A 45,636-nucleotide genomic window follows, 5' to 3' on the forward strand; every position below is an offset into this window, starting at 1 on the left:
CCACGCCGGTTTCAAATCCACTCATACCTAGCGCAATTTTAGGGAAGACGAGAGCAATAAGACCAAAAGCTAACCACGGGTTTGAATGGCTTCTGAGCAAGGCGTCGGACCAATTGTTGAGGTAGTCGGGGTGCTCAAAGATACGAATCATTGATCCAACGATGACAACGACGTTGACCGAGAGGAAGAAGACAACGAGACCGACAGCAATACCGATAGCTTCTTTGAAGCCACGCAAGAATACTGCTCCGAGCAATCCAAGGAAGAAGAGTGTAATAAGGATATGTTGACCACTAAGGAATGAGGGTACATAAGGATTAGCTTCGACGTGTTCAGCAGCGTCAGCTGCTGAGAGCGTCATCGTAATCATGAAGTCTGTAGTGGTGAACCCTAAAAGAATGAGGACAACAATTTTTGCGTTCCACCGCGAGAGTAATCTTTCAAGCATGACGATAGAACCGGCACCATTTGAGGATTCTGCAGCTACACGTCGGTAGATAGGAAGCGCTCCGAAGAGGGTGACGAATACGAGGAGTATTGTTACGAGCGGGCTGAGTAGTCCTGCTGCGAGTGCTGCGATAGCTGGCTGGTATCCGAGGGTTGAAAAGTAGTCGACGCCGGAGAGGCACATGACTTTCCACCAAGAGTGACCTTCATGTTGCGGGCGTTTTCTACCGTGGGGGCCTTGGAGGTTGCCTTTGAGTTCTTGCCCGTTATCTAAGAGCCATGTGCGAGATATATGGCGAACTTTTTGGGTGATAGTTGATGTCGCCTCTGGTTCAGGATCGCTATTGTGTGTTCGTTGAGCGATACTGCGCTGTTTATTTTTGAGCGTAGACCCCATCAGGGGGACCTTTCTAGGAACGCACTATTGTGCGTAATCATGAATAAGACTCTGGCGAGTATACTCCTGTTTTTCGAAGCAAGGTACTCAGCAATGTTATTTTTTAATTTCTACTGGTCAGAAGTGTCATTTTTGGCTATTTTGTGATGTGTTGTTCAATAAACAATAGGATTTAAAGGTACACAAAAGACTATTTTTGGGGGTTTGAGATATCAGTCGTATAGGTTTTGCGCCTAGATTCAAACGCGTGTTTTGTAAATCGCCTTCTACCGATAGAGAAAATTTTGATGAAAAGCTTTTATTTATGATTCTGCACCAACTATTCTGGTTATGAGCATTGTTCTGATGCTTCGAGTAGATACTCTAAGAGTTCTTCTCGTCTTGAGATGAAAGGATAGTTCCGTGGGTTTCGATCTTGATGGAATGAAAGACAAAATCACTGAAGGCGTCGAAAACGTCAAAGATGTTGTCAATGAAAAAATTGGTAAAGACGTTGTCAATGACGATATTGTCAACCAGGCAAAAGAAAAAATCAGCGAAGGTATTGACGCTGTAACCGAAAAATTTGGTAAGTAAGTTTTTCGTCGAACGCTCCATCTGTAAGATGGGGCGTTTGGTCTTTTAAGGCTACTTTTCGCTGTAAAAGTATGGCAATATCAGCCTTTTTTAGTTTCCTCAAAAAATTTTTTATTTTCTGCGTGACATTTTTGGAGGTTGTTTCGTCTTACTAGTGAGAGGTTGCAAGTTTGCTTCCTCGAAAGACCTCATATCTATGAAGGAGGCTCTTATGAGCATCGGAGATAAAATTCAGAACGGCGTTGAAGACGTTACCGGTAAGGCAAAAGAAGCTGCTGGCAAAGTAACTGACGATTCTCAGCTAGAAGCAGAGGGTAAAGTTGATCAGCTCAAATCCACTGTTAAAGACGGTGTAGAGAAGGTCAAGGACGCTGCTGGCGACATTATTGATTCCTTCAAGAAGTAATTTATTCTTTTAGAAGCTGTGGGCGGTACCGATTTTTCGGTATCGTCCACAGTTTTTTGTGCCATCATACTTCCAGTAGCAAGGAGTTTTCTGTGTTACCTCGTATCAGTATTTTTAAAAGAAAGAAGTTTGCCATGACAAACCGTCAACAATCAACGTTTATTCAGGCCCAGCAGGCTCTTGAGCAGGGTTCTGTTGTTATTTTTTGGAGACCGGGGTGCCCTTTTTGCGAGCGCCTTGATGCTGGTTTAGGTGACGATGGAGATAACGCCGTATGGGTCAATATTTGGGAAGATTCTGAGGCTGAAGAATTTGTTAAATCGGTCAATCAGGGAAATGCTGTTGTTCCCACGGTTTCTACAGCTGAAAAGTCTTTTGTTGCTTCTGCTCCTGATGCTGCTGAGACTGTGCGCCGCCTAATCAAGACGGCATCAGCTTAGAAGTTTTATGTTGTGTGAGATTTTGTAATTCCAAAAAATCCACACCTTTCAATCCCAGGGTTATCCACAATCGTGGATAACCCTGGGGAAAATAGTTACACCCCTGTAATTACGCGAAAGTGGCTTCTTGGTTTTATCGCTTTCTTCACAGAATGACACTCTGAGAATTACACACCTGTAGTTATTAACAATGTGGACAACCTCTGTGGATAACTTTTAGTAGGGTTCTTCCATAGAGGTCAATCCACGTTCTTTGCAGAATGACTTATCGTCCCTGATGAGAGAATTTTTGCATTAGCCACGTCACCGCAGCACCGGTAAACATCCCTCCGAGATGAGCTTCCCAAGAGATGCCAGGGAAGAAGAAACTATAAGCCATATTGATAGCAATTAACACCAAAATAGGAGAAGAATTTTCGCCGCGAAGACGCGTTAAAACCCAAAAAGCACCAAAGAGCCCAAAGACTCCCCCAGAAGCACCAATGGTGGTGACAGATGGGGCAAAACTCAGAATACTTGCCAAAGACACTGCAATGGAACCACCGATAATAGAACACAGGTAGAGGGCTATAAATTTTATTCTTCCCAGGCGAAATTCTAGTTCACGGCCAAAAAGCCAAAGAGAGAACATGTTAAGCGCCAGATGGGAGATATTCCCTTGGCTATGGAGAAAACCGCTCGTAAGAAAACGCCACCATTGGTGTGTTTCAAGAACATAATTCCAGTTAAAAGCGAAGGTGTTGAACATAAAGTGCCCAGGAATTAATAATTGAGCGCCATAGACTATCGTGGTTAGTGCTATCAATAGATAGGTGATAAGAGGAGAGCCTTGTTGCATTATTGCTCTCGTTATCTTTTGAGTGGATGTCCTATCGGGGTGGCAAGACCGGCATAAAATACCGACTTCTACAGGAATCTGACAGTCACCGCAGGTTGGTTTTTGGCATTGTTTACATCGTGCATATGCCATTTTGTCAGGGTGTTGAGAACATGTAGGAAATGAATATTCGGAGGATTCTCCATACAGGGGTGGCTGATAGTTCATCTGTGTATTTTCTCTGAGTGTTGTTGTGGTGATGCAATAAGAGCCCGTCCAGGGTAAATACCGGACGGGCTCTTATCTCACCTCAATAAGGTTTAGAGCTCTTCAATATCGATAGAAGAAATAACGACGTCTTCTACAGGACGATCCATATTTCCGGTCTTGACGCCTTCAATAGCGTCTACGACTTTCTGAGATGCTTCGTCTGCGACTTCACCAAAGATGGTGTGACGGCCGTTGAGCCAAGGAGTCTCTACAGTGGTGATGAAGAACTGTGAGCCGTTGGTGCCGGGGCCAGCATTTGCCATAGCAAGAAGGTATGGCTTGTTGAAGGAAAGTTCAGGATGGATCTCATCTTTGAATTGGTATCCGGGGCCGCCGATGCCCTGCCCGAGGGGGTCTCCACCTTGAATCATAAAATCACGGATGATGCGGTGGAAGATGACATCTTTGTAGAGAGGGCCTTCTTGTGGTTCACCGGTGTGAGGGTGTGTCCATTCCTGAGTACCATTGGAAAGACCAATGAAGTTTTTAACGGTGATGGGTGCATGATTACCGAAGAGGTTCACCACAATGTCACCGTGGTTGGTATGAATAGTTGCTTTAGCAGTTGCGTTAGTCATAGTTCCTATTTTCGCATGTTCTGTCATAGTCCGCTAGCCTATGAGACACTTATGCACTCAGCGAAAGTGTTTTTAGGGTGTGGGTTTCTCCTCTTTTTTGGTCGTTCAGGTGTGTTCATGAACTTTAGCGAGAAGTGAAATACAGGGGTTTTTGCGAGCTAAACCTCTGTTTTAGGAAAATAGTACGTAAGCTAGGTATTGATCATAATTTTCCATAGGACACTTTGTTTTATGGTGTAACGATAGAGAAAGGCAGACCTCATGGTGTGTGCACGTAAAGTGTCGAAAGCTCAGAAGCTTGCAGAAAAGACTTTCGCTAAGGCTCAGAAAGCTACCGGCAAGAAAGCTGAGAAGCTTACTCAGCTTGCTGAAGCTCAGGCAGCCAAGGCTAGTGAAATTGCTCAGAAGTATGCAGAAAAGACCCGCGCGAAGAGTGGCGAGGTTGCTGCTGTTGCTGCAGATAAATTAAGTTCTTTCGATATTCCGGAGCAGGCTGAGAGCCTTGTTGAGAAGGCAACTGGAAATAAGAAAGCTCTTAAGAATGCACAGAAGCAGGCGGTTAAAGCTGCGAAGGCTTATGCGAAAGAGCAGAAAAAAGCCACTAAGGGTGGAAACAAGTCCTTGGTTTTCCTTGGTTTGATTGTTGCTGGAGCAGTTGCAGGTTATGCTGCGTATAAAGCGTCTCAGCCAGTAGAGGATCCTTGGAAGACTCCTCAGAGCTAGTTCTTATGCTCAGATAATGAGCGAAGGAGTATTCAAGAGATTCCTTCTTCAAAATACCCCTGATGATTGGATGTCGCATCTATTCATTAGGGGTATTTTTATAGGAATATCAAGAAGCTGAATAAGAGCATGCAAGTTTTTGTTAGGCAGAAATAGCTATGGGGAGGATGGTTCAAGCCGTCATATGCGGTGAATTGTTTAGAGATAAACAAATGACTCCAAACCTCTACAAGGCTTGGAGTCATTCTCAACCATAAAAATAGCTCGGCGACGACCTACTCTCCCACACCGTCCCCAGTGCAGTACCATCGGCGCAAAGAGTCTTAGCTTCCGGGTTCGGGATGGATCCGGGCGTTTCCCTCTTGCTATAATCACCGAAACGTGGAGGCGAGGGGACTCGAACCCCTAACCCCCTGCTTGCAAAGCAGGTGCGCTACCAATTGCGCCACGCCCCCGTGGTGTTACATATAAGAGTCTACAACACTGATCAAAACATGAGCAAATCAAGAAGTTATGACTTGCAACACTTTATCTCTTAAATAAAGTGGGGAGCACCCCGCTACAAGGTGCTCCCCACGTGCATTTCGCTACGGACTACTGATGCGATTGCACCTCTCTTATCTCTAAGAAAGATTAGGTACGACATCCGCATCTGAGCGAATATCGATAATTATTGTTCTTTCGTAATACCATCTAAGTGAACTCGAGAAGCAGCTGATTCAGCAATACGCTTTTCTTCCTCACTGGGATTGATGTACTCGACGTACCCATCAGTGTCAGTCTCTTCAACCGAGTCCTCAGCACTGAAGTGATTCTCTGAAATATGCAACCCATGAGCACCGAGAATTCGAGCTACACGGTCAATTTCTTCAGGAGTAGGGACATCGTCAGTTACTTTTCTGATGTATTCGTTAATACGCTGATCAGAAACATAGTCTTCACCACGAGCAGCACGAGAAAGCATCAATTTACGTATAACTTCTTCGAGCTGAGCATCGGTCAAACGCCGACGCAACACTGCCATAACGGCCGCTCTATCCTGTACCGGGACGTCTTCGGGGTAACCGACACTCAACCAGTCAATAACACGAGAGACGATATTTCTCTGAGGCATCCCGCTACTCCTTTGCTAGGGATTCAAAGACGAGACATCCTATCCCGCCACACCAAATAGGTTAAACCCTGTGGAATGATAAATAAAATCTTTAGCAATCCATAAGATTCCCATAATAATAACAAGGACAATCACTGCAAAGATACTATAAGCGATGAGTTTACGGAATGAAGATGGTGGCTCCACCTCAATGAGGCGCCCATCTGCGGTGTATTCGGTTGTTCCAGCAAGCATTCTCAAGCCAATAGCGTAGAAAGCTGGAATACCAGCACCGAACACTAGGCCTGTAAGAATTACAGGGACGACCCTCTGTGCAATTTCAAAAAGACTCATATTTTAGGCACCCACCTTATGGGCTGTATTTTCAGAGACACCAGATTTAAGTGTTTGAACTGATTCTTTGGACTGTTTATCGGCACCAGATTCTCCCCACTCATCGTTGACGTTTGACGCATCAACAGGAGCTTTCTTGGAATGTAGATACATCCACAAGCAGAAACCGATGAGGATAAGGAATACGGCCAGTTCACCTAAGAACCCGCTACCTGTTACAGCATTGAGATAGTGCCCAATCATCCACGTTATTGCGCCGATACTACCTGCAGCAGGCAAGGTAATAATCCAAGCGATAACCATACGTCCAGCAACACCCCAGCGAACTTCAGCACCGCGGCGACCGAGCCCAGTACCAAGGATAGACCCTGTTGCTACATGGGTTGTAGACAGTGCCATACCGAAGTGGGAAGAGGTCAAGATAATAGCGGCAGAGGATCCTTCAGCTGCCATACCTTGAGGTGTATCAATCTCGACAAGCCCTTTACCTAAGGTGCGAATAATGCGCCAGCCACCCCAGTACGTACCAAGAGCGATAGCAAGAGCGCAAGTAAATTTAACCCAGAAAGGAATATCTGCATCGGGCGTAATTTCTCCGGAAGCAACAAGCGCTAGGAAGATAACACCCATGGTTTTCTGAGCGTCGTTTGTGCCGTGTGCCAGTGAAACCAAAGACGCAGTACCAACCTGACCCCAACGGAATCCTTCGTATTTCTTTTTATCCGAGACGGGGCGGGAGATTTTGTAGATAAGCCAGGTACCTACCGTTGCAACCATACCCGCAACGAATGGTGCCATCACAGCGGGGATAACAATTTTCGCTGCGACACCGCTCCACTGCACACCAGAGAATCCAAAAGCTGCAATGGCTGAGCCAATCAATCCGCCAAATAGGGCATGAGAAGAGCTAGAAGGCAATCCGAGAAGCCATGTCAGAACGTTCCATAAGATACCGCCGACAAGTCCGGTGAAGACAATCAGGAGGAGCCCTGAATTGTCACCAGCAACAGCATCGAGATTAACAATGCCCTTACCTACAGTGCGAGCAACTTCTACAGAGAGGAATGCTCCAATGAGGTTAAGAACAGCAGAAAGAGTTACAGCAGTTTTAGGTTTGAGAGCACCGGTGGCAATAGAAGTTGCCATAGCGTTTCCGGTGTCGTGAAATCCGTTCGTGAAGTCAAAGGCTAAAGCCGTAAGAACCACGATAGCTAAGATAATAAGTTCAGTAGTCACCCTTTGATTATGAACATAGTTATTCGGTATAGGAAGCTAGGTGAACACGGTAAAAACAACCATAAAAAAGCAATATAAAACAACATTAACAAACAGTAAACGCAACTTAATCTTTACCAAGAAAATAATAATAGGTTAAAAAGTTATAAACTCACCCTAAATAACAGGTTTACAATCGACATAAAACAAAGTTGATTCACTTAATAAATATGTTGGTTTATGTTGGCTTAGGAATAGTTCACCTAGGGGATTAATGAGTTAAACCCCATCTTTAGATGCTGTTTACCAACTGTTCACCTTAAAAACAGTGGGATACTCATCACAAAGACTATATAACTCTGGATATAAAAAATGACTCCAAACCTCTACAAGGCTTGGAGTCATTCTCAACCATAAAAATAGCTCGGCGACGACCTACTCTCCCACACCGTCCCCAGTGCAGTACCATCGGCGCAAAGAGTCTTAGCTTCCGGGTTCGGGATGGATCCGGGCGTTTCCCTCTTGCTATAATCACCGAAACGTGGAGGCGAGGGGACTCGAACCCCTAACCCCCTGCTTGCAAAGCAGGTGCGCTACCAATTGCGCCACGCCCCCTCGGCTATAACCTCTATGAGATTTTATAAAGAATCCGTAGATTCTTTCCAAGATTTTTTAACATCTTGATTTTCCTGAACCTTCTTCGTCAAAAACAATCCAAGAACTGTTGTTGAAACAACGACAAGTATCTTTTTCATTTTTGCCTTTCGGTAAGGAAGTGGGCGTACCAGGAATTGAACCTGGGACCTCTTCGTTATCAGCGAAGCGCTCTAACCGTCTGAGCTATACGCCCTTACCTGTCCCTTAGGACGAAATAAAACTTTACACGACCTTCTCGACTTTTCCAAATCGATATTGGGTATTTTAGGTCACATTTATAACGTTCTAAGGAAACAAGGAAAATTTCTAGTCATCAGTCAAGGTCAGACCGATACCGCCAACAAGCTTTGCAGCAATGTTGTACAGCATCGCGGCAATAACACCAAGCAACGTAAAGAGAATAACGTTCACCACAGAAATCATAGTGGTGTACAGTGCAACCTGCCCCAACGACAAGAAATTAGAAATATCAATATGGTTGCCAGTAGTGCCAAGCATCGTCAAAAGATCATTAATGCCATCAAACAATCCTGTAGCCTGCATAGCAAGCCACAAAACCACTGAAGACACAACAAAAACAATACCCACAGCAACAGAAAGCAAGAAAACTAGCTTAGCCACAGACCATGTATCAACTTTGGCAACAACAAGGCGAGCACGACGAACTTTAGAGCGAGGCGCAGGACGCACCAACGGCTTATTGCGGTGAGCAGCAGAACGTGTGCCGTTGCTGCGAGCCCCCGCACGCTGTTTATTCGCAGTAGGGCGTGCACCTTGTTTACGGGTGCTAGTACCGGTAGTGCTCACTCTTAGTTACCTCCGTGTGCATTCTCTTCAGAACTCTGAGCTACTACTTGCTCAGACTCAAGCTGATGACTCTCTAACGGTACTGTATTATCGACCGCTTCGGTGCGTTCACCATCATTTTCTTCTTCAAGCTGTCGGTCTTGGTTACGAGCAACACCAACAATATGGTCATTTTTGCCAGGCTTAGCAAAAATAACACCCATGGTGTCACGTCCTTTAGCAGGAACTTCAGCAACAGAAGTACGAACAACTTTACCTGATTGCATAACGACTAAGACTTCGTCATCGTCTTCAACAATCAGACCTCCCACAAGGTCACCACGATCTTCAGCCAACTTAGCGACCTTAATACCAAGACCGCCACGACCTTGAATACGGTATTCTCCGACCTTCGTACGCTTTGCATAGCCACCTTCGGTTACAACAAAAACATACGAATCATCAGAAACAACATTCATACTCAACAGTTCATCACCGTCACGGAACTTCATGCCCGTCACGCCAGAAGTTGCACGCCCCATCGGACGCAACGCTTCGTCAGTTGCAGTAAAACGTAATGACTGACCTTTGCGAGAGATCAGCATCAAATCGTCTTCGGCCGAGGCAAGCCCAGCAGAAACAAGTTCATCGCCATCACGTAGGTTAATAGCAATAACACCAGCAGTACGATTGGTATCGTAATCACTTAGTTTGGTCTTCTTCACCAGACCGCCCTTAGTAGCTAGTACAAGGTAGGGAGCGTCCTCATAAGATTTCAGCTCCATCACTTTGGCTATGGTCTCGCCCGGCTGGAAAGCTAAGAGGTTAGCAACATGCTGACCTTTAGCGTCACGACCGGCTTCCATTAGTTCATAAGCCTTTGTACGGTAGACGCGGCCCAGATTAGTGAAGAAAAGAATCCAGTTATGTGTTGTTGTGACAAAGAATTGTTCGACAACGTCATCACCACGTAGCGCGGCACCCTTAATGCCCTTGCCGCCACGGTGCTGGCTTCGATACTGATCAGAGCGAGTACGTTTAACATATCCGCCACGGGTAATGGTTACGACCATCTCTTCTTCAGGAATAAGGTCTTCCATCGACATGTCACCGTCATAGCCCATCAGAATCTTGGTACGACGATCATCACCATAACGATTGACGATATCGGCAAGTTCTTCAGAGATAATTTCACGCTGACGAGCCTCAGAAGCGATAATCTCGTTATATTCTGCAATCAAACGCATTAATTCATCATGACGAGTTTGAATCTTCTGACGTTCCAAAGCTGCTAGACGACGTAGTTGCATATTAAGAATTGCTTGAGCCTGAGCTTCATCAATATCAAGCAATGCCATCAATCCACTGCGAGCATCGTCAGCTGTTGCAGAACGACGAATCAGCGCAATGACCTCATCTAAAGCGTCAAGAGCTTTGAGCAACCCGCGAAGAATATGTGCTTCTTCTTCAGCTTGACGTAGACGATAACGAGTACGTCGAACAATAACCTCAATTTGGTGATTTACCCAGTGGCGGATAAACGCATCCAAAGAGAGTGTACGAGGCACACCATCAACAACGGCAAGCATGTTAGCAGAGAAGTTTTCTTGCAACTGGGTGTGCTTATAAAGGTTGTTCAGGACAACCTTAGGGACAGCATCACGTTTGAGAACGACAACTAGACGCTGTCCGGTACGGCCAGAAGTTTCATCACGTAAATCAGCGATACCGGTAATCTTATGCTCTTTGACAAGGTCAGCAATTTTAATAGCAAGATTATCGGGGTTTGCTTGATAGGGGAGTTCGGTAATGACGAGGCACGTGCGGCCGTGAATCTCTTCGACGTTAACCACAGCACGCATCGTAATGGATCCGCGCCCTGTACGGTAAGCATCTTCAATGCCCTTATGTCCAAGGATAGTTGCACCAGTAGGAAAGTCAGGACCTTTGACCCGTTCTAACAATGCGTCAAGAAGTTCTTCGTTGGTTGCATCAGGATTTTTAAGGAACCATTCCACACCTTCTGCTACTTCACGTAGGTTGTGAGGAGGGATGTTGGTTGCCATACCTACCGCAATACCTGAGGAGCCATTGACTAATAGGTTAGGAATACGTGAGGGAAGAACAGTCGGTTCTTGGTTTTTACCATCGTAGTTGTCTTGATAGTCCACGGTATCTTCGTGGATATCACGAACCATTTCTAATGCGATAGGGGCCATCTTCGTCTCAGTGTAACGAGAAGCTGCCGCTCCGTCGTTACCGGGAGAACCAAAGTTTCCTTGACCTAGCGCGAGCGGGTAACGCATGGTCCAATGCTGAATCAGACGTACCAAGGTGTCATAGATAGCGCTATCACCGTGGGGATGGTACTGACCCATCACGTCACCGACCACGCGAGCGCATTTATTAAAAGCTCGTTCAGGTCGATAGCCGCCATCGTACATCGCGTAGATGACTCGGCGGTGCACAGGTTTTAGCCCATCACGTACATCCGGTAAAGCACGTCCGATAATGACAGCCATTGCGTAGTCTAGGTACGAACGTTCCATTTCTGAGCGGAGGTCTACTTTGTTCACTCGTCCGTGAACGGTAGTTGCTGCCGCTAAAGAACTTCCTACAACTTCGCCTTCAATAGGTTCTGTGGAATCATTCTGAGTTTCATCGCTCATGTGAAGTTTTCCGTTTCTTTTCGTCCTTGATTTATATTCCTTGAGCGTTATATAACGCTTGTGCTATGCACATATTCCCTAGACATCAAGGAATCGAATATCTTTTGCGTTCTGCTGAATAAAGTCACGTCGGGCCTCAACATCTTCACCCATCAGAACAGAGAAAACCTGATCAGCTGCAGCAGCATCTTCTACAGTCACCTGCAAGAGAGTGCGTTTTTGAGGGTCCATTGTTGTTTCCCAAAGCTCGGTGTAGTCCATTTCTCCAAGACCTTTATAACGCTGAATACCATTGTCTTTAGGGAGACGCTGGTTATTAGCAAGACCTCGAGCAACAACCTCATCACGCTCAGCATCAGAATACACATAATCGTGTGGAGCGTTAGACCATTTAATGCGATACAGCGGAGGCTGAGCCAAATACACATACCCAGCTTCAATCAAAGGTCTCATGAAGCGGAAAAGCAAAGTTAACAACAACGTCGTAATATGCTGACCGTCAACATCTGCATCCGCCATCAAAACAACCTTATGATAGCGAGCTTTTTCGATATTGAATTCTTCTCCAATACCAGAACCAAAAGCAGTAATCATCGACTGAATCTCAGCATTACCCAATGCACGATCAAGACGAGCACGCTCTACGTTAAGAATTTTTCCACGTAGAGGAAGAATCGCCTGAGTATTTGGGTCACGCCCCTGAACTGCAGAACCACCTGCAGAATCACCCTCCACCAAATAAATTTCAGAAATCGAGGGATCCTTCGACGAACAGTCTTTAAGCTTTCCAGGCATTGAACCTGTCTCTAGCAACCCTTTACGGCGAGTTGTCTCGCGAGCGCGACGAGCAGCTAAACGAGCGTTAGACGCAGTAATTGCACGACGAACAATGTCTTTAGCTATCTGAGGATTACGCTCAAACCAGTCACCTAAATGATCAGACATCTCACGCTGAACAAAAGACTTTGCCTCAGAGTTGCCCAATTTCGTTTTTGTCTGCCCCTCAAACTGGGGCTCAGAAATTTTTACAGAGACAACAGCAGTCAGACCTTCACGAACATCTTCACCGGTGAGGTTATCGTCTTTATCTCGCAACAGCTTGTTATCACGAGCATAACGGTTCACCAAAGATGTCAATGCAGCGCGGAAGCCTTCTTCATGTGTACCACCTTCATGTGTATTGATGGTATTAGCATAGGTGTGAACAGACTCTTTATAATCGGTGGTCCATTGCATCGCTACTTCCAAGCTCATAATACGTTCAGTATCTTCTGCTTCGAATGCGATAATTTCATCGTTGATAGTCTCTAATTTTTTAGAGCTATTAAGGAATTTAACATAGTCCAAAAGACCGTTTTCATAGAGGTAAGTGACACTCTTATACCCTTGGGCATCTGCGCTCACTCGATTGAGTTGTTCGCCCTTTTTCTTTTCATCCCCAGCGATTTCGTCTTGGGGGAGAACCTCTCGCTGATCAGTGAGAGAGATAGTGAGCCCCTTATTTAAGAACGCCATCTGTTGGAAACGTGCCCTAAGGGTTTCAAAATCAAAAATAGTTGTTTCAAAAATTTCAGGATCAGGCCAGAACGTCTGAGTCGTACCAGTTTCTTCTGTCGCCTCGCCACGAGTCAATGGGTTCTTTGTAACACCACCGTTTTCGAAGGAAATGTTCCAAGCGTATCCTTGACGTCGCACCTGAGTTTCTACGCGTGTAGATAGCGCATTCACAACGGAGATACCTACACCGTGCAAGCCGCCAGAGACAGCGTATCCGCCACCGCCAAATTTACCGCCAGCATGCAAAATCGTCATCACGACTTCTACAGTAGGCTTGTGTTCGGTGGGGTGTTCATCAACAGGAATACCGCGCCCGTTATCGCTAACGCGCACTGCACCATCTTCGAGGATTGTCACCTCAATGTGGTCAGCATGCCCAGCTAAAGCTTCGTCAACAGAGTTATCGACAACTTCGTAGACGAGGTGGTGCAGACCGCGTTCATTAGTTGAACCGATATACATACCAGGACGCTTACGAACAGCTTCTAGCCCCTCGAGAACCGTAATATCGGCTGCACCATATTCATGAGGTGTTTCTTCAGTTGCCACAGGTATAAGGCTCCTTGAGTAAGATTTAGCGCACCCCCATCAAGACCTCTTACAACCTCGCTCATTACTATGAGCAAAGGTTGCATGAATTGCTCATTTAATGAGCGATGCAGAGTTAGAAATGCGCAGTACATTTACGCTCAATTCTACCGGAAAGTAGGGAGATATCGCCCTCTTTGTTGCCTTTTGTAAGGGTTATTCTTAGTATGCACCCGCTAGAACGCCTAGAATCAGCGCTTCTAGCGCACGAGGGTATTACGCAATAGGTTCCCCGTTGCTATGAGATTCTCTTCTTAGATGAGAAAACTATCCGTAGGTATCTCGTGGACCACGCCCTCCAGGCGCAACTAATTTTCCGTGTTTCCATTGTCGTGTATGGGGCCCCAAAATAATAATATCGGTGACAATACCGGCACCAAGTTCCCTCTCAAACATCTTCAATATTTCTTCTTTCATCAGCTTTAAGCTGGTAGCCCACGAAGTAGATGTACATCGAATAGTGACTTTAGTGTCTTGATATTTTTCAGGGGTTGTATGCTCGGCAACGTGTTCTCCCATGAGTTCTTTCCAACGAGCAAGAACAGAAGAAACAGCAACAGGCTCTTTCCAACCTCGACTACGAATTAATTTATCAATAGCGTAGCTCAAAGGTTGAGGATCACGATAATCTTCACCAGCGCCGGTATATCCACCCATTTGAGCAATATTATGCCGTTGATAATATTGTTGTGGCTTCTTCTTTCCCGGTTGCTGAACCATAGAAGCACTAAAATCTTTGAGAATTTTTCGGGCAGCATACCCTTTGAGAGGAGCTTCTCCTCTCTCAGAAGCAGCATAACGCATTCTTTGCAGCATAATTGCTGGTGCTTGGGCGTATTGCTCATCAAAATTCATGAGAAGACAGTTCTTTCACTACGATATGCCATTAAGATACTCAAGCAAGAGACGCATGCCCCGGAGTCACTCTAATCATAGTGATATCTTCACCAAGCTCTTGCGGAAGGTCCTCTTCAATAGCACATGTTACTAACACTTGTTCAGCGTCAGATACGATTGCACCAAGACGTTTCCGGCGCGCAGTATCTAGCTCAGCAAAGACATCATCGAGGATAAGAATAGGGCACGATTCTACGCTTTGTTGATCTTTTCTATGAACGTACCAAGAACCTAGTTTTAACGCTAGAGCTAAGGACCAGCTCTCCCCATGAGATGCAAAACCTTTAGCGGGTATATCACCAATTTTCCATATCATCTCATCGCGATGAACACCGATGAGGCTCACTCCACGCTCAATTTCTTCAGATTGTTTGTCTTCTATTGCTTGCATCCAAGCCTTACTAATCTCAGCAACACTCAGCTGTGCTGCTTGCGGCAAGGTCCGTTCTGTAATATCAGGAAAAATTGTTGATTCATAGGTAATGCCAATAGCTTTAGACCCGTCAGTGAGCTGCTGATAAGCGTATTGAATTTCTGGAACTAAGCGCGCCAACGCATTCCATCGAGAATGAACAAGTAATGCCCCAGCTTGAGCAATCTGTTCATTCCAGATATTCAACGTATGACGATGCTCCTCAGTGATTCGTCCACCTCTCATCGTTTTCAGAAGTGAATTTCGTTGTCTGAGGATTCGCTCATAATCACTTCGGTAAGAAGCAACAACAGGACGCAGAGAAACAGCCAAATCATCAACAAAACGTCTCCGACATTGAGGTTCACCTTTAACGAGTTGTAAATCTTCAGGCGAGAAAAACACCGTCGAGGTAATCCCCAATGCTTCACGGGCACGAACCGGAGCAGCTCTATTGATACGGACACGGTTACTATGCCCTGGGGCAATTTCAAATTCAGTGATGGTCTGCCATTTTCCTCTCACAACACGAGTCCGTATATATGCTCGTTGCGCCCCCACCTGAACTAAAGGCCCATCATGAGATACTCGATGTGAAGAAAGCTCCGCAGTGTAGTTAATAGCTTCAACAATGTTGGTTTTACCGACCCCATTAGCGCCAAGGAATACAGTGACACCGGTAGATAACGGTAAATTCAGTAGCGAGTAGGTACGGTAGTTCATCAACGAAATATGGTCGATGTACACACAAACCTTCCGTTCTTCACACAGTCCTTAGAGGTAAGAGACGTAACTAATTAGGCAGGCGAACAGGCATGAGCAAGTATCGATAGTCACTTTCGTCTTCACCCATCAATTCTTTTTGCCCTGAAATAGAAGCGGGTTTTGCAGGATCAGTGAAAGAGAATCGAATAAATTCTGTTCCGAAACTGTTAAGACCTTCTGAAAGGTAGGAAGGGTTAAACGCTACCGTAATGCTCTCTTCACCTTCAAGATGAGCGCTCAGCGTTTCCGTTGCTTGAGCGTCTTCGCCAGTTCCAGCATCCAAAGTGACTTGGCCTTCGCTAAAGACAAGACGCACTGGTGTATTACGTTCTGCAACAAGCGATACACGTCGTACGGCTTCAAGCAAATCGGAAGTTCTAACAATTGCGTGAATTGGTGTTGAGTCAGGAAATAGTGATCGAATTTTCGGGTATTCTCCGTCAACAAGCAAGCTAGTGGTTCGACGTCCACCTGATTCAAAGCCGATTAGCTCATGAGAGTCAGAAAGCGCTATGTTCAGTTCTCCTGCTCCGCCGAGAGTTTTAGCTACTTCTGACATAGTTTTTGCTTTAACTAGTACCGCAGTTTGGATATCTGATGACGTTGGCGCCCAGGTGAGTTCGCGCATTGCTAGACGATAACGGTCAGTGGCAAGCAACGTCATTTTTTCCCCCTCAATCTCTACCAAAATAGCGGTAAGAATGGGGAGGGTATCGTCTTTAGAAGCGGCAACAACAACTTGCGATACAGCTTTCGCAAACGAGTTCCCTTCAACTGTTCCTGAAATCGTCGGCAGTGTTGGCAATTCTGGGTAGTCAGCTACTGGCATGGTGCTGAGGTTAAAGCTTGCAGTGCGACACTGAATGTGCATTTTCGAATCATGCACGCTGACATTAACATCTGCATTAGGCAAGGAACGGCAGATTTCTGCAAGAAGCCTTCCAGAAACGAGAGCTACGCCTTCTTCTTCAATAGTGGCACTAACGTTGAGTTTCGCAGAGGTTTCGTAGTCAAAACTTGCGATGGAGACTTCTCCTTCGGCTGCGGTAATTAGCAGCCCTGATAGAACAGGTGCAGGTGGTCGAGGTGAAAGTGATCGAGCAGTCCAGCCGACTGCTTCTGTGAGGACATCACGTTCGATAGTAAATTTCACCGGTACCCCTTGTGCAATAAGTCAAAGAAAAGTTGTGAGCTCATCGAAGTTGTGAGCACATTTTGTTTTTCAGTCTACCGGATATTTTCAACAGTACTGTTGCAAACATCAGAAGATAGGAGGTTTTTAGTCGTTATCACTCCACAAAAAACCACTAGCGTATATACACAATAAGGCATATACGCTAGTGGCTATTATTTGATGGCTTTAGCAACCTAGTTTTTTAAACTCAATAGTCGCTTCAGCAGTATAAGTATCGCCAGTTCCGGTAGAGCTATTACGACCAAGTACAGCATCTTCTCCACCCTTTGGGTCTGCAGAGAACGTAAAGACTGCTCCTGCACCCTTCGGAATAGGCCCAGCGAAGATAATAGACAGGTAAGTTCCACGATCTTCAATGAGAGCAGGCGGGAAACTCTCCGAATAAAGTTCTGGACGGTGAGCATCAAGACGCAAGAAAAGTTCGAGTCCGCCTTGGGTAATAGCTGAGGGGTTTGACCATGAAGGGTCAATAGGAATCGTAATCATTGCACCACTAGCTGCACCTTCAGGAAGACCTATATGAAGACGCCACATAAGTTTTTTACTATTAGCGTCGTACCAGTGTTGCATCTCTGCTTCACCATATTGTTGCGCTTTATCTTCTCCAGAAAGACCTTCTCCGTAGAGGACTTTTTTATCATAGTTGTGGTTTGAATAGTCTGGGTCTGTTGCAACGATTCGAGATTTAACTTCCCAGACTCGCATATCGCATGAAGCAGCATAGACCGGAACAACAGATGTTGCGAGGACAACAGGTGCGGCCCAAGCGGCACCTTTAACAAGATGACGACGGTTCACTGTGTGAGACATTATTCCCCTAATAAGAAAAATTTTTAAATTAAAACTTCACTTTTTAGTGTACCTACAAGATATCTAAAAGACGCTTTATTAAATAACCACTCTATTGGCGGGGAGTGTCAGCTAAACGGGTGACATTCCCCGCCAAACTTGCGCTATAACCTGTCTAAGAAAACAGAATATTTAAGAGCACATTAGGGGTTTGAAGGTTATATAAGCTTCAGCAGTATATGGGGTACCTGCCAATACAGCTTCTTCTCCACCAACAGGAACCGTTGTAAAGATAAAACCTCCAGCGGCGCCAGCTGGAATTTCTTGAGGGAAAGAAATTGTTATGTGATCAGTTCCTATAGCTACCTCAGCTGCAGGAAGTTCTTGAGTGAACAGTTCAGGATGGGCTGATCCAAATGCTTTAAACTTTGCAAGAGGATAAGGGGCTGGTTTTGAAGGTGAAGTCCATGAACTGTCAAAGGGGACAGTAACAAGAGCACCTGCTTCTGCCCCTTGTGGGAATCCTAAAGGAATACGCCACCATAGCTTTCCTCTGAAATACCAGTGTTGCATCGAGCTTTCGCCGGGTGGAGTGGTTTGATCGGTGACAACATTATCAAAATTAACATTTGATGGATCTTCATCTGTCTGAATGAGCCGTGACTTGATATACCACGAACCTTCAGGACAAGGAGAAGCTGCATAGCTGGGAATTACTGCTGAACTAAGAACTACAGGTACAGACCAAGCAGCTCCACGAACTATGTGACGACGAGATAGTGAATTCATGGTTCCTCTATAAGAAAGGGAGAACTAGCAAAAACCCGTTGATTTTAGCGACGTTCTCGTTGGTTCATTGCGAGGATGTTTTCTAAAAACTCATGGTGTTGAAAGAAGAACATCTGATAGTCAAATTACAGCCTTTTAATTTTCAAAACAACAATAAGATTCTAGAAACAACATATTTCTGTAATTACAAAGTGCACTTAACCCCTTGGAACACGAGAAGAAAAAATGTAATTACAGAGTTCAAGACCTCCGCAGGAAGCAGAGAAAATGTTATTTGGATGTTTTTCTCTTTAAGGAAGTAGTGTTAATAACGGGTGTGGATTATGTGGAAAACCATTATCAACCGCGAGAATCTAGGGTTTTAGATGTTGATAAGATGTGTTTTAATAATGACTATTAAGTGAATCTATTGTGAATGAATATTTATACCGTATAAGCAATCCACTTAAAACGCATAACTATACACTTAACGTCCACATTTTAAGACCTTAAGTCACACAAGTTATCCACAGGGTCGATATTTTTGTTATTAAGCTTGTCAGAGCTACTTTTGAGACCTTTGAGCCTGCTTAATCTTATTGGTGAGCTCATTGACCTGATTAAAAATCTGGTGTCTCTCCGCCATTAACGTCCTAATCTTCCGATCGGCATGAATCACCGTTGTATGGTCACGCCCACCTAACTCTTGACCAATTTTAGGAAGCGACATATCCGTTAACTCGCGTAGTAGATACATCGCAATTTGACGTGCAGTCACCAGCGTGCGGGTGCGAGACTTCGACTGCAAATCTTCAATCGAGACATCAAAATAGCTAGCCGTAGCAACAAGAATCTGAGAAGCTGTAATTTCCTGAGCACCATCACTCGTAATAAAATCTTTGAGAACTCTCTCCGCTACAGCTAAATCGATAGGTTGTTTATTCAACGAAGCAAAAGCCGCGACACGGATGAGAGAACCTTCCAGCTCTCTAATGTTGGTGGTGATGTTCGAAGCAATATACTCCATCACATCATCAGGTACCTCAATCGACTCATTCTGAGCTTTCTTCCTCAAAATAGCAATACGAGTCTCTAGCTCTGGTGGCTGAACATCGGTAATGAGTCCCCATTCAAAACGAGAACGCATACGTTCAACGAAACCAGTGAGCATTTTAGGAGGCAAATCAGAAGTAATAACAACCTGCTTCTGATGGTTGTGCAAGGTATTAAAAGTATGGAAAAACTCTTCTTGTGTATGTTCTTTACCCGCTAAAAACTGAATATCGTCAATCAGCAACATATCAACGTTGCGATAAATCTGTTTGAACGAGGAACCTTCGTCATCTCTAATAGAGTTGATGAATTCGTTAGTGAACTCTTCAGAATTGACATAACGTACCCTGAGCTCTGGATAAAGTCTCTTTGCATAATGCCCAATAGCATGAAGCAAATGAGTTTTACCTAAACCTGAGTCTCCATAGATGAAGAGGGGATTATAAGCAGAGGCTGGAGTTTCCGAAACAGCAAAAGCTGCAGCATGAGCAAAACGGTTAGACTGCCCAATCACAAAAGTATCAAAAGTATATTTATCGTTAAGACGGGCAGAGCTCTCCCACACCGATGAAGCTGTTGATGTTTCTGTATTCTGCTTTGGTTGGGGTTGCTCAACGTCCGAAGCAGGCGCCGATTCTTTCCGAATAGGACTCTTGTTTTGTGTAAAGGAAGGGCTTGCCAAACGCCCTTCTGTCTCTATCTCTTGAACATTTGGAACAGAAGTAAAATTCTGAACACTGTTGCTCTCTTGTATTATGTTTGCGGTGTTAGCTGTCGGCGATGAGACTGTCTGCTGAGAAACTTTTGGCTGGGTGAAAGTAAGATCTGGAGTTTCTTCGAGGCTCGTATCAATGACGATAGCTTCAGTTGTTCCCTCTCCAAAAGCATTCTCTAACGCAACTTTGAATTCTTGATTGATTTTTTGCTGAATAACATCTCTCGCGTATTCGCTAGGAACTGCAATCAGCAGCACCGTTCCCATATGAGCTTGAGGTTGAGCTTGCGAAATAAACCCCATCCATCGCGGACTGACACTAGAACGAAGCGCATCCTTGAGATGAGCCCAACGAAGCATCATGTCTTTATGTGATTGCTCGCTCAAGGTGAACTCCTTTTTCAGTCGGTAATGTTGAGATTAAATTTTAGCGCTTAACCACCAAAATCCACAGTTTTCCACAAGGGTTATACACAGAGTGGAAAACTTGTTATTTACACAGTGTATTTCGTGAGGATACTTTGAGACAGTCTATCGAAGAAGTCGTAAATTACAAGAAAATAGCTGTTGATAAGTTACAAAGTGCTATTCTGTGGAAAACTTGACACTTAAGCCTCTTGCGGGAAGTAATCCACAGCTGTTGATGATAAATTGTGCACATGTTGTGATTAAAAACTTAGCTGTGCCTTGCTTGACCACAAGCAATTAAACTCATAGAGTTTTTTAGTCGTATGTGTACGCTCCGAACGCTCTGTTTAGGCAGGGCAATAGTGTGAAAAAACGCTTAGGATGTGTGCTCATCATCAGAAATAAGCGTCAACCTGTTTCTAAACAAATTGGTGAAGGGTTGCGCGCCCCTACCAAACGCTTTGGAGTAACAAAATGAGCAAGCGGACTTTTCAGCCGAATAACCGCCGTCGTGCCAAGAAGCACGGCTTCCGTCTTCGTATGCGCACCCGCGCAGGTCGTGCCATCTTGGCAAACCGCCGCAGCAAGGGTCGCACCGCTCTTTCGGCATAAATTAAACTCCTTCCCTCCTCGACCTCTGGGGGAATCCTAGGAGTCGAAACCGAAAGGAGAACATGTGCTGGCTCAACAGCACCGGATGCGGACAAAAGTCCAATTCGCAGAAACTACACGTTCCGGTGTCCGTTCTGGGCGCCGGAACTTAGTTCTATATGCAACTTCTCACGGTGAATCTCCGACTATTATTGGGTTCATCGTTTCTAAAACTGTTGGAAACGCTGTCACTCGAAACCTTGTTAAAAGAAGATTACGTGCGTTATCAGCTCTCACCCTTAAAAAAATTCCTCAGGGTCATCAAATAGTTATTCGCGCTCTTCCCTCGTCTTCCCACGCCACATGGGAAGAACTATCACAAGATTACGAAAACGCTTTAACCAGCACCCTTGCTAAAATGGCATCACAACAAAATCTGCAGGCAGTAGCACAAAGCCCTGAAACTGCCCCATTATCTTGCGAGAGGAATGCCGAAAACCCATCATGAAGCACTCCTCTCAAAAACAGCAACCAGACCTCTTAGAACAAGCGCCGCATGAATTTGTACGACCGCAATCTGTACAACATGCTCTATGGACACTACCGCAGAACTTTCTCATTGCTGTACTAAAAATCTATCGAGCAGTCATCTCACCGCTTTACGGAAATGTTTGTAAGTACTACCCAAGCTGTTCAGCTTATGCCTTAGAATCATGCCTTCGACACGGAGCAACTAAAGGACTATCGCTTACTGTTCGCAGGCTTCTACGCTGTCACCCCTGGGCAGCTGGCGGACTTGATGAAGTACCGGCAGGAAAACAGAATTTTCCTGCCGGAAAAGAACCTAAAATTGTTCTTTTAAACCACCCTCAAGACTACCTATAAACCATCTTCATACAGACCAAACTAACAGGCTCAACGAGCCAAGGAGAACTCGATGTTTGACGTCATCCTCTGGCCCTTTAAATGGATTGTTTCCTTTATTCTCTGGGTATTCCATTCACTTTTCACCACATTAGGATTAGACCCCACTTCCGGTCTGACCTGGGTTCTTGCCATTGTCGGGCTAACACTCGTCATGCGAACCCTGACAATCCCTCTATTCCTTAAACAGATTAAATCTATGCGAGGAATGCAAGAACTTCAGCCAGAATTTGCAAAGCTGAAGAAAAAATATCAGGGTAAAACAGACCAGCTCTCACGCCAAGCTATGGCACAAGAACAAATGGCCCTGTACAAAGAACGCGGTGCTAACCCGCTGTCTTCGTGCTTCCCTATCTTGGCTCAGATGCCAATCTTCTTTGGCCTCTTTGAAGTTCTAAGAGGCATCCCTCATGCAGCAGAAAAGCACGAAGGCATCTTAATGCTTTCTAGCGATCTGGTGAAACAGTTCAACGATTCCTATATTTTCGGACAGGTTCCGCTCTTCTCTACGATGCTGAACCCCGGAAATGGAAACCACGCAAGCACCATTATTGTTGCTGGTACTCTCGTTGTGTTGATGTCTGTGTCCATGTTCGTATCTCAGAAACAACTGGGTGCTAAAAACATGTCCGACGCTGCTAAAGAATCTCCCATGTACCGTCAACAGCAGATGATGATTTACATCTTCCCTGTCATCTTCTTGATTTCTGGCATCAACTTCCCTATCGGTGTTCTCGTGTACTGGACTGTTTCAAATATTTGGTCTGTAGGTCAGCAATGGTGGGTTATCCGTAATAACCCAACACCTGGGTCCCAAGCAGAACGAGAGCTCAACGCTCGTCGCGCCGAAAAAGGTTTACCACCAGTTGGTAAAACCAAAGAACAATACGAAGAAGAACTACAAAAAGCACGTGAACGTGCAGCTCAGGGACAGCGTCAGCAACCTATGAGCAAAAAACGTCAGCGTCAGCAACAGAAAAAGAAGAACTAGTTTTAATGGAGCAACTTGTGGAAGAAACACCTGTGTCTGAAGAACACGAAAACTACGAGGAAAAAGACCACCTTAAATACCTCGAAGATGAAGGCGATATTGCGGCAGATTATCTTGAAGAACTCCTAGATATTGCTGATATCGATGGAGATATCGATATCGAGATTCGTAATAATCGCACGTATCTTTCTGTTATTAGTGAAGACAGCGAGAACGAACAACTTAAAGCTCTTATCGGTAAACGAGGAAATACTCTTGCTGCCTTGCAAGAACTCGTACGTTTATCAGTGCTTGCCTCTACCGGAAACCACTCCCGCCTAGTTCTTGATATTGGTGAGTACCGCGCAAAGCGCATTAAGCGAGCTACTTCTATGGCATTAGAAGCTATCGCACAGGTCAAAGAGACGGGGGAGGATTACCACTTAGAGCCTTTGAGTGCTTATGAGCGGAAGCTCGTTCATGATCTTGTTGCTGAAAACGGTCTTTACTCAGAGTCTGAAGGAGAAGGGGCAGGACGTCATATCGTTATTTCTGTCCCGGAGGCATAAATGGCTCAAGATATCCTTCCGGAACTCACCGGTGCTGAAAGAACTGCTGCGGAAAAGATCTTTGGTCAGAGACTTCCACTTGCCCAGCGCTACGTAGAGCATCTTGCAACGAGTGGCATCGAAAGAGGTCTTATTGGTCCTCGAGAAGTGCCTCGTTTGTGGGGGCGTCACGTCCTAAACTGTGCAGTGGTACAAGAATATATTGAGAAAGACGCTTCAATTGCCGATGTAGGCTCCGGTGCGGGCCTTCCAGGGCTTTGTTTAGCTATTGCTCGCCCAGATCTTGATATTACGCTGATAGAGCCTCTGGAGCGTCGTGTCATATGGCTTGATGAAGTCGTTGAAGACTTGGGTCTAGATAACGTAACGATTTTACGTTCGCGTGCTGAACAAGCGGTAGGCATGGTCGACGTCGAGTACGTAACGGCTCGTGCTGTCTCCGCCTTGGTCGGGCTTGTTGATATTACCCTTCCGATTCTTCGTGGTACTGGCGAATTGCTTGCTATTAAAGGGCGTTCTGCGGGAGAAGAAATTACGAAAGCAAAGAAGAAGCTCAATAAGTATGGTGCTCGCACGGTCGAAGTGCTTAGTGCTGGCGATCAGCTCCTTGCTGAGCCAACTACTATTGTGAGGGTTTCTCTCTAATACACGTTCGCCGGTAGGCGGATTTTCATCGTCGGTGGTGTTGATATTACAAAATATCAACACCACCGTTTTTATGTATGGTGAAGATTCTGTTTTTGGTATAAACGCTGGAAAGCTATGAATCGTATGTGTTCTACTATGAGAAATCTTATCGTAAAACAACTTTTATAAGTTTTTATTTATAGATACTGTCGAGATGTTGTACGTGAACAGGTAATCTAAATATCACCCTCACATAATAGTGCCGAACCTTCCATATTGCTCTTGAGGGGAGAAAGATGGGATTGGCTGGAATTTCATGAATGAAAAAATAGCAATCAATATTCCTGATTTTGGAATGCCTCCGGAGCCCCATGAGAGTGTGGGTTCTTCTCAATTGGATCGAGGTCGTGTTTCACGTGAAACACGCCAGAAATTAGAGAAACAAGTGCAAGATAAAGGGCTGAACACTCTGGTTTCTCCAGAGGTTTTGAGCGAGAAAACAAAACTTAAAGAACTGGAACAAATCGTGTTGAATCGGCCAGAAAGAACTCGCATATTTGCTGTTTCTAACCAAAAAGGTGGCGTTGGGAAAACAAGTACCGCCGTCAACTTAGCAGCTGCTCTCGCAACTAAAGGAATGAACGTTCTTGTGATTGACAGTGACCCTCAAGGAAACGCTTCGACCGCTTTGGGTATTGATCACGGAAATGATACACCTAGCGTCTATGACGTACTCATTGACGAATTGCCTTTATCTGAGATTGTTAAACCTTGTCCAGATATCAAACAGCTCTGGTGTGCGCCTGCAACTATCGACCTTGCCGGAGCTGAAATTGAACTTGTATCAATGGTTGCTCGTGAAAATCGGTTGAGGGGAGCTATCCAAGAATATAAACAATGGCGAGACCGCGAAGGATCGGAGCGCCTTGACTATGTTTTTATTGACTGTCCACCCAGTCTTGGGTTACTGACGGTTAATGCTTTTGTTGCCGCTCAAGAAGTTCTCATTCCGATTCAATGTGAATATTATGCGCTAGAAGGATTGAGCCAGTTACTTAAAAACATCAAGATGATTCAGAAACACCTGAACGCAGATCTTGCACTGAGTACTATCCTGTTAACAATGTATGACGGAAGAACAAATTTGGCTTCACAGGTCGCTGATGAAGTAAGGACTCATTTTCCACGCGAAGTGCTCAACAGTGTTATTCCTCGTTCTGTTCGCATTTCAGAAGCTCCAAGTTATCAGCAGACCGTTATTAGTTACGATGTCTCATCCACGGGCTCTAGAGCGTATATAGAAGCGGCTATAGAAATAGCAAAGAAAAAATAAAAGAATATAAAACTTATATCAGTTGCTATTCTATGATTATTAGGGTAGCAACTGGTATTTTTAATGGAAAATAACGATTAGAATAATCATTCTATTTAAGAGTTTCACGTGAAACATGACATTTTTCTCCCCATGTTTCTGTGAGAACAGATAGACTTAGACGGTCCGTTGAACAAGAGGGAGAATCTTACTATGGCAGAAAAGAAGCGTGGATTGGGTCGCGGTATTGGCGCCCTCATTCCTACTGAAAGCTACTCAGAGAAGGACGTTCAAACGGTGCCAACTGTAGAACATTCATCTCAAGACACTTCTCGTCGTCAAAAAGACCACAAGAATGTTTCACGTGAAACTTCTAAAGTTCCTCAAAAAGATTCAAAGAAAAAACGTGCAGACATGGGAGCAGCTCTTCGTAGTTCGACTTCCAATCGGCGTCCTGTTGACTTTTTCTTCGGGGGAGAAGAACAGTCTGAAAATGGATTAGTCCCTGTTCCTGGTGCTCAATTTGCTGTTCTTAATGTTCACGATATTCACCCCAATCGAAAACAGCCTCGTACTGAATTCAATGAACAAGACATGGAAGAACTTGTTCACTCCGTAAAAGAAATCGGAGTTCTTCAACCTATTGTGGTACGAAAAAGTCGTGAAGGTGGGAAAGAAAAATACGAATTAGTGATGGGAGAGCGTCGCTGGCGCGCCACTCAACGAGCTGGACTCGATACTATTCCTGCTATTGTTCGCGAAACTCATGATGTTGATTTATTGCGCGATGCATTGTTAGAAAACCTTCACCGTAGCCAACTTAATCCTATTGAAGAAGCTGCTGCGTATCAGCAACTTCTTGAAGAGTTCGGAGCTACTCAAGAACAATTGGCACAAAAAATTGGACGTTCTCGCTCATTGATTGCGAACACTATTCGCCTTCTTAAACTTCCTGCTCTTGTTCAACGTCGAGTAGCTGTAGGTGTTCTGTCCTCTGGACATGCTCGAGCGTTATTATCTTTGAGAACTCATGCTGAGATGGAGAAGCTTGCTCAAAAAATTGTTAATGAAGGTTTATCTGTGCGTGCAGTGGAAGAACTCGTCTCGCATTCAACGGAACAATCTAAGAGAGAACCTAAGGTCGTTCAACCTCAAAAGCATCATGAGCGTTTAGATTATATTGCCGATGCATTTGCTGACAGGCTTGATACAAACGTTAAAATTCAGCTGGGGGCACGTAAAGGGAAAATGACTATTGAATTTGCTTCGGTAGAAGATTTGAACAGAATTATTTCTGTTCTTGACCCAAGTATAGATAAAAAATAGATAGTTTATTTATTAATAAACGGTACGTAAAATAAATTTATTTATTTTACGTACCGTTTGTTTTATTATTCACGCAGAGCGCTCTCTTGTTTCACGTGAAACATAGGGTGAATATATGGTCATAAGTGTGATATAAAACTTTACAAGTTGTTATATCTGCATTTGTGGTGTACTTTATGCGCAGTTTTCATAGGTGTTTCACATGAAACAGTGGTGAATAGCTGGAATGTCGTTGGTGATTTTATTGCCTATATTTCTCGAACCTTGCAACTTTTTATTCTTTATGTGATTCTAAGTACAGGTAAATTATTTTTACGGTTTTTATATTGTGTTAATCAAAAAGAGACGAGGGTTATATGAGTTATACGGTGAGTGATTATCTATTAGATAGACTTGCAGAGCAAGGTGTTACTGAAATATTTGGGGTTCCAGGAGACTTCAATCTTCAATTTCTGGATCATATCGTAGAGCATAAAAATATATCTTGGGTTGGCAGTGCAAATGAACTTAACGCCGGATATAGTGCAGATGGTTATTCGCGAGTTCGCGGCTTAGGTGCACTCGTAACAACTTATGGTGTTGGAGAACTCTCTGCAATTAATGCTATAGCTGGTTCCTATGCTGAGCACGTGCCGGTGGTTCATATTGTGGGTGCTCCGAGTAAAGAAAACCAAGCAAACCATCTGAAAATGCATCACACTCTAGGAGATGGAGACTTCTCCCATTTTATGAGGATGGCACAGGAGGTTTCTTGCGCTGTAGCAGACCTTGATCATGCCACAGCGACTGCTGAAATTGATCGAGTGATTCGCGAAGTAATAATCCGTCGCCGTCCAGGGTATCTCCTTCTGTCAACCGACGTTGCTCGAGTTGAGACAACTCCGCCTCAAGAGCCGCTCCAAACTGATGTTGCACTCTCTTCGGAAGGTGCTCAAAAAGCCTTTAGGATGGCTCTGAAAGAGGTTATTGCAGGGAAAGAGGTGAGTGTCCTTGCTGATTTGTTAGTACACCGCATGGGTGCACGTGAGCAGCTAAATAATCTCCTTAAGGAAACTGGGTTTCCGCACGCAACATTGATGTGGGGCAAAACTCTCGTTGACGAGAGCGATGCCCAGTTTGCCGGAGTTTATGCCGGTGTAGTTTCTGATCATCGTACAAGGGACGCCATCGAAAATACGGAAGTGCTTATTAGTGCTGGTGTTGAGTTCACAGATTCAACAACCGCAGGATTCTCGCAGAAGCTTCCTCAAAATACTGTTCATATCCGCCCTCAATCGTCACGTATTGGAAATGAGGTTTTCACTCCGTTAACGATTAAAACAGCACTAGAGATTGTGTTAGATGTTGCTCGGGAATATGGTGCTAAGCCGTATCCCCTCCAAAAAGAAGCAGAACAACAATCTCAAAAGATTGATATGAGTGCTCCTTTGACACAAGACATCCTATGGGACTTACTTTCTGGAGAGTTAACCCCCGGAAATATTGTTGTTGCTGATCAAGGAACTTCTTTCTTTGGTATGGCGAATAGAAAATTTCCAGAATCTTCAATGTTTATTGGACAACCGCTCTGGGGATCTATTGGATATAGCCTGCCTGCAATGCTTGGAGCGTCAATAGCTGACAGGGAATCTCGAGGTATTTTGCTAGTGGGTGACGGGTCAGCGCAGCTAACCATCCAAGAAATCGGAACGATGCTGCGTGAAAAAATCAATCCGGTCATTATCCTCATCAACAACGATGGATATACCGTTGAACGCGCTATTCATGGGCCTCAACAGCCTTACAACGATATCCACCGTTATCAATGGGATCTTATTCCTGCAGCATTCGGTGCCGGTAAAGATGATGTTCTCTTGTTTAAAGTCCAAACGGCTCAAGAGTTATTAGACGCTTGTCGTATTACTAATGAAACTCGCGATCGGATGGTGTTTATGGAAATTATCATGGATAAAGATGACGTACCTCAGTTGCTCAATGACGTTGCAAAAGCTCTAGCTCGAGCTAATTCTCAATAAAATAAGGGTGTTTGTTGTGTTTCACGTGAAACACAACAAACACCCTTATGCGTAGTTTTTAGTTGCTACAGTCCCAGGAAAGGAGCAAACTCTTTGACGAGAGCTGCCTTAGGTTTTGCGCCAACACTCTGATGAGCAACTTCTCCATCCTTGAAAACATATACTGCAGGAATGGAGGTAATGCCATACTTCATTGCTGTTTCTGGATTGTTCTCCACATCGAGCTTGAGAACTTTAACCTGCTCTGAATATTCTTCAGCAATTTCATCGATGACAGGTCCAAGCATGCGGCAAGGACCGCACCATTCAGCCCAAAAATCAACAATAACGGGTTTCTCAGAGCGAAGAACCTCGTTAGCAAATGTTGCGTCAGTGACTTGATTAGCCATAATTTTTTTCCTTTGGATAGTAGTGAATAAAAATATCTCTTAAGACAAAGATTCAAGATAATGTTGAGCATCCAAAGCTGCCACACAGCCAGAACCTGCAGCCGTAATCGCCTGACGATACGTTGAATCAATAACATCTCCAGCAGCAAAAACACCTGGAATTGAGGTGCGTGAAGAGCGTCCGTCAACAGCGATTGTTCCAGCCTCAGTTAGCTCTAAAACATCTCGCACAAGTGCTGTTCGCGGGTCAGAACCAATAGCAACAAAGACACCATCTACAACGAGCTCGGATTCCTCTGAAGTCTGAGTATTAACCAACGTCAATGAAGATACTTTATCCTCACCGTTAATAGACTGAACAGCGGAATCCCACACCATCTCAATCTTCGGATGATCAAAAGCGCGTTTTTGCATAATCTCCGATGCACGCAAAGTATCGCGACGATGCACCAAATATACTTTTGCTGCGTGATTCGTCAAATAGAGGGCCTCCTCTAATGCAGAATCGCCCCCTCCGATAACAGCAAGAGTCTTCCCCTTGAAGAAAAAACCGTCACACGTTGCACACCATGAAACACCATGACCAGAAAGGCGCTGTTCCCCGTCAACGTTCAACTTACGATATTCAGAACCTGTTGAGATAATGACAGTTTTCGTGAGAAAAGTAGAACCATCACTCAAAATAACTTTCTTAACATCGCCCTCAAGTTCAAGCGATTCAACATCCTCATACCGGACATCAGTACCAAAACGCTCGGCTTGCGCACCAATCGTGGTCATCAATTCAGGACCCTGAATACCGTCAACAAAACCGGGGAAATTCTCTACTTCAGTGGTTGTCATCAAATCGCCACCAGGGGAAACAGATGAGGCAAAAAGAAGGGGACGTAAATTCGCTCGTGCAGCATAAATCGCTGCAGTGTACCCAGCAGGGCCAGAACCAACAATAATGACGTCATGTACATGGCTGTCTTCAGCCTCTGTGACAGACATAGATTCTGGTACTGTAGCGTCCACCTTAATGCCGCTAGGGGCAGAGAAAAGACCACCCAAAGACTCGTTTGGCAAAGTATCCTTCTTTCATTGAAATAATGTTCATCAAATAGAACCACGATGTAGCTCTGATTATTCCAAACTCTTGAGCCTATGTGAACAACTGCCGCCTGATGTAGAACAAGAACACATCAGACGGCAGCCTAAAGAAGAACAGGAACCTATCGAGCTGTTACTTCAGCAATGCGCACACCATAGTTATAACCAGCAATAGGCTGACCCAATAGAGGAGCTTCTGTGAACTTCACCAGAACATACTGAATGCCTTCACCCTGCTTCTTCTGATCAAGCTTGACGTTGACCTTAGGTGCGTTGAAAGAACCCGAACCAACTTCCGTTGCACCATCCAAAGAAGGCGTATTGTTGGTATATACCGTAAAGGCGCCACCTGAACCATTAATCTGTTCAATCGTAAGTTCAGAAACAACGGTACGTTCTTGAAGCTGGAATGCTAATGCGAAAGAATCAGTGGCCCCACCAAAATTAGGTGTTGCAAAACCGTAGCTAATCCATGTGCTTGCAGGATTGCCGTCAAGCATCTGGGGGAGAGTCGCATCCTGATCAGCCATAAAATCGGGGGAAGACGGCACAAGACGGGTAACATTTGTAATCTTTGGTGGGACATGAGAAACACTTGGAGAAGGCGTTTCTGAAGGCTCTGAGGACTTCTTCTGTGATGGGGTAGCCGTAGCAGAAGCACTAACAGCCGTTACATTCTCGTTTTCGCTTTTCTTTGAAACCATGCCGTTGATGGAAGAGAAAACAATAGCTACACCCAAAACAAGAAGAATAATAGCGGCGATAGCTACAATCCACACTCCACCAGAACGCTGATCGTCTTCATCGTCAAATTCTGGTTCGTCAGGGTAATCGTACTCATCGTATTCTTCCTCGTAAGAAGATTCTTCAACAGTGTCTGGTGCTAGAGTCTCCTGATCATCAACAGCCCGTGTTGCAGAAATTGAGGTATCTTCTGGGGCAGGTTTTGATGCTTCTGCATAAGGAGTTTTTCCAGTTGTGACCTCGTCCCCAAAAATTTCTTGCCCTAGAGCTTCTTGAGTTTCGGAGGATGCGGCTACCGCCGAAGAATCTGCCAAAAGATTTTCTAGAAGTGCTTCTGGTCGGGAAAATGACGTTACAAGGTACGTTCTGCCTTCACTATTTCCCAAATCAAGAACCTGAATAGGAGAACGTGAAGTCGTTGCGACAAGGCGTGCATTAGCAATGAGCCGATCATTATGAGCGGGAGAAGCTACCACAATAGATACACGTCTATTGAGAACCTGGTCTTTACCTTCCAAAACTGCGTCGCCGTGCTCGGTCTGTGCAATAGCAGCTGTGACGCGATAACGCTCACCCAGAACAGTGTTGATAGCAATGGGACGGGAGGAATGTGAATGAGACAAGGTAGCCCTCCAAGGCTCTAAAAATTTAATACGGTGATTCTCTTCTGAATCTTACCTGTTATGACGAGGTGTTGGGTTCTGTCCGTTGAAAATAAATCTATATTTTGTGTCGAGATTGGTGACGTTGTGGCATCAATTTTCGTGCAATCGGGGAGATTAAAGAATCCAGCTCCTTGACTCTGAAGATTTGCAGAGCAATGTAGTAAGCCAAAGACATAATACTTCCGCCCACAGCAATGGTGATGAGGGCAGGCGTCGTCCCTGACCATGCGAACCCATCGAATGAGTATCCGCCTAATATCCAGAGGATGAGCGAACCAAAAATACCTGCAACAAAGGAAGCTAATCCAACACGAGCATGGGTGGAAAGAATGTTCATTCCATCGTAGTCCCCAAGATATTTTTTGAGGAAAATATGGCTCAAGACAACAGAAAGGACATTTTGTAAGGCATAAGCTGCTGCCAGTCCGAAGACGATGTAATGCGGGTTGAGCTGGGAGGCGATGAATCCCATTCCGACAATGACTACTGCGGAGATGAACTGAATAATAAATGGGGTTTTTGCGTCTTCTCGTGCATAGAGAACTCTTCCCATCATAAAAGAAATAGTGAGGAAAGGGCCGCCCAAGGCAATAATGCAAATAGTTTGAGCAATGAGGGCTGCAGAAATATTATTTCCATTACCAAATAATACGCCTACAGGTCCTGAGAAAACAATAAGAGCTACAGATAAGAAAATTGTTGCAATAGAAGAAACTCTCAAACCGGAGGATAAAGCATGCACTACATTTTGATGATTATTCTCTTGTGATGCATGGGACATTTTATTGAAAAGATATGTTGCAATAGATAATCCAATAACACCATGAGGTAGTGAATAGAGCATAGATGAATAGTTAAGCGCCTGAATTCCAGGAACAATTTTTCCATCATGAGAAATAACATTTGAAGCAATTTGTATGAGGTAAAAGAATGAAAGGTTAGAAACAATTCCCGTAGCTAGTGTCCACACTGCTAACTTGACGGACGCACCAAGACCAATCCCTCTCCACCCAAACTTTGGGCGAATACGAATACCAATACGGCGTAGAGGAATAAGAAGCACTAACGCTTGAGTTACAACACCTAACGTTGCAGAGCCAGCAAGAACGACCGTCTGAGCAGTGCTCCACGTGTTCACAGTGTGTAACGGCGGGACAGTGTTAGTTTGTTGACCAAAAACATTGATAAAGAGGATAAGGGCAATAATCGCTACCACATTGTTGATCACTGGGGACCACATGAACCAGCCAAAAGCCCCTCGGGCATTGAGGACCTGACCAATGATGGTGTAAAAACCGTAGAAGAAAATTTGGGGAAGACACCATAACGCAAAGATGAGCCCTAAAGTGCGTTGTTCTTCCGTCCATGTTCGCCCCATGACGGAGATAATAGGCACAGAACACGCTACGACAACGATGGTAACAGCGGCTATACCGACAGTAGCTAGGGTAACTAACCGAGAAATAAAATCGGAACCGCCGTCATCATGTTTTGCGGCTTTGATAATCTGTGGGACAAGAACAGCGTTAAAAATACCTCCAGCAACAAGAACATAAATCAAGTTAGGTAGGGTGTTTGCTGTTTCAAAAATCGTTCCCATTGCGGTTCCGGTGCCGATAGCAACGGTAATGAGAATGGTTTTAACGAACCCGAGAATACGGGAAACCATCGTCCCTGATGCCATAATTGCGCTAGATACTGCACCTGTACGTGCCACGTTGTGCCCTTAATCTTTGCTGAGAGAGCTGCTCACGAGGAGAGCTGGTGAATAATATATTCGCGCGCAATCTCGGCAATTCGTCGTTCGTTCGAAAATGAGAGTTTACGCCCTAAATCGTCAATGTTAACCCAATCGACGGCAATTGCCTCATGATCTGGATCTTTTTCTGTGGTGAGATATCCTCCCGTGGCCGCTAAAAGGTAATGATGAACTGTTTTATGTACTCTGCGACCGCCAACAGTAAACCAGTAGTCAATACTTCCTAGAGGGGAAAGAACCTGACCAGAAATTCCTGTTTCTTCTTCGATTTCGCGTGTTGCCGCTTGAGCGTTATTTTCTGACCCTTCGGGATGTCCCTTGGGTAAACACCACTCTAAACGTCCTCCGCGGTTCATTCTGGCAATAATAGCTACAGGAAAATTAGGCTTGTCAAGATCGACGATAACACCTCCTGCAGAGACTTCTTCTACCGTCGGCAAGAGAGAAATAGGGGTTATTGCCCGCTTCTTGGGAGCCCGAGGTATAGGAAAAGTCATGTCTCTACCTTAACCGATGAAATGAGTCTATGCCTGATTATTGTGTGGGATACGGGTATAACGGTCATTTATCTGGCACGATGGTATGACTATGGCGCATCTTTTTGACTCTTCTATTATTGACCCCATCGCTCTATCTCTTGGTGAGCTTTTTGCACAGTCTGGGTATGAACTCTCTCTGGTGGGCGGTCCTGTTCGAGATCTTTTCCTTGCTCAAAAAGCGACGGACTTAGATTTTACGACGAATGCGACCCCTGATCAGATTCTAGAAATTGTTGATGATTGGGCTGACACAACATGGGAAATTGGTAAGGAATACGGAACTATTGGTTTGAGGAAAGGCGATGAAACTGTCGAAATTACGACCTATCGGGCAGAAATTTATCGTCACGATTCACGCAAGCCTGTTGTGTCTTTTGGTGATTCTCTAGAAGACGATCTTTTTCGGCGTGACTTTACGATTAACTCTATGGCGTTGCGTCTACCCTCTTTAGAGCTTGTAGATCCTTACGGGGGGTTTAGAGACTTACGTGCTGGTGTCATTCGAACTCCTGGGCGAGCTGAAGATTCTTTCTTAGACGATCCTCTGAGAATGATGAGAGCTGCTCGATTTGCTGCACGCTTTGATATTGATGTGGCTCCTGAAGTCTTTGCTGCGATGAAAAAGATGGCACAGCGTATTGAGATGATATCTGCTGAGCGTGTGCGCGATGAACTCGTCAAATTGGTGACGGCAGCTGCCCCTCGTCGAGGTGTTGACCTTCTGGTTGATTCTGGTCTTGCTGATTATGTTTTGCCTGAAATTCCTGCTCTTAAACTGGAAATTGATGAGCATCATCGTCATAAAGATGTGTATCAACATTCTCTGACGGTTCTTGAACAGGCAGCCGCTCAAGAAACTGACGAGCAGGGCGCGGTGCCTTCTCCTGATTTTATCCTCCGTTTTGCGGCGTTGATGCACGATATTGGTAAGCCTGCTACTCGTAAGTTTGAGAAGAATGGTTCGGTTAGTTTTTTGCACCATGATGTTGTTGGTGCGAAGCTGGTCAAAAAGCGTATGCGTGCGTTGCGTTTTGATAACGATACGACGAGGGCTGTTGCCCGTTTGGTAGAGCTTCATATGCGTTTCTACGGTTATGGTGATGCTGGGTGGAGTGATTCTGCTGTACGTCGTTATGTGCGTGATGCAGGGGCATATCTGGAGCGGTTGCACCGTTTGACGCGTGCTGACGTGACAACGCGTAATAAGCGTAAGGCTCAGCGTATTTCACGTGCTTATGATGATTTAGAACGTCGTATCACGGCTCTCGCTGAGCAAGAGGAGTTGGATGCTATTCGCCCAGATTTGGATGGCGAGCAGATTATGCAGATTTTGGGTGTTTCTCCTGGTCCTGTGGTCGGGCGGGCGTATAAGTATCTGTTGAATGTTCGTTTAGACGAGGGTGTCTTATCTGAAGAAGATGCGCGTGAGCGTTTAGTGTCATGGGCTAAAGACGAAGGAATTCTCTCCTAATGATATGGGTAACCCCTTGTGGGATTACATATTCTTGATATGGAATATTTAATCCCACAAGGGGTTAGAACTTTAATCGGATGTTTTTATCGTCAATTATTATGCTTATTCAAGGGAAAAAATAAGGTTCCTCCTTAGGGAGGATGTACTCCTGCAATGGACTTCGTAGAATGATGAACATAAACCACTTCATACTCTACGCTCAGAATAAGGAGCGATACTATGCTAGAAGTTCATGAACTGACTAAACGCTACGGAGCAAAAAAGGCCGTAGACAATATTAGTTTCAGTGTCCCTGACGGAAAAGTTACTGGATTCCTTGGCCCTAACGGTGCTGGAAAATCAACCACGATGCGCATGATTGTTGGTCTTGAAAAACCAACTTCAGGGCAAGCCCTTGTAGAAGGAAAACTCTATAAAACGCTTACCTCACCGGTGTCCTCAGTGGGTGCTCTTTTAGACGCTAAAGCTGTACACCCTGGGCGATCTGCTATTCAACATCTGCGCTCGCTTGCTCTCACTCACGGAATCTCGAAGAAGAGAGTCGATGAAGTCATTGAGCTGACAGGACTTAGTGCTGTAGCGCATAAGAAAGTTCGTGGTTTCTCTCTGGGGATGGGGCAACGTTTAGGTATTGCTGTTGCTCTTTTGGGAGATCCTCATAACCTTATTTTTGACGAACCGGTTAACGGGCTTGATCCAGAAGGCGTTATTTGGGTGCGTCACCTTGCTCGTCACCTTGCCTCTGAAGGGCGTTGCGTTCTGATCTCTTCACATTTGATGAGTGAGATGTCTCAGACTGCTGACGAACTCATCGTTATCGGGCAAGGGAAAATCTTGGCTCATTCATCTATTAAAGATTTTCTTGCACGTTCTGCTAACGATACGGTTTTGGTTCGCACGGATGACCGTGAACAGCTGGGTACGCTTCTGCGTGAACGACAGATAACCATAGAGTCTCATGAACTTGATGGGTTGATTATCTCTGGGAGCACTGCGCGAGAAATCGCCAAAATTGCTCAGGAAAATAATGTCCTTCTCCACGAATTGACACCTCAAATTAGCACCTTAGAGGATGTCTATATGGAGCTCACAAAGGACTCTATCGAATATTCTTCAAATGGAATAAAACCTTCTCATCAGAAAGAATTATATGATCCGGTAGGTGTATCTGAATCTATTCCACAAGCCACAAGAGCAACAATGTTTGAAGACAACTCCGCATCAGTTGCCCCTTGGTCAAAGGGTTCTACAAAGGAGACAAAATAATGAGTCAGCACGCTAATGTTCAGGCAACATCACGTAATGTTCTACGTTTTGGTGGAGTGATTCGTTCTGAATTTCTTAAATTTAGAACTCTCACTTCTCACCTCATTATGGGTGCTGTCATCCTCTTAATGATGGCTGGATTTGGTTTTATTGGTGCATTATCTATCAACTACAGTCAAACACTTGGAACCTCGGCTGAGTCTCTGAAACATATGGCTCACGGTGTTGGTGGGGCTGGTATGCCATTTACCAATATGCTTTTTGCTTCATGGGCAGTTATTTTTATTGGTTCTGAATATGCAACGCGGTCAATATATACATCATTGACCGTCGTGCCACGCCGTTCTGTCCTATATCTGGCAAAGTTCATTGTTGTCAGCTTGATTGGGTTCTTCTGGGGTATCCTCTGTGCGGCAACATCTTTTGGTGTAGGTCTTCTAATCTTCAATCCTGATTTGGCACCCGAACTAACCTCAGGGGTTCTGCTGAATTGGGTGGCAGTTGGCCTGTACTGTATGTTCATGTCTTGGATGGGGCTAGGCTTTGGTGCTTTCTTACGTAATAACGCTGGTGGCATTATCTTGGCAGTAATTACTGTCTTGGTAAGCTATATCGTTTTCTTACTGTTCCTGCCTTGGGACTGGGCTAAAGATTTCACAAATTATCTTCCACTTCCAGTAGGAAGTGAACTAATTTCTTATGGTAAGGCTCCTGATGCGAAAATTAGCTACCCAATGGCAGCATCTATCCTTGCTCTATGGGGAGCTGTTCCTGCATTCCTTGGATACCTGCGTTTCCGCTTTACTGATAGCTAAGAACTAAAAATTTATGGATCATCGAGGTTCATCAGAAACACTAGACGCCGTCGCTACTGAGGGACGGCGTCTAGTGTTGCAACGTCGTGGAGTTATCCGCCGTTGGATTCATGAAAATACTTTTTGGGTTAATCTCTTCTGGGTTTTTAATAATCTACTTTTTGTTTTTCTAGAACTCTTATTCTCCTCAGATTCTGAGATATTTGACCAAGATGAGAATGTCGTTATTTATTTTTGTGTAGCGTTCTTCTTTGCTGCAGGAATATTTTGGAGGGAAAAATTTCCCGTACTGTTGATATGCCTATCAATATGTGTAGATTTTTTGCAATTGCAAATTCTTCAGACAATTTTTATATCACCAACTGGAATTACCTTCTATATATTTCTTTATTCTGCAGTAGTTAAATACCCTTTTAAAAAATCTCTTCCTATTTTTATTGCCACTAGTATCTTTATCGTCGTTTTAGGTTTTATCTATTACCCATACATATATGCTGGGATTAGTAGAGGCGGACCTTCTGATGGAAGCTACGACTCGCGATATGTCATCATCAGTTATTCAGTTCTTGGCTTCCTGACGCTTTCGTCTCTTTTGATGAACCTCGTCGTTTTCCTTGTTGCTCGACAGGTTCATAAGAATCGTCTCTTTGACCAAGAAATTATTCTTAGCTTTGATAAGACACAGAAAATAGCTGCTATCGAGGAGCGTCATCGTATCGCACGAGAGATGCACGATGTTGTAGCTCATTCTTTGACAGTGATGATTGCCTTGGCCGATGGTGCGCAGGCTATTAGCTCTAAAGATCCTCAACGTACATCACATATTCTCAAAGAGCTGTCTGATACGGGACGAAGTGCGCTTGCTGATATGCGAGAGACGCTAGGCGTTCTGCGCGATGAGTCCCCACAACAGCTTTTATCGCCGATAGAAAGAAATAAGACTCTGGGCATAGACAACCTCAAAGCGCTAGTTGATTCTTTTGGTTCGACGGGGCTTCCGGTCTCTTTCTCTCAGCAGGGTCAAAACTTACCTGAAGATAGTCAGCTGCACATGACCCTTTATCGTATTATTCAAGAGTCTTTGACTAACGCTTTAAGATACGCCCAAGACGCACATATTATTGAAGTGCTCATTAAGGTCAATCTGCCCGATATCGTAGTGATTATTGCCAATGATGGAACAAGCGGAATAGAACGTAGAGGTATCTCTCGTAGACAAAATAGTGTTGGAAGCGGCAAGGGCCTTATCGGTATTCAAGAGAGGGTTGCTGCTTATCATGGATCGCTTCATGCTGGATCTAACGACCGTGGAGGGTGGACTGTTCGTGCTCATTTATTGTGGGAATCAACGAGTCGCACTAAAGACCGTTACAAAACATCCGAGGTAGAAAATAATGCAAGAGCAAGAAAATAGTCCTTTGCGTGTGCTGCTAGTAGATGATCAATCATTGTTGAGGATGGGGTTTCGTCTCGTTCTTGAAAATGCAGGTATTGAGGTTGTTGGCGAAGCTTCGCATGGGCAAGAAGCGATTGAGATGGTGCAAAAACACCATCCTGATGTTGTGTTGATGGATATTCGGATGCCTGTTATGGACGGTATTACCGCGACTGAGAGAATCACGAGTATGAGTGATTCAAAAGTTATTATTCTGACGACTTTTGATCTCGATGAGTACGCTTTTTCTGGTTTACGAGCTGGAGCTAGTGCCTTCGTCCTTAAAGATATCCGCCCTGAAGACCTGATTAGCGCACTTCATACGGTCAATGAAGGGGAGTCTATGGTGGCTCCTCATCTTACTGCTCAGTTGGTGAAAGAATACGTTGAAGATTCTTCATTGGGGCAGGTTGCCATCCGTGAGTATCAGCACCTGATTGATTCTTTAACTTCTCGTGAAAAAGACATGGTGGGCGCTATTGCTGAGGGTCTTTCTAATGCTGAGATTGCTCAACAATTTTTCCTTTCTGAGACAACTGTCAAAACACATGTACGGTCAATTCTGTCGAAGCTTAATCTTCGTGACCGTGTTCAAGTTGTTGTTTTTGCCTATGAATCTGGCATGGTCCGTCCACGTAGAATTTCTGGCAGGTAGTGGTTGAGGGATGTTGTTTGGGGAATAAATATGTTGCTTCAGCGGTTGTACTGTATGGGAGTTATTCCCTGCTGATATTTCTAGGAAAGGGGAATGTTGATGTCGAATAGAGAACATTACACACCTGAATACATAAACCATGGAGGGCGAAGCTCCTATCAGGGTGCCCCTTCTACGGTGTATATTGTGAAGCAAAAATCGTTGTTAATTGCATATATATTGTGGTTTTTCCTTGGCGTATGGGGAGTGCATAAGCTGTATTTGAGGCAGCCTCTTATGTTCGTTCTGTATCTTTTCTTGCTCGGTATTGGCTGGTTGACGACGCCCATTTTGATTGGGTGGGTATTTCTCTTCCTGCTCGGTGTTTTGATGGTTATTGATCTCTTTACAATGCCAATACGTGTAGGTGTTTTGAACTCTCGAGCTTATCGCTATTAATTATTTGATGTGGAAGAACAGCTTATTTGGTGTGGAAGAACAGCAGATTCAGCCTGAGGTGACATTGATGTAATTCATGTGACCTTGTGCTGAAAACGGTAAATTTCTGCACTTTATACTGCTCTTACTGTAGAGTAGGTGAAGTCTGTGTACTTATGGGTAAATCTCCGGCGGTACACTGACTGTTATACATCTCCTGCTATGGAAATCCCATAGCCGTTTAGCCCAAAGGAGGGGTTTAATCATGCGTGCATACGAGCTAATGGTTATCCTCAACCCCGAGGTAGAAGACAAGGCTGTAGAGCCAACTCTTTCTAAGTTCCTCGAAATCGTTACCAAAGACAACGGCACTATCGACAACATGGATATTTGGGGTCGTCGTCGTTTGGCATACGAAATTCAGAAGAAGACTGAAGGCATTTACGCCGTCGTTAACTTCACTTCCACTCCGGAAACTGCTGCAGAGCTTGACCGCGTTCTTAGCTTGAACGAGTCTGTAATGCGCACCAAGATTATCCGTCCGGAAGACCAGAAAATCTCTTCTAAATAATAGTCATTCATTATCTTGATGTAGTTATCAACAAGGTTATTTTTACTCTTGATATGACTGCTCTCAGAATGAATTATTATTTGAAAAACTCTATGAATGGAGGCCTCAAATGGCTGGAGATACCGTCATTACCGTGATTGGTAATCTTACTGGTGATCCTGAGCTTCGTTTCACTCCTAACGGTGCAGCGGTAGCAAACTTTACGATTGCTTCAACTCCGCGTAATTTTGACCGCGCAAGTGGCGAATGGAAAGATGGGGAGACTCTCTTTCTGCGGGCATCTATCTGGCGTGAAGCAGCAGAAAATGTTGCAGAAACCCTATATAAGGGAATGCGCGTTATTGCTCAGGGACGTTTGAAATCCCGTTCATATGAGACTAAGGAAGGCGAACGCCGCACTGCGATGGAACTTGAGGTCGAAGAAATCGGCCCATCCCTTCGTTTTGCTTCTGCTTCTGTGAACCGTAATCAACAGCGCTCCGGAGGTAACTTCGGTGGCGCTCAAGATGCGCAAGGCTACGCCGGCGGTGGCAATAACTTTGCTGCTCCTGCCCAAAACAATGGGTATAACGGTTCAGCTTCTGGCGGTTTCGGCGGAGGTAACGGCTATAACGGTGGTGGTTTTGGTGGAGGAAATCCTGCACCACAGGCAGCACCTGCTCCTTCTGCAGATCCTTGGGGTTCTCAATCTGGTGGAAACTATGATTGGGGCGCCGGTGCAGAAGATGAACCTCCGTTCTAAAGATAACCTTCCTTTTATTCCAAATATCCAACCCATCCCGCGGTAACTTCCGCGGGCTCCCAAAGAAAAAGGAGCACCACGATGGCTAAGGCTGAAATTCGTAAGCCCAAACCAAAGCAGAACCCACTCAAGGCTGCTGACGTAACTGTTATTGATTACAAGGACGTTGCACTTCTTCGTAAGTTCATCTCCGATCGCGGTAAGATCCGTGCACGTCGCGTTACCGGCGTCACTGTCCAGGAACAGCGCAAAATCGCTCAGGCAATTAAGAATGCTCGCGAAGTTGCATTGCTACCTTACTCCGGCGCTGGCCGCTAAAGAGAAGGAGATTAGAAGAACATGGCTAAGATTATTCTGACTCAGGAAGTATCCGGTCTCGGAACTGCTGGCGATGTCGTAACCGTTAAGAACGGCTACGCACGCAACTACTTGCTACCTCGCGGTTTCGCAGTAACCTGGACTAAAGGTGGCGAACGTCAGGTTGAGTCCATTCGCGCAGCTCGTGCAGCTCGCGCTAAGGCTTCTCTTGAAGACGCTCAGGCACAGGCAGCTAAGCTTGCTGCAGCTACTGTTACTGTAGCGCACAAAGCTGGCGCTGAAGGTCGACTTTTCGGTACCGTCCGTGCAGAAGCAATTGCGGAAGCAATTGAAGCTGCTGGTCTAGGTTCCGTTGATAAGCGAGCTATCCATCTCGGATCTGCTATCAAGTCCACCGGTGCTTACAAAGTTTCTGTGCGTTTGCACGAAGACGTTGTTGCGCAGGTTGCACTAGATGTCGTTGCTGCGTAAGTAATGGCTCATAGCATATAGAAGAAGTGTCCTTTCCTGTTGTTTCAACAGGGGAGGACACTTCTTCTATGTTGTATCATCACGAGAAATTGTGCATTAGTGTTCTTCACTATGATGTTTCAGGACTTAAGGAATAGATAAAGGGATAATGTTTTCATTGGTTTCGTCTGAGGCTGAGCCTGCTCCGAAGCTGCGTCCAAGTTTGCAGATGTTTCTTATTGCATTGGTTGCCGAGCTGATTTCGTTATTGCTGATATCTTTAGGGTTTTGGAATAATGTGGGGACTCCTTCTGATAGTTTGACTGTTTTTTTGATATGCGTGGTTCTTGCTGTCGTTATGTCGTCATTGTCGAGTATTTTGGCGGTTGTTGGTTTAGTTCGTTACCGACGTTTTAAAGTACATAATGCGCTATTGTTAGTGGTTTCTTTCCTTGCAAACCCAGCAACAGTTTTTCTTGCTATCTCTGTGGTGGGATAGTTTTTCTGCAGAGTGAAGCATGGGTGCTTCCTCTGAGGTAGGTTTTTCTCATAGTATGTTTCACGTGGAACAGTTGTTCTGCCGCGTACTTCCATAACGGTTTTCGCTAGCTGAGCATAGTGAATAATCTTCGAGGTCCTTTTGTAGAAATATCTCGACAATTTAAGGTTGATTGTGTCTCAAAATTCTTCTGATTACGGTGTTCGTACTCTTCCTCACGATGATGATGCAGAGCGATCTGTCCTTGGTGGAATGTTGCTCTCTAAAGATGCTATTGCAGACGTTGTTGAGGTACTTCGTGGTGAGGACTTTTATAAGCCTGCACATGAGAGTATCTACGATGCAATCATTACTTTATATGGTCAAGGTGAACCAGCAGACGCTATCACTGTGACTGATGAACTCACTAAACGAGGTGAATTGTCCCGTATTGGAGGGGCACCTTATCTACATTCTTTAACAACTTCTGTGCCCACTGCAGCAAACGCAGGGTTCTATGCTGAGATTGTTTCTGAACGAGCTATTTTGCGTCGTCTCGTTGAGGCGGGTACGAAAATCGCTCAGCTTGGTTATTCTCAAGATGGTGAGGTTGAAGCCCTTGTTAACCAAGCTCAGGGAGAGATCTATCAGATTAGTGACCGTCGTGCTTCTGAGGACTACGTTCCTTTGAAAGAAGCGATGGATCAGACCATTAACGACATTGAGGCTCAGAGCGCTCGCGGTAACGGTATTAGCGGTGTGCCAACGGGATTCTTTGAGTTTGATGAACTGACTGATGGTTTTCAACCGGGACAGATGATCGTTATTGCTGCTCGTCCTGGTGTTGGTAAATCTACTTTTGCTCTAGATATTGCTCGCCATGCTGCTATTAAGAAGGATATGGCAACGGTATTTTTCTCTTTGGAGATGAGCCGTAATGAAATTGCAACAAAGATTCTCTCAGCTGAAGCTAAGATTAACCTTTCTCGTCTACGTCAGGGAAAACTTGATGAGCAACAATGGTCTACCCTTGCAGCGGCGGTAGGCAAGATGGATAGTGCGCCTTTGTATATTGATGATTCTCCCAATATGACGTTGATGGAGATTCGTGCGAAGGCGCGTCGACTTAAACAGCGCAATAATCTTAAGTTGATTGTGTTGGATTATTTACAGTTGATGACTTCTGGTAAAAAAGTAGAGTCTCGTCAGCAAGAAGTTTCTGAATTTTCTCGTTCTTTGAAATTGATGGCTAAAGAGCTAGAAATTCCTGTTATTGCGTTATCTCAGCTGAACCGTGGTTCTACTCAGCGTGCAGATAATCGCCCGATGGTTTCAGATTTGCGTGAGTCTGGCTCTATTGAGCAGGACGCGGATATGGTGATTCTGCTGCATCGCGATGATGCCCATAATAAAGAGTCATCACGTGCTGGAGAAGCTGACGTTATTGTGGCTAAACATCGTAACGGTCCCACCAAAACCATTGCTGTTGGATTCCAGGGACATTATTCTCGCTTTGCGAATATGGTCAACGATACGCCACCTAGTATTGAATCTTAGGCTACTGGTGCGTCGTTATGAGGTTTATCTTTTCGTGTTAAAACCATGACGCAGAGTGATACGAGCAGTGCTGTGAAGATGATGCAAAACCAGGCTGTGCTGTACCACCCGCTGGTGTTGTAGATTAGTCCGCTACCCCAACCAATAACTGCTGAACCTGCATAGTAGGCGAGATTATAGAGTGCTGTTGCTTGCGCTTTTCCTGTTGTGGCTCGTAGTCCTGTCCATCCTGAGGCGATGGAATGCCCGCAGAAGAATCCGAAGGTCAAGAGCAGGACTCCGATAATAATGGCGGTGACGTTTGTGGTCATCGTGAGAGCTATGCCAAGGATAAGGAGGGTAGTTGAGCCTATCATAACGTTGAGGTTTCCCCATCGTGTGCTGAATCGGGCAGATATTGATGAGGATATTGTGCCTAATAGGTAGGAGAGGAAGAGCGCTGAGAGAGCTATTTCGGAGAAGAGATAGGGTGGTGCTTTGAGGAGGAACCCTACGTAGTTATAGATGGTTACGAAGGTTCCCATCATCGTGAATGCGTAGAGGTATAGTGCAAGCATTGCTGGGTTTTTGAGGTGTTTTTTGGCTTGTTTGAGGGTGTTACTGAAAGATCCTTTGCGTGGGATGGGTGTGAATCGTCGGGCTTTGGGCAGGCTGACGATAAAAATGAGTGCGGTGATGGCTCCTAGTAGTGAAACTGCTGTGATGGCGATGCGCCAGTCTCCAGTCCATTGGGTAAGAGGGCCTGCGAAGAGTCGTCCGGCGAGTCCTCCAAGGGTGTTTCCTGCGACGTATAGTCCGCTTGCTGTTGCTGCATGGAGTGGGTTTGTTTCTTCGGTGATGAAGGCGATGGCTACTCCTGCTATTCCTGCTAATGCTGCTCCTTCTAGGAATCTGAGAGTGAGGAGTATGGTGAAGTCGTGAACCCATGGGCTGATTAGTCCGAGTGCTGTGGCGATACTGATTGCGATGAACATGGCTTTGCTTTTGCCATGGATGTCGGCGATGTAGGCCCATACTATGGCAAAGAGTGCTAGTCCAAGTGTTGCCGCTGAGATGGTTAGTGCTGCACTAGATGGTGTGATGTCTAGGTCAGTTGCAATGGAGGGGAGGATTGCTTGTGGTGCGTAGAGTTGGGCGAAGGTGGCAATGCCTGCACAGAACATGGCAATGAGCATGTAGCTATATTCGCGAGAGCCTTTTGAATATCCGTTCCAGGGGTCAGGGTTGTGTGTGTTGTTCATGTGATTTGGTGTGTTTTTTCTTCGGGTGATGATGCTTTGTAATGGTAATGGTAGTTGTCGTTTGGGGGTGCCGGGTACTGTTGTGGGTGTTTATGGGGCTCTCTGGCAGGTTTTTTTGAG

Annotated in this window: 47 protein-coding genes, 3 tRNA genes and 2 rRNA genes (1 of these 52 running past the window's edge); 25 read left to right on the plus strand and 27 right to left on the minus strand. The window is 45.0% G+C overall.

What is annotated here, in order from left to right:
- Positions 1–844: the beginning of an amino acid transporter gene (locus tag ACN08Z_RS01085; protein ID WP_419102784.1), read on the minus strand. It extends 1,178 nt beyond the left edge of the window; the window shows 844 of its 2,022 coding nt (coding positions 1–844); it begins with the start codon at positions 842–844; its stop codon lies beyond the left edge, outside the window.
- A gap of 402 nt (positions 845–1,246) precedes the next feature.
- On the opposite strand from ACN08Z_RS01085, the gene ACN08Z_RS01090 reads away from it, so the two are divergent.
- The 3 genes from ACN08Z_RS01090 to ACN08Z_RS01100 all read left to right on the plus strand — a co-directional run bounded on the left by ACN08Z_RS01090 (position 1,247) and on the right by ACN08Z_RS01100 (position 2,266).
- On the plus strand, positions 1,247–1,420 hold the full coding sequence (locus ACN08Z_RS01090) for a ribosome recycling factor (protein ID WP_419102785.1): 174 nt from the start codon (positions 1,247–1,249) through the stop codon (positions 1,418–1,420).
- A 211-nt stretch (positions 1,421–1,631) separates the two neighbouring features.
- A complete protein-coding gene (locus ACN08Z_RS01095; RefSeq protein ID WP_419102786.1) occupies positions 1,632–1,826 on the plus strand; it encodes a CsbD family protein in 195 nt (64 codons plus the stop codon).
- A 134-nt stretch (positions 1,827–1,960) separates the two neighbouring features.
- Positions 1,961–2,266 carry a glutaredoxin domain-containing protein gene (locus ACN08Z_RS01100; protein WP_419102787.1) on the plus strand — a complete coding sequence of 102 codons (306 nt, stop codon included), beginning with the start codon at positions 1,961–1,963 and terminating at the stop codon, positions 2,264–2,266.
- A 265-nt stretch (positions 2,267–2,531) separates the two neighbouring features.
- Here ACN08Z_RS01100 and ACN08Z_RS01105 read toward each other — a convergent pair whose 3' ends face one another.
- The gene (locus ACN08Z_RS01105; RefSeq protein ID WP_419102788.1) at positions 2,532–3,236 is read right to left on the minus strand and encodes a rhomboid family intramembrane serine protease; all 705 of its coding nucleotides are present in this window, start codon (positions 3,234–3,236) and stop codon (positions 2,532–2,534) included.
- Positions 3,237–3,403: 167 nt separating this feature from the next.
- Positions 3,404–3,931, minus strand: a complete 528-nt coding sequence (locus tag ACN08Z_RS01110) for a peptidylprolyl isomerase (protein WP_419102789.1) — start codon at positions 3,929–3,931, stop codon at positions 3,404–3,406.
- A 261-nt stretch (positions 3,932–4,192) separates the two neighbouring features.
- Between ACN08Z_RS01110 and ACN08Z_RS01115 the strand changes: the two genes are divergently transcribed.
- Positions 4,193–4,654, plus strand: coding sequence for a hypothetical protein (locus ACN08Z_RS01115; RefSeq protein ID WP_419102790.1), 462 nt, complete (start codon positions 4,193–4,195; stop codon positions 4,652–4,654).
- 262 nt (positions 4,655–4,916) lie between these two features.
- On the opposite strand, the gene rrf (ACN08Z_RS01120) is transcribed toward ACN08Z_RS01115, so the two are convergent.
- The 18 genes from rrf (ACN08Z_RS01120) to dnaA form a co-directional block, all read right to left on the minus strand.
- Positions 4,917–5,033 (minus strand): 5S ribosomal RNA (rrf, locus tag ACN08Z_RS01120).
- A 3-nt stretch (positions 5,034–5,036) separates the two neighbouring features.
- Positions 5,037–5,109, minus strand: a tRNA-Ala gene (locus ACN08Z_RS01125).
- 215 nt (positions 5,110–5,324) lie between these two features.
- The gene (locus ACN08Z_RS01130; protein WP_419102791.1) at positions 5,325–5,768 is read right to left on the minus strand and encodes a DUF3349 domain-containing protein; all 444 of its coding nucleotides are present in this window, start codon (positions 5,766–5,768) and stop codon (positions 5,325–5,327) included.
- 39 nt (positions 5,769–5,807) lie between these two features.
- Positions 5,808–6,101, minus strand: a complete 294-nt coding sequence (locus tag ACN08Z_RS01135; RefSeq protein WP_419102792.1) for a hypothetical protein — start codon at positions 6,099–6,101, stop codon at positions 5,808–5,810.
- Between the two features lie 3 nt (positions 6,102–6,104).
- The gene (locus tag ACN08Z_RS01140; protein ID WP_419102793.1) at positions 6,105–7,337 is read right to left on the minus strand and encodes an inorganic phosphate transporter; all 1,233 of its coding nucleotides are present in this window, start codon (positions 7,335–7,337) and stop codon (positions 6,105–6,107) included.
- Between the two features lie 401 nt (positions 7,338–7,738).
- Positions 7,739–7,855, minus strand: a 5S ribosomal RNA gene (gene rrf, locus ACN08Z_RS01145).
- Positions 7,856–7,858: 3 nt separating this feature from the next.
- Positions 7,859–7,931 (minus strand) — tRNA-Ala (locus tag ACN08Z_RS01150).
- A 23-nt stretch (positions 7,932–7,954) separates the two neighbouring features.
- Complete coding sequence (locus tag ACN08Z_RS01155) at positions 7,955–8,071, minus strand: DLW-39 family protein (protein ID WP_419102794.1); 117 nt, start codon at positions 8,069–8,071, stop codon at positions 7,955–7,957.
- 21 nt (positions 8,072–8,092) lie between these two features.
- Positions 8,093–8,166 (minus strand) — tRNA-Ile (locus tag ACN08Z_RS01160).
- A 113-nt stretch (positions 8,167–8,279) separates the two neighbouring features.
- Entirely contained in the window at positions 8,280–8,780 is a 501-nt protein-coding gene (locus ACN08Z_RS01165) for a DUF3566 domain-containing protein (RefSeq protein ID WP_419102795.1), read from the minus strand.
- A 2-nt stretch (positions 8,781–8,782) separates the two neighbouring features.
- Positions 8,783–11,428, minus strand: coding sequence for a DNA gyrase subunit A (gene gyrA / locus ACN08Z_RS01170; RefSeq protein ID WP_419102796.1), 2,646 nt, complete (start codon positions 11,426–11,428; stop codon positions 8,783–8,785).
- Positions 11,429–11,506: 78 nt separating this feature from the next.
- A complete protein-coding gene (gene gyrB, locus ACN08Z_RS01175) occupies positions 11,507–13,534 on the minus strand; it encodes a DNA topoisomerase (ATP-hydrolyzing) subunit B (RefSeq protein ID WP_419102797.1) in 2,028 nt (675 codons plus the stop codon).
- 306 nt (positions 13,535–13,840) lie between these two features.
- A complete protein-coding gene (locus ACN08Z_RS01180) occupies positions 13,841–14,428 on the minus strand; it encodes a DUF721 domain-containing protein (protein WP_419102798.1) in 588 nt (195 codons plus the stop codon).
- 40 nt (positions 14,429–14,468) lie between these two features.
- On the minus strand, positions 14,469–15,629 hold the full coding sequence (gene recF / locus ACN08Z_RS01185; protein WP_419102799.1) for a DNA replication/repair protein RecF: 1,161 nt from the start codon (positions 15,627–15,629) through the stop codon (positions 14,469–14,471).
- 46 nt (positions 15,630–15,675) lie between these two features.
- The gene (gene dnaN, locus ACN08Z_RS01190) at positions 15,676–16,800 is read right to left on the minus strand and encodes a DNA polymerase III subunit beta (RefSeq protein WP_419102800.1); all 1,125 of its coding nucleotides are present in this window, start codon (positions 16,798–16,800) and stop codon (positions 15,676–15,678) included.
- A 207-nt stretch (positions 16,801–17,007) separates the two neighbouring features.
- Positions 17,008–17,652, minus strand: coding sequence for a hypothetical protein (locus tag ACN08Z_RS01195; RefSeq protein WP_419102801.1), 645 nt, complete (start codon positions 17,650–17,652; stop codon positions 17,008–17,010).
- A 171-nt stretch (positions 17,653–17,823) separates the two neighbouring features.
- Positions 17,824–18,420, minus strand: a complete 597-nt coding sequence (locus ACN08Z_RS01200; protein WP_419102802.1) for a hypothetical protein — start codon at positions 18,418–18,420, stop codon at positions 17,824–17,826.
- 544 nt (positions 18,421–18,964) lie between these two features.
- Positions 18,965–20,530, minus strand: coding sequence for a chromosomal replication initiator protein DnaA (dnaA, locus tag ACN08Z_RS01205; protein WP_419102835.1), 1,566 nt, complete (start codon positions 20,528–20,530; stop codon positions 18,965–18,967).
- 519 nt (positions 20,531–21,049) lie between these two features.
- On the opposite strand from dnaA, the gene rpmH reads away from it, so the two are divergent.
- The 9 genes from rpmH (at position 21,050) to ACN08Z_RS01250 (ending at position 28,909) form a co-directional block, all read left to right on the plus strand.
- Positions 21,050–21,187, plus strand: coding sequence for a 50S ribosomal protein L34 (gene rpmH, locus ACN08Z_RS01210; RefSeq protein ID WP_419101264.1), 138 nt, complete (start codon positions 21,050–21,052; stop codon positions 21,185–21,187).
- A gap of 64 nt (positions 21,188–21,251) precedes the next feature.
- Positions 21,252–21,674: a ribonuclease P protein component gene (gene rnpA / locus ACN08Z_RS01215; protein WP_419102803.1), complete on the plus strand. Its 423-nt coding sequence runs from the start codon at positions 21,252–21,254 to the stop codon at positions 21,672–21,674.
- Positions 21,671–22,051 (plus strand): membrane protein insertion efficiency factor YidD, encoded by a 381-nt coding sequence (yidD, locus tag ACN08Z_RS01220; protein ID WP_419102804.1) that lies wholly within the window; start codon positions 21,671–21,673, stop codon positions 22,049–22,051. Before rnpA ends, yidD begins: the two co-directional genes overlap by 4 nt.
- A gap of 52 nt (positions 22,052–22,103) precedes the next feature.
- Complete coding sequence (gene yidC, locus ACN08Z_RS01225; RefSeq protein ID WP_419102805.1) at positions 22,104–23,081, plus strand: membrane protein insertase YidC; 978 nt, start codon at positions 22,104–22,106, stop codon at positions 23,079–23,081.
- Between the two features lie 5 nt (positions 23,082–23,086).
- Positions 23,087–23,629 carry a protein jag gene (locus ACN08Z_RS01230; protein ID WP_419102806.1) on the plus strand — a complete coding sequence of 181 codons (543 nt, stop codon included), beginning with the start codon at positions 23,087–23,089 and terminating at the stop codon, positions 23,627–23,629.
- Entirely contained in the window at positions 23,630–24,274 is a 645-nt protein-coding gene (rsmG, locus tag ACN08Z_RS01235; RefSeq protein ID WP_419102807.1) for a 16S rRNA (guanine(527)-N(7))-methyltransferase RsmG, read from the plus strand.
- 337 nt (positions 24,275–24,611) lie between these two features.
- Positions 24,612–25,589 (plus strand): ParA family protein, encoded by a 978-nt coding sequence (locus ACN08Z_RS01240; RefSeq protein WP_419102836.1) that lies wholly within the window; start codon positions 24,612–24,614, stop codon positions 25,587–25,589.
- Positions 25,590–25,781: 192 nt separating this feature from the next.
- The gene (locus ACN08Z_RS01245; protein WP_419102808.1) at positions 25,782–26,894 is read left to right on the plus strand and encodes a ParB/RepB/Spo0J family partition protein; all 1,113 of its coding nucleotides are present in this window, start codon (positions 25,782–25,784) and stop codon (positions 26,892–26,894) included.
- Positions 26,895–27,250: 356 nt separating this feature from the next.
- Positions 27,251–28,909 (plus strand): alpha-keto acid decarboxylase family protein, encoded by a 1,659-nt coding sequence (locus ACN08Z_RS01250; RefSeq protein WP_419102809.1) that lies wholly within the window; start codon positions 27,251–27,253, stop codon positions 28,907–28,909.
- A gap of 65 nt (positions 28,910–28,974) precedes the next feature.
- Here the strand turns inward: ACN08Z_RS01250 and trxA are convergent, their stop codons facing one another.
- The 5 genes from trxA to ACN08Z_RS01275 form a co-directional block, all read right to left on the minus strand.
- On the minus strand, positions 28,975–29,298 hold the full coding sequence (gene trxA, locus ACN08Z_RS01255; protein ID WP_419102810.1) for a thioredoxin: 324 nt from the start codon (positions 29,296–29,298) through the stop codon (positions 28,975–28,977).
- 39 nt (positions 29,299–29,337) lie between these two features.
- Positions 29,338–30,291, minus strand: a complete 954-nt coding sequence (trxB, locus tag ACN08Z_RS01260; RefSeq protein WP_419102837.1) for a thioredoxin-disulfide reductase — start codon at positions 30,289–30,291, stop codon at positions 29,338–29,340.
- A gap of 221 nt (positions 30,292–30,512) precedes the next feature.
- Positions 30,513–31,757, minus strand: a complete 1,245-nt coding sequence (locus ACN08Z_RS01265; protein WP_419102811.1) for a serine/threonine protein kinase — start codon at positions 31,755–31,757, stop codon at positions 30,513–30,515.
- A 97-nt stretch (positions 31,758–31,854) separates the two neighbouring features.
- A complete protein-coding gene (gene murJ / locus ACN08Z_RS01270) occupies positions 31,855–33,516 on the minus strand; it encodes a murein biosynthesis integral membrane protein MurJ (RefSeq protein WP_419102812.1) in 1,662 nt (553 codons plus the stop codon).
- A gap of 32 nt (positions 33,517–33,548) precedes the next feature.
- Positions 33,549–34,055, minus strand: coding sequence for an NUDIX hydrolase (locus ACN08Z_RS01275; protein WP_419101276.1), 507 nt, complete (start codon positions 34,053–34,055; stop codon positions 33,549–33,551).
- 91 nt (positions 34,056–34,146) lie between these two features.
- On the opposite strand from ACN08Z_RS01275, the gene ACN08Z_RS01280 reads away from it, so the two are divergent.
- The 12 genes from ACN08Z_RS01280 to dnaB all read left to right on the plus strand — a co-directional run bounded on the left by ACN08Z_RS01280 (position 34,147) and on the right by dnaB (position 44,275).
- Positions 34,147–35,568 carry a CCA tRNA nucleotidyltransferase gene (locus ACN08Z_RS01280; RefSeq protein WP_419102813.1) on the plus strand — a complete coding sequence of 474 codons (1,422 nt, stop codon included), beginning with the start codon at positions 34,147–34,149 and terminating at the stop codon, positions 35,566–35,568.
- 222 nt (positions 35,569–35,790) lie between these two features.
- Entirely contained in the window at positions 35,791–36,837 is a 1,047-nt protein-coding gene (locus ACN08Z_RS01285) for an ABC transporter ATP-binding protein (RefSeq protein ID WP_419102814.1), read from the plus strand.
- Positions 36,837–37,652 (plus strand): ABC transporter permease, encoded by an 816-nt coding sequence (locus ACN08Z_RS01290; RefSeq protein WP_419102815.1) that lies wholly within the window; start codon positions 36,837–36,839, stop codon positions 37,650–37,652. The genes ACN08Z_RS01285 and ACN08Z_RS01290 overlap by 1 nt, the downstream gene beginning before the upstream one ends.
- 13 nt (positions 37,653–37,665) lie before the next feature.
- Positions 37,666–39,066 (plus strand): histidine kinase, encoded by a 1,401-nt coding sequence (locus ACN08Z_RS01295; RefSeq protein ID WP_419102816.1) that lies wholly within the window; start codon positions 37,666–37,668, stop codon positions 39,064–39,066.
- The gene (locus ACN08Z_RS01300; protein WP_419102817.1) at positions 39,047–39,742 is read left to right on the plus strand and encodes a response regulator; all 696 of its coding nucleotides are present in this window, start codon (positions 39,047–39,049) and stop codon (positions 39,740–39,742) included. Before ACN08Z_RS01295 ends, ACN08Z_RS01300 begins: the two co-directional genes overlap by 20 nt.
- Positions 39,743–39,841: 99 nt before the next feature.
- On the plus strand, positions 39,842–40,180 hold the full coding sequence (locus ACN08Z_RS01305; protein ID WP_419102818.1) for a TM2 domain-containing protein: 339 nt from the start codon (positions 39,842–39,844) through the stop codon (positions 40,178–40,180).
- A 244-nt stretch (positions 40,181–40,424) separates the two neighbouring features.
- Complete coding sequence (gene rpsF / locus ACN08Z_RS01310; protein ID WP_419101282.1) at positions 40,425–40,730, plus strand: 30S ribosomal protein S6; 306 nt, start codon at positions 40,425–40,427, stop codon at positions 40,728–40,730.
- 109 nt (positions 40,731–40,839) lie between these two features.
- On the plus strand, positions 40,840–41,472 hold the full coding sequence (locus ACN08Z_RS01315; protein ID WP_419102819.1) for a single-stranded DNA-binding protein: 633 nt from the start codon (positions 40,840–40,842) through the stop codon (positions 41,470–41,472).
- 81 nt (positions 41,473–41,553) lie between these two features.
- On the plus strand, positions 41,554–41,790 hold the full coding sequence (gene rpsR / locus ACN08Z_RS01320) for a 30S ribosomal protein S18 (RefSeq protein ID WP_004005948.1): 237 nt from the start codon (positions 41,554–41,556) through the stop codon (positions 41,788–41,790).
- 21 nt (positions 41,791–41,811) lie between these two features.
- A complete protein-coding gene (rplI, locus tag ACN08Z_RS01325; protein ID WP_419102820.1) occupies positions 41,812–42,261 on the plus strand; it encodes a 50S ribosomal protein L9 in 450 nt (149 codons plus the stop codon).
- Positions 42,262–42,409: 148 nt separating this feature from the next.
- On the plus strand, positions 42,410–42,739 hold the full coding sequence (locus tag ACN08Z_RS01330) for a hypothetical protein (RefSeq protein WP_419102821.1): 330 nt from the start codon (positions 42,410–42,412) through the stop codon (positions 42,737–42,739).
- A 174-nt stretch (positions 42,740–42,913) separates the two neighbouring features.
- On the plus strand, positions 42,914–44,275 hold the full coding sequence (gene dnaB, locus ACN08Z_RS01335) for a replicative DNA helicase (RefSeq protein WP_419102822.1): 1,362 nt from the start codon (positions 42,914–42,916) through the stop codon (positions 44,273–44,275).
- On the opposite strand, the gene ACN08Z_RS01340 is transcribed toward dnaB, so the two are convergent.
- Positions 44,272–45,516, minus strand: a complete 1,245-nt coding sequence (locus ACN08Z_RS01340) for an MFS transporter (RefSeq protein WP_419102823.1) — start codon at positions 45,514–45,516, stop codon at positions 44,272–44,274. The genes dnaB and ACN08Z_RS01340 overlap by 4 nt on opposite strands.
- Positions 45,517–45,636: the final 120 nt, after the last annotated feature.

The organism is Rothia sp. P7181 (assembly GCF_048513015.1).
Taxonomy (GTDB): domain Bacteria; phylum Actinomycetota; class Actinomycetes; order Actinomycetales; family Micrococcaceae; genus Rothia.

Coding starts and splice junctions, on each gene's coding strand:
- ACN08Z_RS01095 (WP_419102786.1), top strand. CDS start 1,632: ATGAGCATCGGAGATAAAATTCAGAACGGCGTTGAAGACGTTACCGGT.
- ACN08Z_RS01100 (WP_419102787.1), top strand. CDS start 1,961: ATGACAAACCGTCAACAATCAACGTTTATTCAGGCCCAGCAGGCTCTT.
- ACN08Z_RS01105 (WP_419102788.1), bottom strand. CDS start 3,236: ATGGCATATGCACGATGTAAACAATGCCAAAAACCAACCTGCGGTGAC.
- ACN08Z_RS01110 (WP_419102789.1), bottom strand. CDS start 3,931: ATGACTAACGCAACTGCTAAAGCAACTATTCATACCAACCACGGTGAC.
- ACN08Z_RS01115 (WP_419102790.1), top strand. CDS start 4,193: ATGGTGTGTGCACGTAAAGTGTCGAAAGCTCAGAAGCTTGCAGAAAAG.
- ACN08Z_RS01130 (WP_419102791.1), bottom strand. CDS start 5,768: ATGCCTCAGAGAAATATCGTCTCTCGTGTTATTGACTGGTTGAGTGTC.
- ACN08Z_RS01135 (WP_419102792.1), bottom strand. CDS start 6,101: ATGAGTCTTTTTGAAATTGCACAGAGGGTCGTCCCTGTAATTCTTACA.
- ACN08Z_RS01155 (WP_419102794.1), bottom strand. CDS start 8,071: ATGAAAAAGATACTTGTCGTTGTTTCAACAACAGTTCTTGGATTGTTT.
- gyrA (WP_419102796.1), bottom strand. CDS start 11,428: ATGAGCGATGAAACTCAGAATGATTCCACAGAACCTATTGAAGGCGAA.
- ACN08Z_RS01180 (WP_419102798.1), bottom strand. CDS start 14,428: ATGAATTTTGATGAGCAATACGCCCAAGCACCAGCAATTATGCTGCAA.
- ACN08Z_RS01195 (WP_419102801.1), bottom strand. CDS start 17,652: ATGTCTCACACAGTGAACCGTCGTCATCTTGTTAAAGGTGCCGCTTGG.
- ACN08Z_RS01200 (WP_419102802.1), bottom strand. CDS start 18,420: ATGAATTCACTATCTCGTCGTCACATAGTTCGTGGAGCTGCTTGGTCT.
- dnaA (WP_419102835.1), bottom strand. CDS start 20,530: ATGATGCTTCGTTGGGCTCATCTCAAGGATGCGCTTCGTTCTAGTGTC.
- rpmH (WP_419101264.1), top strand. CDS start 21,050: ATGAGCAAGCGGACTTTTCAGCCGAATAACCGCCGTCGTGCCAAGAAG.
- yidD (WP_419102804.1), top strand. CDS start 21,671: ATGAAGCACTCCTCTCAAAAACAGCAACCAGACCTCTTAGAACAAGCG.
- yidC (WP_419102805.1), top strand. CDS start 22,104: ATGTTTGACGTCATCCTCTGGCCCTTTAAATGGATTGTTTCCTTTATT.
- ACN08Z_RS01230 (WP_419102806.1), top strand. CDS start 23,087: ATGGAGCAACTTGTGGAAGAAACACCTGTGTCTGAAGAACACGAAAAC.
- rsmG (WP_419102807.1), top strand. CDS start 23,630: ATGGCTCAAGATATCCTTCCGGAACTCACCGGTGCTGAAAGAACTGCT.
- ACN08Z_RS01240 (WP_419102836.1), top strand. CDS start 24,612: ATGCCTCCGGAGCCCCATGAGAGTGTGGGTTCTTCTCAATTGGATCGA.
- ACN08Z_RS01245 (WP_419102808.1), top strand. CDS start 25,782: ATGGCAGAAAAGAAGCGTGGATTGGGTCGCGGTATTGGCGCCCTCATT.
- ACN08Z_RS01250 (WP_419102809.1), top strand. CDS start 27,251: ATGAGTTATACGGTGAGTGATTATCTATTAGATAGACTTGCAGAGCAA.
- trxA (WP_419102810.1), bottom strand. CDS start 29,298: ATGGCTAATCAAGTCACTGACGCAACATTTGCTAACGAGGTTCTTCGC.
- trxB (WP_419102837.1), bottom strand. CDS start 30,291: ATGTCTGTCACAGAGGCTGAAGACAGCCATGTACATGACGTCATTATT.
- ACN08Z_RS01275 (WP_419101276.1), bottom strand. CDS start 34,055: ATGACTTTTCCTATACCTCGGGCTCCCAAGAAGCGGGCAATAACCCCT.
- ACN08Z_RS01280 (WP_419102813.1), top strand. CDS start 34,147: ATGGCGCATCTTTTTGACTCTTCTATTATTGACCCCATCGCTCTATCT.
- ACN08Z_RS01285 (WP_419102814.1), top strand. CDS start 35,791: ATGCTAGAAGTTCATGAACTGACTAAACGCTACGGAGCAAAAAAGGCC.
- ACN08Z_RS01290 (WP_419102815.1), top strand. CDS start 36,837: ATGAGTCAGCACGCTAATGTTCAGGCAACATCACGTAATGTTCTACGT.
- ACN08Z_RS01295 (WP_419102816.1), top strand. CDS start 37,666: ATGGATCATCGAGGTTCATCAGAAACACTAGACGCCGTCGCTACTGAG.
- ACN08Z_RS01300 (WP_419102817.1), top strand. CDS start 39,047: ATGCAAGAGCAAGAAAATAGTCCTTTGCGTGTGCTGCTAGTAGATGAT.
- ACN08Z_RS01305 (WP_419102818.1), top strand. CDS start 39,842: ATGTCGAATAGAGAACATTACACACCTGAATACATAAACCATGGAGGG.
- rpsF (WP_419101282.1), top strand. CDS start 40,425: ATGCGTGCATACGAGCTAATGGTTATCCTCAACCCCGAGGTAGAAGAC.
- ACN08Z_RS01315 (WP_419102819.1), top strand. CDS start 40,840: ATGGCTGGAGATACCGTCATTACCGTGATTGGTAATCTTACTGGTGAT.
- rpsR (WP_004005948.1), top strand. CDS start 41,554: ATGGCTAAGGCTGAAATTCGTAAGCCCAAACCAAAGCAGAACCCACTC.
- rplI (WP_419102820.1), top strand. CDS start 41,812: ATGGCTAAGATTATTCTGACTCAGGAAGTATCCGGTCTCGGAACTGCT.
- ACN08Z_RS01330 (WP_419102821.1), top strand. CDS start 42,410: ATGTTTTCATTGGTTTCGTCTGAGGCTGAGCCTGCTCCGAAGCTGCGT.
- ACN08Z_RS01340 (WP_419102823.1), bottom strand. CDS start 45,516: ATGAACAACACACACAACCCTGACCCCTGGAACGGATATTCAAAAGGC.